The sequence below is a fragment of the Sphaerimonospora mesophila genome (genome assembly GCF_001417795.1).
Lineage (GTDB): Bacteria > Actinomycetota > Actinomycetes > Streptosporangiales > Streptosporangiaceae > Sphaerimonospora > Sphaerimonospora mesophila.
The window spans coordinates 358,990-416,194 of the sequence record NZ_BCBX01000035.1 but is presented as its reverse complement, the minus strand read 5'-3'; the positions used below and the strand labels follow the sequence as shown (position 1 = coordinate 416,194).

Sequence of the window (57,205 nt, the reverse complement as noted above, 5' to 3'; positions counted from 1 at the left end):
CCCCCCCCCCCCCCCCCCCCCCGAGGGCGGCGAATCCCGTAATGCAGGCGAAAGCAACCACCTTGATCCGGTCCAGCCACACGCCGGCCCGGCGTGCCTGCCTCGGCGTTGGAGTTGATGGAGTACAGATGGCGGCCAACGCTCCGGGTGGTGAGCACGTAGCTCATCAGGGTGGCCAAGGCGAGGACGATGAGCACCCACGAGCGGGAGGCCGCAGTGGTTGATGAGCAGCGTGCCGCCGACCAGGACCCGCGCGACCACCGGAATACGGGGCAGCAGCGCCTTCGGTCGGGGAGATCCGCTGGCCAGGCGAACGCCTGCGGCCGCGCCGTTGGATCCGCCGTGCACGCCGATGACGACGCCGCAGAGGATCCCCGCGACGATGACCAGCGGCGCCGGAACGCCCAGCGTGCTTTTCACCACGCCATCACCACGGCGCCAGCCCGCTCGCGTCGACGATGCGTCGTCGCTGTTCAGAGGCCCGTGTCGTCCCCTGTCACCGAAGGGACGGGATTGCCCGGCGCCGACGCCCGAGGCGTACGGCCGCCGGCGGACCTCGCGATCAAGAGCGCGCGTGAGACACGCACGCGCCCGATGCGTGTCGATGTCAACGGGCTGGGCACGGGGGAGGCATTGGGGTGAAGCGCTATGACCATCCACTACAGCGAGCCGCTGTCGTTCATCGGTGGGATGGCGTGATGGGCAGGGCTGAGCCGTACGAGCCTTATGACGAGCCGGACCTCCTGGGACAGTACCTGCACCAGATCGGCCAGACGCCGCTGCTCACCGCCGAGCAGGAAGTCGACGTGGCCAAGCGGATCGAGGCCGGTGTGTACGCCCGCCATCTGCTCGACGAGAACGGCGACATCGAGGATGAACGTCGTGCCGAGCTGGAGGATGCCGCAGCGGACGGCGAACTGGCCAGGGACCACATGCTCCGGGCCAACCTGCGCCTGGTGGTGTCGGTGGCCAAGAAGTACTACCACCGGGGCTGGCCGATGCTGGACCTCATCCAGGAGGGCAACCTCGGGCTGATGCGCGCGGTGGAGAAGTTCGACTACGCCAGGGGCTACAAGTTCTCGACCTATGCGATGTGGTGGATCCGACAGGCGATCGACCGCGGCCTGGCCGACAAGAGCCGGCCGGTCCGCCTGCCCCTCCACGTCGTGGAGCAGATCACGAAGGTCAACCGGCTGGAACGCGAACTTGAGACCCGGCTGGGTCGTGAACCCACGGACGTCGAACTCGCCGAGGCCGCGGGCCTGACCGTGGGACAACTCACCGACCTGCGCCGGGTCAGCCGAGACGTGATCAGCCTGGACACGCCGGTGGACGGTGAGGAGGAGACGCGGTTCGGTGATCTGATCGCCGACGCACAGGTCGCGCCGGCCTCGGAGCTGCTGGAGCAGCGGGCGCTGGCTGAGGAGCTCCGTGCCCTGGTCGACCGGCTGCCCGAACGGGAGGCGCTGATCGTCAGCCTGCGCTATGGCCTGAGTGACGGCAGGACGCACACCTTCCAGGAGATCGGCGAGCGGATCGGGCTGACCCGGGAACGGGTGCGTCAGCTCGAACGGCAGGCCCTGGGCACACTGCGCCGCCCGGAACGGATCGAGCCGCTGATGGCATGGGCCGGCTGATGCAGGTGAGGGCCACCACAGGCCATGTCATCGGGTGGTCGCGGGCGGCGAGACCCGGTGAGACACGGAGGTCTGCCCGTTTACGGCCACGGGCCAGGGTACGGGGGACTACCGGAGCAATGAAAGGGAGATCCGATGGTGAAGGTCCAGCAGGAAGGCGACGTCGTCGACCTCATCCTGGAGCAGCACAAGCAGATCCGCCAGCTCTTCAGCCGGGTCGTGCACACGGAGGGCGAGGAGCGGGCCAGAACGTTCGAGGAACTCACGCACCTCCTGGAGATCCATGAGCAGGCCGAGGAGCGCGTCGTGCATCCGGTGACCAAGGACGTCGCGCGCGGCGTAGCCGAGGCCCGGGTGCACGAGGAGGACGAGGCCAAAAAAATGCTCAAGCAGCTCAAGAAAATGGGTCCCGACGCCGACGGCTTCGACGACCTGTTCCAGCAGTTGAAGCACGCCGTGGACGAACACGCCACGCAGGAGCAGCGGGAGGAGTTCCCCAAGCTCCGCGAGAAGTGCGACGAGGACCAGCTGCGCGAGATGGCCGAGAAGTTCCGGAAGGTCCAGGCGACCGGGGACGGCCGACGCAAGCGCTGAGCAGCGCAACGGTCGAATGACGGTCAAAACGATCGAAAGGCCAGGTCCCTGATTTGGGATCTGGCCTCTGAACCGGGCTTCGCGGTGGGGCTACCTGGACTCGAACCAGGGACCTCTTCCTTATCAGGGAAGCGCTCTAACCGTCTGAGCTATAGCCCCGCATCTCGGTGCAAGGAACGTTACCGCATCTCGTCCGCGGCGGCGAATCCGTTCCCCGACCGAGGTAAATCCTACCGTGCCCGTGGCGCCGGCCGGTCCGTACGAGCGTGTAGGGCTACCGCTTCGGCTCGTGGTAGCCCTACACGACTCGGCTATTCGGCCTCACTGAAGGTCATCTCCACACCGCCGACCAGGTCGGCGGACATGTTGTAGATGACCGCGCCCAGCGTGGACAGGGCGGTGATGAGCACGACGTTCACCGCGCCGAGCAGTGCGGTGTAACCGAGGATGCGCATGGGCTCGAACCAGCCGCTGATGTTGATGGCGACACCCGTGCTCTGGTCACCCGCCAACTGCTCCACGGCATCGGTGATCGAGGTGAAGACGCCGAGCGCCGAGAGCACTCCGTACAGCACGGCCACGGCCACGAACAGCACGACGAAGCAGACCAGGGAGACGACGAAGCTGAACTTCATCGCCGACCACGGCTCGATGCGGCGCAGCACGAGGTGGGCCTTGCGCGGTGGCCGGACGCCGGACTTCCTGTCCTTGGCCGGCTTGCCGCCCAGCATGCCCTGGGCGTCCTTGCGTTCCTCGAAGGTCAGGCCCTTCACGGCGCCACCCGCGGGCAGCCCGGCGGCGTCCCCCATCGGGCCGGTACGGGCGGAATCTCCAGCGGGCGTCGGCCGGGGGAACCCCGATACGGAGTTCATCGGGCCGGCGTTGCCCCCACCCCCCGGGCCGCCGGCCGGGCCCGGCGCGGGACCACCCGAGGGACCACGTGACTGACCACCCGGCGAACCGCCGGAGCCGACCGGCCCTTTGGCCGGGCCGCTCCCGGCGGAACCACCGGGCTGGCCCTTCGGCGGCAGGCCCGACGGTCTGGCGTATGCGGCGGTGGGCTCCGCCGCGCCCACGGGCTTGCCGTCTCTGGCACCGTCCGCGGGCGGACGCTGCTTCCACGGCTGGTCCGGTGCTGAGGTCCGGACACGAACGGTGTCTCCAGCGGAGTCTCCGGCCTTGGCCTTCTCGCCAGGGGTCACATCTTTGTCATCGCGCGCCACTCTGGCGACGCTACCCCCATCGTGGGCCCGTCCGGTAACCCCGTTCCTCCCGTCATTCATCAGCCTCGTCTCCTGCCCCGTTTTCCTCGGTCGCCAACGACTCGGCATTGCGGGCAAGGGCCACGACGCTGTCCCCTTCTGCAAGGTTCATCAGGCGCACCCCCATCGTCTGCCGGCCGGAGCGCTTTATCTCTCCGGCGCTGGTCCGGATCACCCCGCCCGCTGACGTGATCGCGAAGACCTCGTCCTCGGGGCGCACCATGACGGCTCCGACAAGCTTGCCACGGGAGCTGACGATTTTCGCGGTCAGCACGCCCTTACCGCCCCGGCCCTGCACCGGGTACTGCTCGGCCGGGGTGCGCTTCGCGTACCCGCCCTCCGTGGCGATTAACACGTCCTCGCCGCCCGTGATGACGTTCATGGACAGGAGTTCGTCGCCGTCGACGAACCGCATGCCGATGACACCGCTGGTGGCCCGGCCCATCGGGCGCAGGGCCTCGTCGGAGGCGGTGAAGCGGATCGACTGCGCGTTCTTGGAGACGAGCAGGAGATCGTCGTGCTCCGAGACGAGCCGGGCCGCGATCACCTCGTCGTCCTCACGCAGGTTGATGGCGATGAGCCCGCCGGACCTCGGCGAGTCGTACTCCGACAGCCGGGTCTTCTTCACCAGACCGCTGCGGGTCGCGAGCACGAGGTACGGCGCGACGTCGTAGTCCCGCAGGGCGAGCATCTCCATGACATGCTCGTCGGGCTGCATCGCGAGCAGGTTGGCCAGATGCTGGCCGCGCGCGTCACGCCCGGCGTCCGGCAGCTCGTACGCCTTGAACCGGTAGACCCGGCCCTTGTTGGTGAAGGCCAGCAGCCAGTGGTGGGTCGTGGTCACGAAGAAGTGCTCGACGATGTCGTCCTGGCGGAGCTGGGCGCCGCGCACTCCCTTGCCGCCGCGCCGCTGGGCCCGGTAGAGATCGGTGCTGGTGCGCTTGGCGTAGCCGCCGAGGGTGATCGTGACGACGACGTCCTCTTCGGCGATCAGGTCCTCCATGGACATGTCGCCCTCGTGCGCGGTGATCTCCGTCTTGCGCTCGTCGCCGAACTTCGTGATGACCTCGCTGAGCTCGTCGGAGACGAGCCGCCGCTGCCGCGGCTCCGAGGCGAGGATGTCGTTGTAGTCGGCGATCTGCGCCATCAGACCGTCGTACTCGTCCTGGATCTGCTGGCGTTCCAGTGCGGCCAGCTTGCGCAGCTGCATGTCCAGGATGGCCTGCGCCTGCACCTGGTCGATGTCGAGCAGCGTCATCAGGCCGCCCTGGGCCTCGGCCGCCGAAGCCGATCCCCTGATCAGCGCGATGACCTCGTCCATCCGGTCGAGTGCCCTGAGCAGGCCGCGCAGGATGTGGGCGCGTTCCTCGGCCTTGCGCAGCAGGAACCGGGTCCGCCGGACGACGACCTCGATCTGGTGCGTGACGTAGTGCCGGACGAACTGGTCGAGCCGCAGTGTCCGGGGCACGCCGTCGACCAGCGCGATCATGTTCGCGCCGAACGTCGTCTGGAGCTGGGTGTGCTTGTACAGGTTGTTCAGCACGACCTTGGCGACCGCGTCGCGCTTCAGCACGATCACCAGCCGCTGGCCCGTACGCGAGGAGGTCTCGTCGCGTACGTCGGCGATGCCGGTGATCCGGCCGTCCTTGACCAGCTCGGCGATGGTGAGGGCGAGGTTGTCCGGGTTCACCTGGTACGGGAGTTCGGTGACGACCAGGCACTGCCGTCCCTTGGCGTCCTCCTCGACCTCGACGACGGCCCGCATGATGATCGAGCCGCGGCCGGTGCGGTAGGCGTCCTCGATGCCGCGGCGGCCCACGATGAGCGCGGCGGTGGGGAAGTCGGGGCCCTTGATCCGGGCCATGAGCCCGGCCAGCAGCTCGTCGTCGTCCGCCTCGGGGTTCTCCAGCGCCCACTTGACGGCCTCGCCGACCTCGCGGAGGTTGTGCGGCGGGATGTTCGTCGCCATGCCGACCGCGATGCCGGCCGAGCCGTTCACCAGCAGGTTGGGGAACCGCGACGGCAGGACGACGGGCTCCTGCGACCGGCCGTCGTAGTTCGGCTGGAAGTCGACGGTCTCCTTGTCGATGTCCCGGAGCATCTCCATGGCGATCGGCGCCAGGCGGCTCTCGGTGTACCGCATCGCGGCCGCGGGGTCGTTGCCCGGCGAACCGAAGTTGCCCTGTCCGTCGACGAGCGGATAGCGCAGCGACCACGGCTGCGCGAGGCGTACGACCGTGTCGTAGATCGAGGTGTCGCCGTGGGGGTGATAGGACCCCATGACGTCACCGACGATGCGCGAGCACTTGAAGTAGCCACGATCGGGGCGGTAACCCCCGTCGAACATCGCGTACAGCACCCGGCGGTGCACGGGCTTGAGGCCGTCGCGCACGTCCGGCAGCGCACGGGACACGATGACCGACATCGCGTAGTCGATGTAGCTGCGCTGCATCTCGGCCTGGATGTCGACCGGCTCGATGCGATCGGCGGGTGGCCCGGGCTGAGTGTTCACTTCCGTCACGAAAAGTCCTTCTGCTCAGACACTCTGCTCAGACGTCGAGGAACCGGACGTCACGGGCATTGGCGATGATGAAGTTCCTGCGGGCCTCGACGTTCTCGCCCATGAGGACGCTGAACAGGTCGTCGGCCTGGGCGGCGTCATCGAGGGTGACCTGGCGGAGCAGCCGGGTCTCCGGGTTCATCGTGGTCTCCCAGAGCTGGGCGGCGTTCATCTCGCCCAGACCCTTGAAGCGCTGCACGCCGTCGTGCGCCCGCGGGTCGCGCTTGCCCCGCGCGATGCCGTCCTCGATGATCGAGTCACGCTCGCGGTCGGAGTACGCGTACGAGGCGTCCTCGCCCTTGCGGTCCCACTTGATCTTGTAGAGCGGCGGCTGCGAGAGGTACACGTGACCGGCCTCGATCAGCGGGCGCATGAACCGGAACAGCAGCGTCAGCAGCAGGGTGGTGATGTGCTGCCCGTCGACGTCGGCGTCGGCCATCAGGATCAGCTTGTGATAGCGGAGCTTGGCGATGTCGAACTCTTCGTGCACTCCGGTGCCGAGCGCCGTGATCAGCGCCTGGACCTCGGCGTTCTTGAGGACCTTGTCGATCCGCGCCTTCTCGACGTTCAGAATCTTTCCGCGGAGCGGCAGGATCGCCTGGAACTTGGGGTCGCGGCCACCCTTCGCCGAGCCGCCGGCCGAGTCGCCCTCGACGATGAACAGCTCGCATTTGTCCGGCTCCGACCACTGGCAGTCGGCCAGTTTGCCCGGCAGCCCGCTGCCGCTCTCCAGCAGCGACTTGCGTCGGGTCAGGTCGCGGGCCTGCCGGGCCGCGATGCGGGCGCGGGAGGCCTGGAGCGCCTTGTTGATGATCTCCTTGGCCTCGCCGGGATTGCGCTCGAACCAGTCGCGCAGGTGATCGTTGCAGGCCTTCTGGACGAACGACTTCGCCTCGGTGTTGCCCAGCTTGGTCTTGGTCTGCCCCTCGAACTGGGGGTCGGCCAGCTTCACCGAGATGATCGCGGCGAGACCCTCGCGGATGTCGTCGCCGGTGAGGTTGTCGTCCTTGCCCTCCTTGAGGAACCGCTGCTCCCGGGCGTAGCGGTTGACGATGCTGGTCAGCGCCGCGCGGAAGCCCTCCTCGTGGGTGCCGCCCTCGGCCGTGTTGATCGTGTTGGCGAAGGTGTAGATCGACTCGGTGTAGGAGCCGTTCCACTGCATGGCGATCTCGAGCGAGATGCCGTCGCCGTGCTCCTCGAAGTCGATGACCGAGCCGTGGATCGGGTCCTTCTTGGAGTTGAGGTGGCTGACGAAGTCGGCCAGGCCGCCCTCGTAGAAGTAGGTGACGACCTTGGGCGCGCCGTTGATGTACTCGGGCCGCTCGTCGGTGAGCTGGATCGTCAGGCCCTTGTTGAGGAAGGCCATCTCCTGGAACCGGCGCGAGAGCGTCTCGAAGTTCCAGGCGGTCGTCTCGAAGATCTCCGGGTCGGGCCAGAACGAGATCGTCGTGCCATGGTCGTCTGTCGGCTCGCCCTTCTGGAGCGGGCCGGTCGTCTTGGCCTTGACGTACGACTGCCGCCAGACGTACCCATCGGTGCGGACCTCGACCTCGAGCCGCTCGGACAGCGCGTTGACGACCGAGGCGCCCACGCCGTGCAGGCCGCCGGAGACGGCGTACGACTTGCTGTCGAACTTGCCGCCCGCGTGCAGCACGGTGAACACGACCTCGACGGCCGGACGGCCCTCGGCGGCCACTATGCCGACCGGGATGCCGCGGCCGTGGTCGAAGACGCGCACCCCGCCGTCGGCGAGCAGCGTCACCTCGATCCGGTCGTTGTAGCCGGCCAGCGCCTCGTCGACCGCGTTGTCGACGATCTCGTACACCAGGTGGTGCAGGCCACGCTCGCCCGTCGAGCCGATGTACATACCCGGGCGCTTGCGGACCGCTTCCAGGCCCTCGAGAACGGTGATAGAGCTTGCGTCGTAGGACAAGTGCGAAATCCTCCTGCCGCGGACACGCGGCGCCGGGCACCCTTGATTGGCTGCCCTGGCCGTGCCCGTCACCGTTGTGAGTGCCCCGATGCGCTCACCCAGGGGAGTCGGTTTCCAGGTATGACTGGACCGGGGTGAGACAAACCGGACGTGTCCTTGAGTCCGGCTTCATTCTACCGTTCCGATGGACCACAGGGGGCATTGACGGGCGCTGTGATGCCCTGTCGCTTGACGATCATGGTTTTGAGCACCCCCCACATGGGATGGGGGTCGTCGCCTCAGGGGCGATTTTGAGCCGGTTCGACGTCCGGCCCTCCGGCCCCGGACGCGCCCGGTGTCCGGCTCGGTCTCGTACCGCTCGGTTTAGTACGGCTCGGCGCTCCGCGTCCTGTTCGTACGGCTCAGCCGTAGGTGTCCCGCGGCCCACGCGAGCCGCGTACCCGCAGGCCGCCATCGGGCCGCGGACCTCCGACGGGACCGCGTACCTTCACATGCTTGACCGTGCCGTCGCCGAGCTCCTCGTTCAGCCGCCTGACCAGCGTCGTCGCCAGCAGACGCACCTGTGTGGCCCAGGCCGTCGAGTCGGCGGTCACGACCACCTCGCCGTCCGCGAAGCTCTCGGGCCTGGTGTGCTCGGCCATCCCGGGACCCACGATCTCGCGCCAGCGGCCGAAGACCCCGCCGATCGCCGCCGACTGCTCCCATCCCCGGTCGGCGAGCAGATCACGGATCGCCCGGCCGAAGAGCTGTGGATCACCGGAGTCCCGCCGCTGACCGCCGGAGCGGCGGCGCGGCTCGCTACGGGGAAGCTGCCCGCGTTTGGCGGCGTCCGCCTTGGCCTGCGCCAGCTTCTCCCGTGCCAGCGCGGCGCCCTTCGCCGTCGTCTCAGCCGCCGCCGGGGATGGTTTTCCACCGCCTGTGGATAAAGCGGGGGATGAGGGTGTATTCGAAGCCGCGCCGTGAGGAGGCTCAGGCTGTCGGCGTTCAGCGGACACGGGTCACGGTCCCCTCCGCCACGTCGAAGCGCGCACCGGCGAGCTCCGGCGGCACGTCGCCCGCCACCGCCGCGGTGATGAGCACCTGCTCCGCCGGAGCGACGATCTCGGTGAGCCGCCTGCGCCGCTGGTCGTCGAGCTCGGCGAACACGTCGTCGAGGATCAGCACGGGATCACCGCCGTCCGATCGGAGCAGGTCATAGGCGGCCAGCCGGAGCGCCAGCGCGAACGACCAGGACTCGCCATGACTGGCATAACCCCGGGCGGGCAGCTCGCCGAGCTGGAGCAGAAGGTCGTCGCGGTGCGGGCCGATCAGGGTGACGCCACGCTCCAGCTCCGCCCGGCGCACCTCGGCGAGGCCGGCGCGCAGCCGTTCGGCGATATCCTCACGACTTGTCCCCAATGGGGGCATATCTGTGGATAACTTTCCTTCATCCGCCGAGCTTCGGTACTCCAGGTCGGCCAGGGCGGACGACGGAGCGAGCGTGGCGTAGGCCTTGGCCGCCATCGGCCGCAGCGCGTTGACCAGGTCAAGGCGGGCCGCCGTCAACTCGGCGCCGTGCCGTACGAGATGGGAGTCCCAGATCTCGAGGGTGGCGAGCACGTCCCCCGCGCCGGCGGCGGCGAACGCCGCGTCGTCGTCCTGTCTGCGTGCACCACGTCGGCGGCCGCCGCCGGAGGCGGCCACGGTACGCAGCAGGGCGTTCCGCTGCTTGAGCACACGTTCGTAGTCGGCACGGACCCCGGCGAGCCGCGGAGCTCGGGCGGCGAGCAGCTCGTCCAGGAAACGGCGCCGCTCCGAGGGGTCGCCCTTGACCAGCGCGAGATCCTCGGGCGCGAACAGCACGGTGCGCAGCAGACCGAGCGCCTCGCGCGGCCGGGGCACCGGGGAGCGGTTCACCCTCGCGCGGTTGGCACGGCCCGGATTGATCTCCAGCTCGATCAGCGCGCGGCGGTCGTCCTTGACGACGACGGACCGGATGATCGCGCGTTGCGCGCCGTGCCGTACGAGCGGGGCGTCGGTGGCGACCCGGTGACTCGAATGGGTGGCCAGGTAGCCCAACGCCTCGACCAGATTGGTCTTCCCCTGCCCGTTCGGCCCGACGAAGGCCGTCGGCCCCGGCTCGAGCGTGAGCTCGACCTCGGCGTACGACCGATAGTCGGTGAGGGAAAGGCTCGCCACATGCACGCCCGTAAGGCTAGCCCGCCCCACCCCCCACCTTCACCGTGATCTTGCAGTTACTCGCAGGCTTGCCCTGCCACCTGCGACTTGACCTTTCGTGATCTTGCAGTTTCTCGCATGGATTCCCGTTGACCAGGGAGGACGAGTTCCGTGATCTTGCAGTTGACGCGGCCGTACAGACGCGGTCGTACAACTGCCAGATCACGGAAGGACTTCTGCCTGGCCAGCGCCCACGCTTGACAGTTTCTGCAAGATCATAGATGGTGAAGTCGCAGGTAGAGGACCCTATGGGCGAGTATTCGCAAGATCACGAGGGGGAGGGGTCAGGGAATGGGAGGGATGACGTCGGCGCCCGGGGAGTCGGCGCCCTTGCCCATCTGCGCCCCGTCGATGCCGGCGGCGGTCGGGGCGACGGCGTGGCCGCCGAACTGGTTGCGCAGCGCAGCGATCATCTTCATCGCCGGCGAATCGGCCTGACGGGAGGCGAAGCGCGCGTAGAGGGCGGCCGTGATGGCCGGGAGGGGCACGGCGTTGTCGACCGCAGCCTGGACCGTCCACCGGCCCTCGCCCGAGTCCTCCGCGTACCCCTTCAGCTCGGTCAGCTCAGGGTCCTCCTCCAGCGCCCGGACCATCAGGTCGAGCAGCCAGGAGCGGATGACCGTGCCGTGGCGCCAGCTCTTGAACGTCCCGACGATGTCGGTGACCTCGTCGCAGGTCTCCAGCAGTTCCCAACCCTCGGCGAAGGCCTGCATCATGCCGTACTCGATGCCGTTGTGGACCATCTTCGCGAAGTGTCCGCCACCGACGCCGCCGGCGTGGACGAAGCCGTCCTCACCCTCCGGCTTGAGCGTTTCGAAGATCGGCATGAGTCGCCGGATGTGCTCGGGGGCGCCGCCCGCCATGAGCGCGTAGCCGTACTCGAGCCCCCAGACGCCGCCGCTGACGCCCACGTCGACGAAGCCGACGCCCTTCGCGTCGAGCTCGGCCGCGTGCCGCTGGTCGTCCTTGTAGTGCGAGTTGCCGCCGTCGACGATGATGTCGCCGGCCGTGAGCAGCTCGCCGAGCCGATCGATGACGGCCCGCGTCGGTTCTCCCGCGGGGACCATCACCCACACGGCGCGTGGGACGTCGAGCCTCTCGACGAGTTCTTCGAGGCCGCCGACGTCGCTGACCGAGGGGTCGCGATCGTAGCCGATGACCTCGTGGCCGCCGCGGCGGAGCCGCTCGGCCATCTTCCCGCCCATCTTGCCGAGCCCGATCATGCCGATCCGCACGTCAGTCACCCCTTAGCCGCAGCAACCATCCCAACTCGCCCGAAAGGCACGCGTACCCCGGTGCGGTGGGCCTATGCCCCGGCTCGATGGTACGCCTCGGGATCAGCCCGACAGATGGGACGGGCGGATCGGCCGGACGACAGACCAGGCCGGCGGATCAGCTCGACAGGCGAATCGGCATGATGAGGTAGCGGTAGTCCTCGACCGCGCCCTCGTCCACAGGCTTGCCGCCGGTGAGGATCGCCGGCTTGGTGGACGTGGTGAACTGCAGCCGGGCCACGTCCGAGTCGATCGCCCCCAGCCCCTCCAGCAGGTACTGGTGGTTGAACGCGATGTTGATCTCGTCGCCGTCGAACTCGACCGGCAGTGCCTCCACGGCCTGGGCCTCGTCGCCGCTGCCCGCCTCCAGGATCACCTCGCCGCCGTGGAAGGCCAGCCGCACCGGGGTGTTGCGCTCCGCGACCAGCGCGACGCGTTTGACGGCCTCGACGAACGACGCTGTGGACAGATCGGCGCGGGCGGAGAACTCGGTGGGCAGCAGCGACCGATACTTGGGGAACTCCGGATCGAGCAGCCGGGTCGTGGTCCGCCTGCCGGAGCTGGAGAATCCGATCATGCCCTCGCCGGTGCCGCCGACGGAGCTGAGCGCGATCTCCACCTCGGCGCCGGTGCCGCCGAGCGCCTTGGCGGTCTCGGCGAGCGTACGGCCGGGGATCATCGCGATCGCCTGGAGATCGGGCTGCTCCGGCTGCCACTTCAGCTCTCGTACGGCCAGGCGGTAGCGGTCGGTGGCCGCCAGGGTCACGGTGTCGCTCTCGATCTCCATCCGCACGCCCGTGAGCATGGGAAGCGTGTCGTCCTTGCCCGTGGCGACGGCGACCTGGGCGACTGCCGAGGCGAACACGTCGCTGCCGACCCGACCGGCCGCCGGCGGCATGGCGGGCAGCGAGGGATAGTCCTCCACAGGCAGGGTGGACAGGGTGAACCTCGCGCTGCCGCAGGTGACGACCGCCTTGGAACCGTCCATGGTGAGCTCGACCGGCTGGGCGGGCAGCGCCCGGGTGATCTCGGCGAGGAGTTTGCCGGAGACGAGCACCACCCCCGGCTCGCCGGTCTGCAGCTCGAGGGTCACCTCGGCAGAGACCTCGTAGTCGAAACCGGAGAGCTTCAGCCGCTGGTCGTCGGTGACCTCGAGGCGCATGCCCGCCAGCACCGGCATCGAGGGCCGGGCCGGAAGGCTGCGCGCCGTCCACGCCACGGCCTCGGCGAGCACGTCGCGATCGATCCGGAACATCACGGTGGATCAGCCTCCTGGGTATCGGTGCTTGGCCAAGTCTTCCATCTCCCGGGACCCGGGTGCTCCAGAACCCGGGTTGCTCGCTGCAACTGCTCGGCCAGGTCTTGATCACTCCAGATCCTGGGCGCTCCCCGGGACCCTTCTGTGGTTCTTGAGTTCTCCATTGAGAGAGGAACCAGTCATCTTCTTAGGGACCGTGGATATGTGGATTTCCCGGGTTCTCGCAGCTCAGAGGCAGTCTTTCATCCACCGGCCCTGTGGGTGACGAGTGGATGGAGACGCCCTCGCTGTGGGCTCGCGAGCTGTCCCCACAGCGCTTCCCCAGCCGGAGGGGTCGTCGTCCACGAGTAATCCACGATGTTTCCACCGGTTATCCACGGGGTAGGAGTCCGTTTTGTGCTTGGGGAAAACTCTGCGCACAGGGCGTCCCCAAGGTGTCCACGGGTATTCCCCAAGAAATCCCCAGGCTTTCCCCATGTTTATCCCCAGCACGGGACGGCGGTCTTCCGGGGGATGTCAGAGTGAAGTAGTCACGAGCGCACCGCGGACGGCTCTCTGCCGTTGATCCACAGAGATATCCACAGGCTGTGTATCAAGCGTTGCGTGCCCGTTGCTTCACGCGGGTCGTCAGCTCGTTGACCTGGTTGTACATCGATCGGCGCTCGGCCATGAGCGACCGGATCTTCCGCTCGGCGTGCATCACGGTCGTATGATCCCGGCCACCGAACTGCTGGCCGATCTTCGGGAGTGAGAGGTCGGTGAGCTCGCGGGCCAGGTACATGGCGATCTGCCGGGCGGTGACCAGGGCCCGGGAGCGGGAGCTGCCGCACAGGTCGTCGAGCGAGACCCCGAAATACTCGGCCGTCGTCGACATGATGAGCGAGATGGTGATCTCGGGGCTGGCGTCCTCACTGATCAGGTCCTTGAGGACGACCTCGGCGAGCTGTATGTCCACAGACTGCCGATTGAGGCTGGCGAATGCGGTGACCCGGATCAGGGCCCCCTCCAGCTCCCGGATGTTCGTCGCGATCCGGCTGGCGATGTACTCGAGCACGTCGGGCGGCGCGGCCAGCCCCTCCTGTATCGCCTTCTTGCGCAGGATCGCGATGCGGGTCTCCAGCTCCGGCGGCTGGACGTCGGTGATCAGGCCCCACTCGAAGCGGTTGCGCAGCCGGTCCTCCAGCGTCATGAGCTGCTTGGGCGCGCGGTCGCTGGAGATGACGATCTGCTTGCTGGCGTTGTGGAGGGTGTTGAAGGTGTGGAAGAACTCCTCCTGGGTCTGCTCCTTGCCCTCCAGGAACTGGATGTCGTCCACGAGCAGGATGTCGACCGCCCGGTAGCGTGCACGGAACCCGTCCGCCTTGTGGTCGCGGATGGAGTTGATGAAATCGTTGGTGAACTCCTCGGAGCTCACATAACGCACCCGGGCGCCGTCATAAAGGTGCTGGGCGTAGTGGCCGATCGCGTGCAGCAGGTGGGTCTTCCCCAGACCCGAGTCGCCGTAGATGAACAGCGGGTTGTACGCCTTGGCCGGAGATTCGGCGGCCGCGACGGCGGCGGCGTGCGCGAACCGGTTGCTGGCCCCGATGACGAAGGTCTCGAAGGTGTACTTCGCGTTCAGCCGGGCCGGTTCACTGGAGGCCCGGCCGCCGCCACGTACGTCCCACCGGTGCTGTGGGGGCTCGGGCTTCGGCGGCGGTTCGGGGGAATATCCACCGGTCCGCTGTGGATACTCCTGTCCACGCTGATAGTCCTGCCCACTCGGATAGTCCTGTCCGCCGTACGGCCCGGCATCCCGTTGTACGGAGTCGTCCGAGGGAAAGGGGGGCCGCTGTGCCTGTGGGCGGGGTTGTGGATATTCGGCCGGCCGAGGCGGCTGCAGTCCGTTCTGTCCGGCACCCGGACCGGGACCGACCTGGCCCATGGCGGGACGGTTCTGTCCATAGGAGGCGGCGCCGGGGTCGACCATCACCGCGATGCGCACCGGCTGCCCCAGTTCCTGCGCGAGCGCGTGCGCGATCAGCGGGCGGAGCCGTACCTCCAGGACCTCCTTGGCGAAGTCGTTGGGGGCGGCCAGCAGGATGGTGTCGTTGATCAGGCCGGAGGGCTGCGTCATCTGGAGGAAGGCGCGCTGCTGTCCGGACACCCCCTCGTCGAACAGGGTCGCCAGTGCCCGAGCCCATACAGCGTTGAGGTCGACGCTATCCATGGCCCGGCCACTCCTCCCGTTATGCGGTTCCAGCTCGTCCGCCACGATCCCAGACGCCCCGTCCGGGGTTTGCGGTCACCCCCCGGTGTGGATCCACATCTGATCCACATGATGTGCACAGTCCCGCACATTCTGCCCAGGCGTATCCATAGTGATAGAGGGAACGGCCGGAGGGCCGACAGTATCGGTGTGCGTGACCCGCGTTCAAGACGTTGTCCACAGCCTAACGGGCCGGGGTTGCTGCCGTAGTCGGTTGTTCTCTCCCGTTCCTCCCGCTGCGAGAGACGTGGCCCGCGACCCACGGTGACCGGAGCGGAAGGCGGTGCGACAGGGGGAAAGGAGCGGGGTGATCCGGGTCGGCGGCAGCCGACTTGACAGTGTCTGGTTTGACCTGGCACGAGGTCGGCCCGTAACGTATTCCGGTCGGCTAATCACGCGACGGCTTTTTCGCATGCCCGCGCATTTGACGAGCCGCGACCTTGGAATGTAGCGCGTCCGCGGGACCTCCGTGGACGTAACCGAAGCCTGGAGCCCACCCGTGAGCAAGCGTACTTACCAGCCGAACAACCGTCGCCGCGCGAAGACCCACGGCTTCCGGCTGCGCATGCGCACCCGGGCCGGCCGTGCGATTCTGGCCGCCCGCCGCCGCAAGGGCCGCGCCGAGCTGGCGGTCTGACGACGCGAGGCCGCCCGCCGGTCCCGGGAACCGAATGCGGTCCGGGAGCGACGGGCGGCAGCCGTACTTAGGGGAAGTCCTGGTGCTGCCGTCCGCGTCGCGGATGCGACGGGGTGACGAGTTCGCCGACGCGATCCGCCGGGGGCGACGCGCCGGTCGTCCCACGCTGGTCGCGCATCTGAAGACGCGCGAGATCGACGTGCCGCCGCTGGTGGGCTTCGTCGTGAGCAAGGCGGTCGGTGGCGCCGTGGTCAGGAATCAGGTCCGGCGCAGGCTGAGACACCTCATGCGGGCCCGTCTGGAGGCGATCCCGCAGGGTAGCCTGCTTGTGGTACGGGCCAATCCACCGGCTGCGTCCGCGCGAAGCGAGCATCTGGCCGCCGAACTCGACGTCGTGCTGGATCGTTTACTCAGGCGGCGTGGGTCGGAACCACGGACCCTGACGGATGGACGATCATGACAGCGGAGCACCCTATCCCGGCGCGGGGCGTCGCGCCGGATGAGGCAGAGCGGCCTGCCGGTCCGATCGCCCGTGTGCTGCTCGCCCTGATCAAGTTCTACCGGGCCTTCATCAGCCCGGTTCTCGGACCGCGCTGCCGGTTCGAGCCGTCCTGCAGCGCGTACGGCATGGAGGCGATCGCCGTACACGGTGCGGTACGCGGGCTATGGCTGACCGTCAGGCGGATCGGGCGGTGTCATCCGTTCCATCCTGGCGGTTTCGATCCGGTGCCCCCACGCCGAGTCCGGTCTCACGACGAAACGCAAGGGAGCTAGCTCGGTGGAGCTGCCATTCCTCAACTGGCTGTATACGGCAGTGGCCTGGGTGATCACCCATATCCACGCGGGTTACAGCTTCTTCATCCCCTCCGACAGCGGACTGAACTGGGCGCTGACCATCATCACACTGACCGTGCTGATGCGTCTGCTGATCTTCCCGCTGTTCATGAAGCAGATGCGCTCCTCGCGGAAGATGCAGGAGCTCGCGCCCAAGGTCCAGGAACTGCGCAAGCGGTACAAGAACGACAAGCAGCGCATGAACCAGGAGGTCATGCGCCTCTACCAGGAGGCGGGGGCCAACCCGCTGGGCGGCTGCCTGCCCGTCGTCGCGCAGTTCCCGATCTTCATCTCGATGTTCACCGTACTGCGGGCCATCGCCGAGGACCGCGCCGTGTTCGGCATGACCAGGGAGCTCGTGGAGAGCGCCCGTGAGGCGCACGTGTTCGGCGCTCCCCTGCCGGCGACCTTCTTCACCAGCGCGGCCGACATCGAGAAGCTCGGCGCCGATCCGATCGTCACGAAGATCGTGCTGGCCGTCTTCGTGGCCATCAGCTCGTGCACCACCTTCCTCACCGTCCGGCAGAGCGTGCGGCGCTCCATGGCCCAGATGCCGGACAACCCGATGGCGCAGCAGCAGAAGATCCTCATGTACGTCTCGCCGCTGTTCGCCATCTTCAGCCTGAACTTCCAGCTCGGTCTGATCCTCTACTGGGTGACCACCAACCTGTGGACGCTCGGCCAGCAGCACTGGTTCTACGCGCGTCATCCGATGCCCGTGGTGGACGAGAAGGGCAACATCACCACCCCGGAACCGAGCCACGGCGTCTTCGGCAAGCTGCTGGGCAAACCCAAGGTCGCGCCTCCGGAACCCGCCCCCGAGCCGAAGATCATCCGCCAGCAGCCGACGCGGCAGCCTCGCAGCAAGCGCACCGGCAGCAAGAAGTCGTAGGAGAAGGAGAGTCCGGACGTGACCGAAGCTGAGGAAGCCCTCAAGCCTGCTCCCGACATCGAAGCCCTCGAACAGGAGGGTGAGATCGCGGCCGACTACCTGGAGGGACTGCTCGACATCGCCGACATGGACGGCGACATCGACATGGACGTCGAGGGCGACCGCGCGGTGGTCTCGATCGTCGGCATCAAGGGAACCGAGCTCATCGGCCCGGATGGCGAGGTGCTCGAGGCACTGCAGGAGCTGACCCGTCTCGCCGTGCACCGTCGTACGGGTGAGCGGTCCCGGCTCATGCTCGACGTGGGCGGCTTCCGTGAGCGCCGCCGCGCCGAGCTGACGAAGATCGGAAATGCCGCCGCAGGGGACGTGAAACGCACCGGGGAGCCCAAGGCGCTGGAGCCGATGACGCCGTTCGAGCGTAAGGTCGTGCATGACGCCGTCGCGGCGGCCGGCCTGCGCAGCGAGTCCGAGGGCGAGGAGCCCAACCGGTTCGTGGTTGTTCTCCCCGTCTAGACCGCATCTCCTGCACCATCCCCGGCACGCACAACTTCGCACCCACGGAAAGCCGCCGGTCCACTCCAACGGACCGGCGGCTTTCCTCATCCTGTACGTCCATACGCATCGGCAGGTAGGGGACCACTACCCTTGGCCGAGAGCGTTTCTGAATGAGTTGAGTGATGACGGAGAGCAACGAGCTGTCTGGGCCACCCGAGCTGCCCCAACCGCATGAGCCGACTCCACTGCCGGAGGCACCCGCGGTGGCCCGGGTGGTCTTTCCCGGCGAGGGGATGGAGCGGGCGCGGACGTTCGCCGAGATCCTGGCCGGACCGGGTGTGGTACGCGGGCTGCTGGGCCCGCGCGAGGTGCCCCGGATCTGGGACCGGCACCTGCTGAACTGTGCGGTCGTGGCAGAGGCCGTTCCTCCCGATGCGGCGTTGGTCGACATCGGGTCCGGCGCCGGGCTGCCCGGCCTGGTTCTGGCGATCGTCCGACCCGATGTACGGGTGACGCTGCTGGAGCCGCTGCTGCGCCGTACCACCTTCCTGTCCGAGTGCGTCGAGTCGCTGCGACTCGACAACGTCGAGGTGCTTCGAGGCCGGGCCGAGGAGTTGGCACGCAAGCGGGTCTTCGATGTGGCGACCGCACGGGCGGTGGCCCCACTCGACCGTTTGCTCGCCTGGTCGATGCCGCTGCTCCGCGAGGGCGGGGAACTGCTGGCGATGAAGGGGGAACGGGCCGCCGAGGAGATCGAGGCCGCGAGGTCACAGGTGAAATCCTCTGGGGCGAGATCGGTCGAGCTTGTTACGGTGGGGCGCGGTAGGGTCGAGCCGCCGACCACACTCGTCCGCGTGGTCGCCGGACGGTCCCCCGTGGCGGGTGGTCGGCGGCGACGGAAGAGGTGAGGCGTCGTGCCGGGTCTGGTGACGTCCGGAGTGACGGCCGGTCTGGGTTGGCCGGAGAGTCCTCTCGCCCTACCCTGGGAGATCGCGACAACAGGTCGTCCGTCGGGCGTCGGCTGGCCGGGTCGCGCTGCTTCACCGGTCGAAAGGACGACTTCCGTGTCCCAGACCCCCCTTGGTTCTGACGATTCGCCGCTGGTACGAGAGGCTCTGAGTTCTGTGGTTTCACGTGAAACAGCCGCATCCCCGCAGGCGGCTGCGCCTTCCGTCGGTTACTCGACAAGCAGGGAAGGGGAGTGGCCGCGGCCGCCCAGGTGCCGGGTGATGACCGTGTCCAATCAGAAAGGCGGAGTGGGTAAGACCACCACCGCGGTGAACCTGGCCGCGGCCCTGTCCATGCACGGACAGCGTGTGCTGGTGGTCGACCTTGACCCGCAGGGCAACGCCTCCACAGCGTTGGCCACCGAGCATCGTGCCGGGATGCCGTCGGTCTACCAGGTGCTCGTCGACGACCTGTCGCTCTCCGAGATCGTCAAGCCGGTCCCCGAGATGCCGAACCTCTTCTGCGCGCCGGCGACCCTCGATCTGGCCGGTGCGGAGATCGAGCTGGTGCCGATGGTGGGGCGGGAGACCCGGCTGAAGCGAGCGCTCGGCTCGTTCGACGCCATGGAGTTCGACTACATCCTCATCGACTGCCCGCCCTCCCTCGGGCTGCTCACGGTGAACGCGATGGCGGCGGCGCAGGAGGTGCTCATTCCCATCCAGTGCGAGTACTACGCCCTGGAAGGGCTCAGCCAGCTGCTGAAGAACGTCGAGCTGGTGCGGGCTCATCTGAATCCGACGCTGGCGGTCTCGACGATCCTGCTGACGATGTACGACGGGCGCACGAGGCTCGCGGCTCAGGTGGCCGATGAGGTGCGATCGCACTTCGGCGACACCGTGCTCAGCTCGGTCATTCCGAGGAGCGTCCGCGTCTCGGAGGCGCCGAGCTACGGCCAGTCGGTCATGACCTACGATCCGGGCTCCAGCGGCGCCATGGCGTACAGCGACGCGGCCAGGGAGATCGCCTACCGCGCCGCGGCCCTGGCCGAGGCCTCTAGCTAGTTTCGCTACCGCCGGCCTGTGGAAATTCCGAGCCTGCGCGGAACTTTCGTGGGTGGGGTGACAACGCGTGTGCGGCCCGGTCACTGCGCCGGGAGGAAGCTCCGGTCCGCTGCGACGCCCGCTTCCGCGGGCTTTCGCGTGCGGTCCTCGTTCCCTCCCGCTCCGCTCCCTTGATTCGGGGTGAACGTTGGGCGCACCATTGGGCCGATCGTCGCCACGGTGAAGAAGTACGGGACACCTCAAAGAGGCACGGGGCACCTCCTGACGCGCGGCCCGGTCACTGCGCCGGGAGGAAGCTCCGGTCCGCTGCGACGCCCGCTTCCGCGGGCTTTCGCGTGCGGTCCTCGTTCCCTCCCGCTCCGCTCCCTTGATTCGGGGTGAACGTTGGGCGCACTATCGGGCCGATCGTCGCCACGGTGAAGAAGTACGGGACACCTCAAAGAGGCACGGGGCACCTCCTGACGCGCGGCCCGGTCACTGCGCCGGGAGGAAGCTCCGGTCCGCTGCGACGCCCGCTTCCGCGGGCTTTCGCTTGCGGTCCTCGCTCCCTCCCGCTCCGCTCCCTTGATTCGGGGTGAACGTTGAGCGCACCATCGGGCCGATCGTCGCCTGGCTGTTTCACGTGAAACGACGAGGCCGGAGCATCACGCTGTGGCCGCGATGCTCATGAAGAAGCTTCCGCAGCGGTAACCTCTCCTGGTGTGCGTAGAGTGCCCGGTGTTCCAGCCATGAACTGGGACGCTGGGCACCGTCTTCTGTGCGGGTGTCGCGGATGTATCGCGGGTGGGTAAGGGAGCAGCGGTGAGTCAGCAACGTCGGGGACTGGGCAAGGGACTTGGGGCTCTCATCCCCACGGCGCCGATCACCGATCCGGAGGCGCCGGCGACCGCGCCGAGCGTCCCCTCCGCGAGAATCGCGGATTCGGGCCTGAAGCCGGTCGACGGCGCCTACTTCCAGGAGATCCCGATCACGTCGATCTCCCCCAACCCGCGCCAACCCCGTGATGTCTTCGACGATGAGCGCCTGGAGGAGTTGGCCGCTTCTATCAAGGAGGTCGGCCTGCTCCAGCCGGTGGTCGTCAGATCCATCGGGGCCGACGGCTTCGAGCTCATCATGGGAGAGCGGCGGTGGCGTGCCTCCAAGCTGGCCGGGCTCGATCGGGTGCCGGCCATCGTACGGAGCACTCAGGACGATGAGATGCTGCGGGAGGCGCTCATCGAGAACCTCCAGCGCGAGCAGCTCAACGCTCTGGAGGAGGCGGCGGCCTACCGACAGCTCCTCGACGACTTCGGCGCGACACATGAGGTGCTCGCCAAGAAGGTCGGCAGATCTCGCTCGCACATCACCAACACCCTGCGCCTGCTGAACCTCCCATCCAATGTCCAACTTCGTCTGGCGGCCGGCACCATCAGCGCGGGGCACGCACGGGCGCTGCTGACGCTCGACGACCCGGCGGCCATGGACCGGCTCGCGAGCCGGATCGTCGCGGAGGGACTGTCCGTCCGGACCGTCGAGGAGATCGTGGCGCTGGGTGAGGCGACGGCCGGACCGGCGCCGCGCAAACCGAGGGCGAAGCAGCCGGTCGCCCCCGCCCTGCGGACGCTCGCCGACCGCCTGTCGGATCACTTCGAGACGCGGGTGAAGGTCGATCTCGGCCGCCGTAAGGGACGGATCGTGGTGGAGTTCTCCACCATCGACGATCTGGAGCGCATCATCGGCACGATGGCCCCCGAGGCCGCGAACGCGATGCGCGACCTCTCCGACGAATAGCCGGCGTCGGCGCCGTCCACCGCCGTCCACCGCCGTTCGCCGGGATCGAGGGACCGGCCACGGTTTTCGAGCACCGTCCTGAGACGTCGAGCTGTTTCACGTGAAACACGGAGGCCGGGTACTCGGAGAGCCGGTGCCATCGAAGGGAGAAGACAGTGGCGGTTGAAATCGTCTATGAGACCCACTCGATCAGCGATCACAACGAGGCCGGCATCGCGAGTGGCTGGTTGCCCGGTGAGTTGTCGGCGCTCGGTCGCGAGCTCGCCGCCGAGTTGGGCACGCGTCGCCGGGACGATGGACTGGCCGCCGTCTTCAGCTCCGACCTGCGCCGCGCCGTGCAGACCGCTGAGATCGCCTTCGCCGGCTCTGCTGTCCCGCTCCTGCGGGATCGGCGACTCCGCGAGTGCCACTACGGCGATCTGGACGGCATGCCGGTGAGCATGCTGGAAGCGCGTCGAAGCCTGCACATCGATGACCCGTGGCCGGGCGGGCAGAGCTACCGGGAGGTGGTTGAGCAGACACGGGACTTCCTGGCCGATCTGGCCGCCGAGTGGGACGGCAGGAAGGTCCTGCTGATCGCGCATTCGGCCAACCGCTGGGCCCTCCAACACCTCTTGGAGGGGATCCCACTCACCGAACTCGTCGACCGGCCGTTCTCCTGGCGGCCGGGCTGGACGTTCCACCTGCCGAGCGGCTGGACGGGCCCGGACCGACCCGCATAGTGCATCCTCTGATGCAGGCGTCATCCATCATCGCCGCACCCGGCACGGCGCTCTTCGATTGGCTCGGCTCTCTCAGCGCCCGGCGTTTCACGTGAAACAGCGGGCGGGTCAGCCGCGCTGAGCCGCGATCTCCAGGAGGCCGCGGCAGAGGACGCCGAGGTCGCGTCCGGCCGCCTCGGCGGCCATCGGCAGGAGCGACGTCTCGGTCATGCCGGGCGCCACGTTCACCTCAAGGAAGTACGGGCGGCCGGTGGTGTCGACGATGAGGTCGGTACGGGAGATGTCGCGCAGCCCGAGCGCCGTGTGCGCGGTGACCGCCATGGCGGCGCAGGCCTCGGTCTCCTCCTCCGTCAGCCGGGCGGGCGCGAAGAACTCGGTGTGGCCCGCCGTGTAGCGCGCGGCGTAGTCGTAGACACCGCGGTCCGGCACGATCTCGACCGGCGGCAGCGCGACGGGTCCGTCGCCGAGGTCGACGACTGAGACGGCCACCTCGACGCCCTGGACGTACTTCTCGATGAGCGCCGTGTCTCCGTAAGCGAAGCAGCCGACCATGGCCGCCGGCAGTTCCTCGGCGCTGCGTACGATGGACGCCCCGAGGGCCGATCCGCCCCGCGAGGGCTTGACGAAGAGCGGCAGCCCGAGGCGCTCCACGATCCGTCCGAGCACGGCCGACGCGCCCAGGTCGTGGAAGGTCTCCTTGGGCAGCGCGACCGAGGCGGGGGTGTTCAGTCCCCACGAAGCGACGACCGCCTTGGCCGTCGGCTTGTCGAACGCGATGTGGCAGGCGTCCGGGGTCGCACCCACGTAGGGCACGCCGAGGAGTTCCAGCACGGACCGGATGGCCCCGTCCTCCCCCGCGCCACCGTGCAGGGTGACGAAAGCGGCGTCCGGCGGGTCGGCCAGCACAGCGGGCACGAGGGCGGCGTCGGTGTCGCGTGTCTCCACGTCCACCCCTGTGGCGCGGAGCGCCTCGGCCACGCGGCGGCCGGAACGGATCGAGACCTCGCGCTCGTAGGAGAGCCCACCGGCGAGGATGAGCACGTGGCCGAGATCGCTCATGCTCCGGCCTCCGAAGCTGTGGGGCGCGGACGCGTGGAGATGGCATGCGGAATCATCGTCGACTCGCTCACCAGGAGCCCTTTCTCACTGCTGGGTCGGGTACGGTCAGCCTCAACAGGCTAGTGCCCCTCCCGCCGATCTTCGCCCTGTCATGTCGCCCGGGACGGCGCCTGCTCCACCCCACGAAGACCACGAAGATTCCGAGCCTGCGAGGAATCTCCGCGAGCCGGGGGAGCCGACAACGCCGACAATGCCGACGACGCCGCTATCGATTCCCCTCCGCCTTGCGGCGCACCCACCCGGAACACCGCACCGTCCGGGTGACCCCGGACGGTCGGTGCCCCTGCGATGGCGGGTGCCGTACCCGATCCGGATCTCAGGCGAGGTCGGGACCGGGCGTGTCGACGCCCGTGCGCGAGGGAGCGGCTCCGGTGCCGAACGTGTCCCGCAGACGCAGTTCCTGCTCGATCACACCGGCGAGACGACGTACGCCCTCCCGGATGCGATCGGGCTGCGGATAGCAGTACGACAGACGCATGTGACGTGCGCCGCCGCCGTCCGCGTAGAAACCCGTCCCGGGTACGAACGCGACCCGCTCGGCGATCGCCCGCGGCAGGAGCGCCTTCGAGTCGAGGCCTTCGGGAAGGGTCATCCATACGAAGAACCCGCCACTGGGACGGGTCCACGAACAGCCGGGCGGCATGAGCATCTCGAGCGAGCCGAGGAGCGCGTCGCGTCGCTCACGATACAGCTCACGGAACGTCTTGATCTGCTCCCGCCAGGGCTGGGTGGCCAGATACTGCCCCACCGCGAGCTGGGTGAAGGTCGAGTGCGACAGCACGGCGGACTCCATCGCCAGGACCAGCTTCTCGCGGATCGCGTGCGGAGCGAGCGCCCAGCCCACCCGGAAGCCGGGGGCGAGGGTCTTGGAGAACGAGCCGAGGTACACCACGCCGTCGGCGTCGTCCGCCCGCATCGCGCGCAGCGGTTCCCCGTCGAAACCGAGGAGTCCGTACGGATTGTCCTCCACGACGAGCACACCGGCCCTCCGGCAGATCTCCAGAACCTGACGGCGGCGCACCTCGTTGAGCGTGACGCCCGCCGGGTTCTGGTAGGTGGGGATCGTGTAGAGGAACTTGATGCGGTTTCCGGCGGCCTGCAGGGCGTAGATGGTCTGCGCGAGGGACTCGGGGACGAGCCCCTGGTCGTCCATCGCGAGGTGCACCACCTTGGCCTGGTATGCGCTGAACGTGCCGAGCGCGCCGACGTACGACGGCCCCTCGGCCAGCACCACGTCGCCCGGGTCGATGAAGATACGGGTGATCAGGTCGAGCGCCTGCTGCGAGCCGACCGTGACGACCACGTCGTCGGGGCCTGCCTCGATGCCCTCGAGCCGCATGACCTCGCAGATCTGCTCGCGCAGTCCCGGATCGCCCTGGCCGCCGCCGTACTGCAGGGCGACGGCTCCCCGCTTGGAGACCAGGTCGGCGACCAGCTCGCCGACCAGGTCGAGGGGAAGGGCGGTGACGTACGGCATGCCGCCGGCGAGCGAGACCACCTCGGGCCGCGACGCGACGGCGAAAAGAGCTCGGACCTCGGAGGCGACCATCCCGGCTGCCCGGGCTGCGTACCGATCGACATAGGCGTCAATGCGCGACCCGTGGGGCGCGTTCGTCTGACCGCGATCAAGCTCTTGATCCACGGTCCACCTCCGATCACATAGCCGAGAAATCCAGATTACGGTAACGCGGCACGCCGATAACAACAGGGTGTTGACGATTAACCGCTCCTCTGGTGGCCCTCCCGTGCCACTGATGTGCGGAGTTCCCATCCTGACGATCGGCATTCACCTGTTTGGAAAAGGGAACGTACGGAACACGGACACAGGGGGCGATCGCGTCGGCTCCCCGCCCGAACCCGATCGCTGGGTTACGATGCGAGCTGGAGACGCCGTGTTCGTGCGCTTTTCCGGCAAGACTCCTGGGCGGGGATTGGGGCATCACGTGTCGCGTCGGCTGGTCAACGTCACTCTCGACAATCTCGATGACCTGCCACGCCGGTGCAGGCGCTGCGTGTTCTGGGAGCTCGACCCGGTGAGCGGCGAGCGCGCCACGGAGGTCGGCGACTCCGCCCTGGAGAAAGAGGCGTGGATTTCCGCGACCCTGCTGGAATGGGGGAGCTGCGGGAAAATCGCTTATGTGGACGGGGTGGCCGCCGGCTTCGTGCTCTATGCCCCGCCGCTCTACGTGCCGCGCTCGGTGGCGTTCCCGACCTCGCCGGTGAGCTCGGACGCCGTGCTGCTGATGACGGCGCACATCATTCCCGAGTTCTCCGGCGGCGGGCTCGGCCGGATGCTGGTCCAGGGGGTCGCCAAGGACCTCACCCGCCGCGGCGTGCGCGCGATCGAGGCCTTCGGCGACCTGAAGTGGGAGCAGCCGGGCTGTGTGCTGCCCGCCGAATACCTGCTGTCGGTCGGGTTCAAGACCGTACGGCCCCACCTGCGTTTCCCCCGGCTGCGTCTGGAGCTCAAGACGGCCGTCTCATGGCGTGAGGACGTCGAGGTGGCCCTGGAGAGGCTGCTGGGGTCGATGTCACCGGAGCGGGCCCTGCGGCCGGTCTGAGGCGCTCTCAGCCCTCCGGCCCCACCTGCCGTCCGCCGTCACTCTCGTCCGGCATCACGGCGCGTCCATCAGGCCGGTCTCCCAGGCCCAGGCGGCGACCTCGACCCGGTTGCGCAGCCCCAGTTTGGCCTGGATGCCGGAAATATGGCTCTTCACCGTGCTCAGTGAAATGAACAGCTCGGCCGCGATCTCCTGATTGGTACGGCCCCGGGCGATGGACAGCACCACCTCGGTCTCCCGTTGGGAGAGTCGCTGCCGCCGACCACGGTCCGACGGCGCTCCCGAGCGCGTGATGTGCCGAAGCAGCCGCAGGGTCACCGCCGGCGAGATCAGGGCGTCCCCGGCGTTCGCGGCCCGAACCGCCTCCACGAGCAGGGCAGGACCGGCATCCTTCAGGACGAAGCCGACGGCCCCGCCGCGCAGTGCGCCGTACACGTACTCGTCGAGGTCGAAGGTGGTGACGACGACGACCCGCAGTGGATCCCGGACGCCCGGGCCGGCCAGGGCTCGCGTGACCTCGATGCCGTCCAGACGGGGCATTCGGATGTCCACGAGGCACACGTCGGGGCGCAGCCGCCGGGCCAGGGCGACCGCCTCGGCGCCGTCCGAGGCCTCGGCGATCACACTGATGTCAGGTTGGTTCTCCAGGATGAGCCGCAGACCGCCGCGCACCATCGCCTGGTCGTCGGCGAGCAGAACCCGGATCGTCATCGTGACTCCCGCTCGCGTACGGGCAGGGTGGCGCGTACCGACCAGCCCGCCCCGTCCGCCGCGCCGCCCGCGCCCGTCGCCGTACGGGGGCCTGCGCACAGCGTGCCGCCGAGGGCCTCGACACGCTCGCGCATCCCGACCAGGCCGTACCCGCCGCGCTGGGGATACAGCGCCGGGGACGGCGGGGCGTCGTCGACCACCTCGACGGTGATGGCCTGCCGGTCCCGGATGACGCTGACCGTGACGGTAGGGGCATGCGGAGCGTGCCGGGCGATGTTGGTCAGCGACTCCTGTACGACACGGTAGACGGTGCCGGCCACCTCGGGCGGCCATGCCGCCTGCTCTTCGTCGTCGGGTAACCGCGCGTGCACGGCGGGGCCGCCGCGGTCGTCGAAGCGGCCGACCAGTTCGCCGAGCCGTTCGGGACCGGGTGCGGCGGGTGCGGCGTCGTCCTCGGCGGTGTCGCGCAGCAGGCCGACCACGCGTCGCATCGCGGCCAGCGCATCGGAACCCGCGGTCTCGATGGCGGCGAGGGAGTCGTCCAGCTTCTCCGGGTGCTTGCCGGCGACGAGCCGCGCGGCCTGCGCCTGGACCACGATGCCGGTGATGTGGTGGGCGACGAGGTCATGCAGTTCCCTGGCCAGCTCCATGCGTTCGCCGCGGCGCACCCGCTCGGAGACGGCCCGGCGGCGGGCGTCGAGCAGCCGCGGCCACAGTCCGATCACGAGGGCGGCGAGCCAGCCCATGCCGTTCAGCAGCGGCACCGTCATGTTGGACGAGGAGGTCAGGGCGGCGAACAGCCCACCGGCCACCACCGCGAGCCCTCCGGCCGCGACGGCACACGCGGCGGCGGCCGGCAGCGCCCTGACTCCCGAACCGACGAGTACGGCAAGGCCCAGGGCCATGGCGGGGCTGGGCTCAGCGGGCAGCCGGGCCGACCTGGCGGTCAGGATGGCGGCCGCCGCGACGATCAGCCCCGCGAACGCCGCCAGGGTCCGATGGCGGCGCCGCGACAGGGCGAGCACACATACCACCGCCCCGGCGGCGCAGCCGAACCGCCAGTGGCCCCCGCCCCAACTCTCCGCGATCTGGACCGCCTGGAAGGCGAGCGCCGCCGCGAACACGGCTGCGAGTCCGATGTCGGCCGCGAACCCGGCCCGCCCGTTCGGTGGCACCCGAAGCTTCACGCCGTCAGGTTAGGAGGTTTCTCCCCTGCCCTGAACCGGCCGAAAGTACGGTCGCGGACGGCGCGAACCCTGCTTTCGACCGATGTCGGCGCTCGGGCGGGACCGCACGATGAGCCCATGACACCGGAATCACTCACCTCAGGTGCCGTCGCCCGAGGTCCCGACCACGTGTCGCGGCGGCTGCCCGATGGTACGGCAGAGCCTGTGACGACCTCCGCCGGCCGGCCCAGGATCGCCGCGCTCGACGTCCTGCGCGGGTTCGCGCTGTGCGGCATCCTGCTGGCCAACGTCCAACCGATAGCGCACGTCGGCGATGTCGCCGTGATTTCGGATTCGCCGGGGAGCACGGCGGACGTGTGGCTGGGTCTGCTCGTCGAGCAGCGCTTCTTCCCGATCTTCTCGCTGCTGTTCGGCATCGGTTTCTCGCTGCTGCTGGACTCCGCACGCAAGCGCGTCGCCCGTCCGCGGCTGGTTTTGCTGCGCCGGCTCGTCGTCCTGCTCGTAGTCGGCCTGGCGCACTTCCTGCTGCTGTGGCACGGCGACATCCTGTCCACCTACGCCGTCGTCGGCCTGGTGGTGCTGATGCCCTCGACCTGGCTGCCGAGGTGGGCCGTCGCCGGACTGGCCGCCGTGCTCGTCACCACGGCGCTGGTCATCGGCGGCGACAGGACCGTGCTGGTCGTGGGGTTGTTCCTGCTCGGTTCGGCACTCGTCCGCTACGGCGTGATCGACCGGATGGAGCACTCCACCCGGGTGCCGGCCGTGCTGGGCCTGGCCCTGGTGGCGGGGGCGGTGCCCGTGATGTCGCGGCAGTCGACCTCGTCGGCGCACGACCCGGGCTTCGCCGTCGCGCTCGCGGGGGCCGGCCTGCTGCTCGCGGGCGCGTACATATGCGGCATGCTGCTCGCGCTCAGAACGCCGCTGCGGCCGGTGCTGTACGCCGTCTTCGCCCCTCTGGGCCGGATGGCGCTGACCAACTACCTGACCGCCACCGTCCTCGTGCTGGCGGTCGCCCGCTTCTTCGGCGATCCGCCGGTCACCTGGTCCTCGACGAGGGTGGTGCTGATCGCCGCCGTCATCCTGTCCGTCCAGTGGGTGTGGTCCACGCTGTGGCTGCGCCGATACGGGCAGGGACCCCTGGAGTGGCTGTGGCGCTGGGCCGCCTGGGCTCGGCGTCCGTCCCCGCGCCGCACCTCCTGACCCGCCATCTGGGTGAGCACGACGAAGCCCCCCTCACCGGCGGCGCCGTACCGCCGGTGAGAGGGGCTTCCAAGGTGTCGCCGCCGGAAACAGCGGCGAGAGGCGGACACCCGTCAGAGGACGTCCTCGAGCTCGCGGAGCAGCATCGCCTTCGGCTTGGCGCCGATGATCTGCCTCACGACCTCCCCACCCTTGTAGACGTTCATCGTCGGGATCTGCAGCACGTTGTAGTCGCGCTGCGTCCGCGGGTTCTCGTCGATGTTCAGCTTGACGATCGTCAGCTTCTCGGCCTGCTCCGTCGCGATCTCCTCCAGGATGGGGGCGAGCTGGCGGCAGGGGCCGCACCACTCGGCCCAGAAATCGACGAGGACGGGCTTGTCGCTCTTGAGGACCTCCGCCTCGAAGGTTGCGTCGGTCACGCTCTTGATGGCGCCCAAGGTAACTCTCCTTGATGTGTGTGGTGGGTTCCAACCGCAGGGATCGCCCCCGCATTCCCGGTCGGCCTGCCGTACGGCGAGGCGACAGGCAGGTCAGCTCCGCGCGGCGAGCCAGCGCTCGGCGTCGAGGGAGGCGGCACAGCCCGTCCCGGCGGCGGTGATCGCCTGCCGGTAGGTGTGGTCCACCACGTCGCCGGCCGCGAACACGCCGTCGACGTCGGTCCGGGTGCTGGGCGAGTCCACGGCGATGTAACCCTGGTCGTCGAGCGCCACCTGACCCTTGACGAGTTCCGTACGCGGATCGTGGCCGATGGCGATGAAGACGCCCGCCACGTCCAGCTCGGTCTCCTCACCGGTCTTCACGTTCCTCACGCGGACCCCGGAGACCCGGTCCTCACCCAGAATGTCGACGACCTCGCTGTCCCAGATGAAGCGGATCTTCTTGTCGGCGAAGGCACGGTCCTGCATGATCTTGCTGGCGCGCAGCGTGTCGCGCCGGTGGACGATGGTCACCGACCGGGCGAAGCGGGTGAGGAAGGTCGCCTCCTCCATCGCCGTGTCGCCACCGCCCACGACCACGATGTCCTGGTCGCGGAAGAAGAAGCCGTCACAGGTGGCGCACCAGGAGACGCCGCGGCCGGACAGACGCTTCTCGTTGGCCAGGCCGAGCTCGCGGTAGCCCGATCCGGTGGCCAGGATCACGGCCTTGGCGTAGAAGGTGTCGGTGTAGGTCTTCACCACCTTGGGATCGGCCGTGAGGTCGACCTCGATGACGTCGTCGGGCACCAGCTCGGCCCCGAACCGCTCCGCCTGCTTGCGGAAGTTGTCCATCAGGTCGGGCCCCATGATCCCGTCGGGGAAGCCCGGGAAGTTCTCCACGTCTGTGGTGTTCATGAGGGCGCCACCGGCGGTGACGGAACCCTCGAACACGAGCGGCTTGAGATCGGCACGGGCCGCGTAAACGGCGGCCGTATAACCGGCCGGGCCCGACCCGATGATGATCACATTACGGACGTCGCTCAACGGACTCGCCTTCCCGGGATCCTGAGGTTGCACTCGCGTCAACCGATCCTAGGGCCAGCCGATTCCCGCCTCGCAGGCGATCGCCGGAAACGGAGAAGCCCGCCGCGAGGTGCGGCGGGCTTCTCCGGGACGTTCCGTACGGCACGGACTACGCGTGACCTCACGAGCGCGAGATCACGCAGGGGGTCAGCGCCAGGTGGCGAGGCTCTCCGGGCGGAGTTTCCTGCAGTTGTCGTCCACGACGACCACTCGGACCGCGTTGATGTTCTTGTCCTCCCAGAAGGCCATGATCGTGGCCTCGTTGCCGTTGTAGAAGGCCTTGTCGACGCCGATGGGCGTACGGTCGAGCTGGTTGGAGAACCGCTTGACGCAGGAGTCGAGCCCGTCGTCGCCGCCTCCGGCGCCCGGCCCGACGCCGAAGTAGCCGAGCAGTGGGCCCCGCAACTCCTGGCTCGTGTAGTTGTAGCCGCTCGCGTAGACCGAGTAGGCGGCGCCGGCATGGTGGGTCCTGGTCGGTTCGGTGCTCGCCGACCCCTGCGCCACCGTGTTACGCGCCGGTGTGTCGCCGGCCGCGAGCATGCCGTTCACGAGCCCGGCGGCACCGGCCACGACGGCGGTGGCCGCGGCGACCGAGACCGGCAACGCCCACAGGCGCCGCCGCGAGGTCCTCCCGCGCCTGGCCGGCACGATCGTCCCGTCCTCGGCGACCACGCCCAACGGGACGGGCGTCGGCTCCGTCGATTCCGCCGGGACGGGGTCGGCCCGGAGCGGGTCGGCCTTGAGACGGTCGGCATGGAGCGGGCTGATGGAGGCGGGCACCGGCTCGGGGGCCGGCGCCGTCGGGGGCGAAGGCGCCGTCTCCCATGGCGCGTCCGCCATCAGGCGGTCCCAGTCCGGTGTTTCAGCGGCCAGCGCCCGGTCGATGCGCATGGCGACGCCCAGCGGCATCGCCGGCACCGGAACCGCCGCCAGGAGTTCGCGAACCGACGCCAGGTCGGCCAGGCTTTCCCCACAGGGGTCGCAGACCGCGAGATGCTCGCGGACCCGCCGGGCCATGGCGTCGTCTAGGAGGCCTTCCGCCAGTTCGGCGAGAACCTCCAGGTCGTAGTGCGTGTCACCCGTCACGAAGTTCTGCTCCCTTCCCGGATGAGACGCGGGACAAGTCAGATCGGTTCCGCAGATGCGCAAGAACCGGGACAAGTTTCGCCCGACCGCGCGCGCAGCGGCTCTTCACCGTCCCGGCGGGTACGCCGAGCACCGCGGCGGCGTCGTCCACCGAGTAGCCCATCATGTCCACGAGCACCAGGGCCGCCCGCTGGTCGGCGGGCAGCAGCTTGAGCGCGGCGGTGACCTCGAGCGACACGTCGCGCTCACCGGCCTGGTCGGTCAGCGGGGCGTCCCGCTCCGCCGCCTCGATCAGCTCGTCGTCGGCGACCGGCCGGATCGTCTTGCGGCGCATCCGGTCGAGGCACGCGTTGACCACGATCCGATGCAGCCAGGTGGTGACCGCGGCCTCGCCGCGGAAGCTCTCCGCCTTGCGGTACGCGGAGACGAAGGCGTCCTGTACGGCGTCGGCCGCCTCGTCGGGGTCGCCGAGCGTCCGCAGGGCGACCGCCCACATGCGGTCGCGGTGGCGCTTGACGATCTCACTGAACGCATGCGGATCCCCGCCGATGTGGCGGGCCAGCAGATCGGCGTCCGACGGCGCCGGTCGGATGGCGCGCTCAGCCGTTGGGGGATTGTCCGGTGGGGAATTCACAACGCCCTGCTATGCCGATCCTGGGGAATGAACCGTTACCTCGTAGATGGTGCCACGATACTTGCCTTCATAGGGCGGAAGACGGGTAAACCAGATCAAAACGAACTGACCGGTCGTCGCCTTTTCCGGGGTGAGCGTCACGGTGCCGGAGGCGTTCTCCGCCTTGGCGACCGTCTGCAGCGACCCGAGATCGGCGGCATCGCCCACCTTCAGCTGGACACTCGCGCCGGCGGCGCTGCCCAGGGAGACCGCCACGTCGGAGATCGGGATCGGCTTGCCCATGTCGAGGATCAGGCCGACGCCCTCCTTGAGCCGGCCGAGGTCGGCGCTGTTGTAGCTCGTCGTGTGCCACTCGGTGGAGGACTTGCCGTCGATGGCGAGCGGGGCGAAATCAGGGTTCTCGATCTTGTCGTCGCCCAGCGGGTCGAACCCGGCCGCGCTCACCGGTTTCACGGCCACCGGCTTGTGCGTGGCGGCCGACTGGGACGGCTCGGCCGAGTGGGTGGTCTTCGGCGTGTTGCCGAGGTTCTTGCCCACGGTCCACGCGCCGACGCCGACGGCCGCCATGACCAGCAGGATGATGACGGTGAGCAGGATCTTGCTCGCGGCGCCGGTCTTCTGCTGCGGCCCACCGTTCCAGGCGGGCGCGCCGTTCCACGCCGGACCGGCGTTCCAGGAGGGTGTCGGCCCCATCGGCTGATGCTGGGCCGGGGAGGCGGACATCCCGTCCGGCGCCTCGGAACGCAGGTTCAGCGCGGGCGGGGCCGTGGTGACCGGTGCGGGGGCCGGTCGCGGCACCTCGGCGAGGGCCTCGGCCACCTCGGCGGGCGTCGAGAGCGGGGGCTGCCCCCGCTTGGCCTCCTGCAGCAGCGCCCGGCAGGTGATGGCGTCGAGATAGCCGGGCACCCCCGCCGTGACCTGGCGGGGCGTGCAGATCCTGCCGTCGTCGGTCGGGGCTGCGGGCAGCCCGCAGTCCTCTTCACCCGGCCAGTGACCGGTCACCGCCGCGTACAGCAGCCGGCCCAGGCCCACCGCGTCCTCGCGCGCCGCGTCTTCGCCCATGTCCATTTCGAGGATCGCGGCGTCCACGGCGAGGCCGAGCAGCTTGACCGTGCCGCCCGTGGTCCACATGAGACGGTCTGGGGTGAGGCGCAGGTGGGTGAGCCCCGCCTCGTGGGCGTGGGCCAGCGCCTCGGCGGCCTCGGCCACGAGGGCGGCGCCGCGCTCGGGTTCGAGGGACCCGTTGGACAGCAGGTCGAGCAGCGACTCCCCGCTGACCCACTCGCTCACCACATAGGCCGTGCCGTCCTCGTCCGCCGCGTCGAAGACCTGGGTGAGCCTGGGGTCGGTGAGACGGCTCGCCAGCCGCGCCGCCGTCACCACCTCCGTGACACGGGTGAACTCCGGCGAGAACGTGTGCACGGCGACCGGCCTGGCAAGGATCTGGTCGATGGCCTTCCAGAGGGTCGCGCCGCCTGACTCGCTGACCCGGTCCTCCAGGCGGAACCGGTCAGCCAGCAGGGTGCCTGGTTCGACTGTGGACATGCTCATGCGGCCGCCTTGATCCGCGGCCGATCGGCATGCATCAGCCGATGCCGGGTGGTTTCGCCCACGCCTTCCCGCTTCCGCTCGCCGCCCGTAGGTTGATTCCTAGGCAGTCCATGCTAGTAGGGTGCCGGTCCTGCCCGCCTTCCCGATCGGAGACACCGAACTAATCGGACGTCCGGGGCGTCTTCGATCTGCCGATCACGTTTGAGGACTCCTAGCGTCCTACCCGGCTCGCCACAAGTCCAATGATGGAACCGACCTCGGGCACCCGCAGCCGGTGGGCGGCCAGCAGGTAGAGCAGCAGCCCCGCCCCGCCGCCCACGGCGAGCACGACCGCCGAGCTGACCGCGTTGATCCCGACGATCTCCCTGATCACCCAGAGTACGGCCAGGGCGACGGCGGCGGCGGGGATCGCCGCCACGAACATCCGCGACAGGCCGGCGATCACCTCCCGGCCGCCCAGCCCGCCGATCCTCCGGCTCGCCAGCGTCCAGGCGACCCCGCTCCCGATCAAGTACGTGACCATGAAGGAGAACGCCATCCCGATGACGATGTACCGCGCGGGCAGGGTGAAATACACGACCAGGCTTAAAGTCGCGTTTATGGTGACATTTACCCCGGCGATGGCGGCCGGGGTGCGGGTGTCGCCGAAGCTGTAGAAGACCCGCAGCAGGAGCTGGAAAATCGAGAACGGCACCAGCGCGAGCCCGAAGACCATCAGAACATAACCGACATATCGGGCGTCCCCGGTGGTCATGCGTCCCCAGGAGAAGATCAGCGTGGTGACCGCGGGGCCGAGCACCAGCAGCAGCAGGCTCGCCGGAACGATCACGGACGACACCAGCCGCACGCCCGAGGAGAACTCCCCCCGGGCCGAGTCCATGTCCCCGTCGGCGACGAACCTGCTCATCCTCGGCAGCATCGCCGTGATCACCGACACCGCGATGATTCCGTACGGCAGTTGGAAGAGCTGGAACGCGTAGGCGTACGCGCTGTTGCCGGCCCCCTCCGCCTGGTCGCCGGCGCCGGTGGCGAGCTTGGTCGTCACCCAGAAGCCGAGCTGGTTCACGCCGACGAAGACGAACGTCCAGACGGCCGTCCTGGCCGCCTGGCCGAGTCCGCTGTCGCGCAGGCCGAACCGCGGCCGGAACCGGAAGCCCACCCGGTGCAGCGCGATCACGAGCACGATCGTCTGGGCCACGATGCCCGCCGTGGTGCCGAGCCCCAGCAGCGCGAGCTCGCCGTCGGTCACCTTCTCGATGTCGTCCGTACCGATCTTCAGGTAGGCGATCAGTACGCCGATCACCACGATGTTGTTGAGCACCGGCGCCCACATCGGGGCGCCGAACCTGTCGCGGGTGTTCAGGATCGCTCCGGCCATCGCCCCGATGCCGAAGAGCGCGATCTGCGGCAGCAGGAAGCGCGCCAGCGTGGCGGCCACGTCGACCTTGTGCGCCGACCAGTTCGACGCGACGTACAGCTCCATGATCGGATGGGCGATCAGCACGCCGATCAGGGCGACCCCCGCGAGCACGACCACCGCCAGCGTCATCAACCGCTGCTCGAAGGCCTGCCCGCCGTCGGGGTCGTTCTTCTGCGCCCGGACGATCAGCGGGACGACCACGCTGCTCAGCACGCCCTGCAGCAGCAGGTCGAACAGGATGTACGGGATCTGGTAGGCCGCGTTGTAGGCGTCGCCGAGCGCGAAGGTGCCGATGGCCGCCGCGAGCAGTGCCGTACGCAGGAAGCCGGTGAGCCGCGAGACCATCGTGCCCGCGGCCATGATCGCGCCGGCTCGGAGCATCCTGCTCATGTCATTCCTTCAGCTCGCCACGGACAGCAGCCGCCGAGCACGCCCTCGGCGACCACCAAACTATGCCGGAGGTTGGTCCCCCCGCTCGACCTCGACCGATGCGGCCCGAGCCTGGCCGAGCTCCGCCCGACCGGGCGGAGCGGCATCGGAAGGCGTCTCGTTCGATGCCGCCGGGCCGTCACCCTCCTGGGGATCGAACGGGAAGTTCCGGCGCGACCGCCGCCGCAGGATGCGCAGCACGACCGCGGCCAGCATGATCACCAGCGCGCCGCCCACGATGACGACGGCGATGCCGGTGTAGTCGGTGGCACGCACGGTCACGTGCACGGCCTTGCCGTACTTGCCGCCCTCCGCCGTCAGGACCTGGACGGAGATGGTCGCCTCGCCGCCACCGCCCTTCGGCACGGTCACCGGCACGTTCACGAGCTGGGTACGGTCGCTCAGCACGGTGATGGGGTCGGTCTCGTACGCGCCGTCGGGAATGGCCAGCCGAGCCTCGTCGTCGGAGGTGACGCGGATCTTGATGGTGATGTCCCTGTCGAGGTTGTTCGCCACGCTGACCGGCACCTGGCCGTCGGTGCCCGCGACGGCTCTGGGGGTGTCGATCACCGACACCTTGCGCAGCCGATCGTTGATCGCCCCCTCCACCTGCTTGGCGAAGGCGTGCGCCCGCTTGCGGTCGTTCCGCCAGGCCGCCGAGGTCAGCCGCAGGATGGCCTCGTGGAAGAGCTGGTTGTGCTTGGTGGTGACCGTGGACACCGCGTCGGCTTCCTGCCCGAGCCTGCGCACCGTGCCCAGATAGGCGCGGCGCAGCTCGGCCTGCCTGTCCTGGTCCGTGTAGCTGAAATCGGAGCGGGCCGCCCGGGTCGGTTTCACCGAGTCGAGCGAGGTCATCCGCAGCCAGGGCGCGTCGGCGACCGCCTCCATCAGGGAGGACACGAACGCGGGATCGGGGTTCCAGACCCGATCCTCGGGGGCGGCCACGATCGTCCGGATCGGCTGCGTCCGCTGCTCAGCGGTCTGCCCGGTCTGCCCGGTCTGACCCGCCTGACCCGTCTGGCCGGTCTGTTCGAATGCGATCATGGCGGTCTCGCCGATGAACCGCTGCCGGGCCAGCATCGCGTTTCCTGGGGCGGAGACGTCGCTGCTGAGGATCTCGCTCAGCGTGGGGTCGGCGAGCAGCGCGGTCACCGGGGTCTCGGCCACGGTGTCGACCCGCAGCGCGGCGTCGGTCGTGGCCGAGGGGACATTCGACGGTGCCGTCTGGGTCGTGCCGGTCTGTGTGGTGCCGCTGTCGTCCGGGAGCGCCGGCAGGAACGCGTTGCCCGACAGCAGGACCGACTTCACCCCGGACATCGCGAGTTCGTCGAGCGTGTCGCGATCGATCCGTCCGCCGACGGGCCAGGTCGTGGAGGTCGGGACCTCCCGGCCGAGCAGCTCAGACGCCGCGCTCGCCCCCCGCTGCACCGCCGCGACCGCGGGGGCGTCGAGGCGGTTGTGCACCAGCGCCGCCAGGTCCGGATCGCCGAACGGCATGGCCAGCACGGGCTTTCCGGAAAGGGCGGCGCGCAGATCGGAGAGCCACTTGCCGGCCGCGGGGTCGGCGGCCGAGCGACGGGCTCCGTCGCCCTTCTTGATCATGTACGGCCCGGCCGACGTCGTCTTCACATCCTGCAGCAGGGCGGGATCGACGAACCAGGTCACGGTCTCGTGCGTCGTCTGGACCAGCTTGAGCAGGTTGGCCAGGCGCCCGGAGGAGATCGACCCGCGCAGGTCGTCGTCCATGAACGTGCTGTCGTCTGCCCGGTGCGGCCGGTCGACGATCGGCATGGCGAGGGCGAGTCTGACCCTCGAGAGCTGCTCGGTGTCGGCGGGCACGTAGGGCAGGACCGTCCGGTCGATCGCGATCCGCTGGCCGGTCACGGCGTCGAGCACCTCGATGGCCAGGGGATAGACCCCGGCGCGGAACATGCCGAGTTCCCGAGGTGTGACGCTGAACTCGAAGGGCAGCTTCCCCGACTCGTCGAGCCGGGTCACCTGGATCATCGTCCGATAGCTCGTCGTGAGGTAGCCCTGGTCGCCCAGGAAGCTCGCCAACTCGGCCCGGGTCCCGAAGGGCCTGCTCGGGGAGTAGTGGATCCGGACCCGTACGGACGACTGCGGCGTCCCGGTCACGGTGCCGGAGACCGCGATGGGCGTGGCGGCCTCCCGTTGGATCTCCGGCGTGATCTGCTCGACGACGAGGGGATCCGCCTGGGCCGGGGCGGCCGCGACGGCCGCGTGGGGGCTCGCCGCGGCAGCCGAACCGGCCATGCCCGCGGGGGCGAGCAGGGCGGTCAGCAGGGTCAGCAGCGCGGCCTTACGGATCATGCGCGGGCCGGCGATGAGGAACGGCGCACGTCCAGAATGCTATGGCCTATGCCGTCCGCATAGGACTGGCCCGTCTCGTGAGACCCTGCCGACGCGGTGTTTCCAGGTCCACCCGCTTGCCGGATATGAGGTTGAAAAGGTGGAGTGCCCGGATCCGTAGTGCGGTACGGCGTTCGCCCGTCGGGGTGTGTGCGAACTCGTCCGGGTCGAGCCGGTCGACCACCCGCTGGTCGACCAGGACCGTGAGGTCGTCGGGGAGCAGCAGCGGGCAGACCAGCCGGTCGGGGTAGTCGGTCACCGAATTCACCACGAACGACGAGGCGGGCCGCACGTCGTGGGCGTGCAGGACGGTGCCGACGGCCTGCGCCGTGGGGTGGGCGGCCACGCTGCCGACCACGGCCACGGGATCGATCCGGCCTCGGGTGGGCACCTCGAACACGGAAACGCGAACACATGTCTCAGGAGTCGCGCCGAGCATCTCGGGGAGGTCGTCGGCGCATGTCAATGGCCGCGGAAGACGTACGATCTCATGGTGGATCTGGCGGGCGAGGAGCCGACGGTGAATCGCGAGAGCGTCCTTCATCTCGTGTGCTCCTTGTGTCGTCCAGCGCTCCCGAACCGACCAGGTGCTCTCTAGGTGTGCGTCTCCCCTGGGTGACGCCGAAGGGCACTCGGGGGAGAACCTGTCCCGTGACCGAAGGACCTACCCAGCCTTGTCCTCTTCAAATCTGACCGACAGCCAGCGGCGGGCCGTCAACGAGCTGTTCCGCCGGCTCGCCCCGGTGGCCGACGAACTCGGCGAACTGTTCGCGGCGCGCGGGCACGAGCTGGCCCTGGTCGGCGGCTCCGTGCGTGACGTCTTCCTCGGCCGCATCGGAAACGATCTCGATCTGACGACGGACGCCCGTCCCGAGCAGGTGCTGGAGATCGTCAAAGACTGGGCCGATGCGGTGTGGACGATCGGCATCGATTTCGGCACCGTCGGCGTACGCAAGGGCGGCTGGCTGCTGGAGATCACCACATATCGCACCGAGTCGTACGATCCGGCGTCGCGCAAGCCCGATGTGGAGTACGGCGACACGCTCGACGGCGACCTCGCCCGGCGCGACTTCGCGGTCAACGCGATGGCGGTCAGGCTGCCGAGCCACGAGTTCGTGGACCCCTACGGCGGGCTGCCCGACCTCGCCGCGAAGGTGCTGCGCACACCGGCGCGGCCCGAGCAGTCCTTCGACGACGACCCGCTGCGGATGCTGCGGGCCGCCAGGTTCGCCGCGCAGCTCGGCTTCGGCGTGGACGCGGCGGTGGTCGAGGCGATGACCGCGATGGCCGGCCGGATCGAGATCGTCTCGGCGGAGCGCATCCGCGACGAGCTGGACAAGCTGCTGCTCGGGTCCCGGCCCAGGGCCGGGCTGGCGCTGCTCGTCGAGACCGGGCTGGCCGCCCATGTCCTGCCCGAGCTGCCGAAGCTCCGGCTGGAGATCGATGAGCACCACCGGCACAAGGACGTCTACGAGCACACGTTGATCGTGCTGGAGCAGGCCATCGACCTGGAGACCGGCGGCCCGGACCGGGTGCTGCGATGGGCCGCGCTGCTGCACGACATCGGCAAGCCGAAGACCCGGCGCAACGAACCGGGGGGCCGGGTCTCGTTCCACCACCACGAGATGGTGGGGGCGCAGATGGCGAAGAAGCGGCTGACCGAGTTGCGCTTCCCCAAGGACGTCGTGGCCGACGTGTCGCGGCTCGTGGAGCTGCACCTGCGCTTCCACGGGTACGGCACGGGGGAGTGGACCGACAGCGCGGTCCGGCGGTACGTCCGCGACGCGGGGCACCTGCTGGATCGGCTGCACAAGCTGACCCGGGCCGACTGCACGACACGCAACAAGCGCAAGGCGGCCGCGCTGTCGCGGACCTACGACCAGCTGGAGGAGCGCATCGCCCGGCTGGCCGAGGAGGAGGAACTCGCCAAGATCCGCCCGGAGCTGGACGGCAACGAGATCCAGGAGATCCTCGGCCTGCCCCCGGGGCCCGTCATCGGCCGGGCGTACCGCCACATGCTGGAGATCCGCATGGACGAAGGCGTGATCGGCAAGGAGGCCGCGCGCGAGGCCCTGCTCAAGTGGGCCCGCGAAAACTTGCCGTGATCTTGTAGTTTCTCGCATGGTACGCCACTGACCAGGGCGGACACCTTTCGTGATCTTGCAGTTTCGCGCAGGTTGGGTGGCTGACCTGCCCCCTTATGCTTGGTGATCTTGCATTTGAGATGGAAGTGCGAGATCACTGAAGCGAACGCCCCACGTCAGGGCCGATGTGTGCGAGTTTCTGCAAGATCGCGAAATGGGAAATGCCTGGTCGGCGGGTGGATTTGCGAGAAATCGCAAGATCATGCCATGGGAGTGGTGGCGGCGGTGACCATGGCGTGGGTGATGGCCGCGATGTCGTCGGGGGTGCAGGCGTAGGGCGGCATCGTGTAGATCAGGCGGCCGAACGGCCGGAGCCAGACGCCGTGGCGCATCACGATGTCCTGAATTTTCGCGATATCGACGGGGTCGACCATCTCGATCACCCCGATCGCGCCGAGGACCCGGACGTCCCGCACCCCGGGATGTCCGGCCGCCGGCGCCAGCCCGTCGGCCAGCCCGGCCTCGATCCGCTTGACCTCCTCCCGCCAGGGACGCTCGGCCAGCAGGTCGAGCGAGGCGCCGGCGACCGCCGTGGCGAGCGGGTTGCCCATGAAGGTCGGCCCGTGCATCAGCACCCCGATGCCGTCGGCCACCCGTGCGGTGCACAACGTCGCGGCGAGCGTCAGATATCCACCGGTCAGCGCCTTTCCCAGGCACATGATGTCGGGCCTGATCCCGGCGTGGTCGCACCCGAACAGCTCGCCGGTGCGGCCGAAGCCGGTCGCGATCTCGTCGGCGATCAGCAGGATGCCGTGCTCGTCGGCCAGCTCGCGCAGCCGGCGCAGATAGGCCGGGTGATAGAAGCGCATGCCTCCCGCGCCCTGGACGATCGGCTCCACGATGATCGCCGCCAGCTCGTCCGCGTGCGCCCCGACCAGTGCGGCCAGCTCCGCCAGGTAGGCCTCCTCGTACCCGGCCGGCGGAACGGGTCCGAAGACATGGCTCGGCAGCACGCCGGAGAACAGATGGTGCATGCCGCTCACCGGGTCGCAGACCGACATCGCGCCGAACGTGTCGCCGTGATAGCCGCCCCTGACCGTGAACAGCCTGGTCCGGCCGGGACGGCCGGTGGCCGCCGCGTACTGCAGGGCCATCTTGATCGCGACCTCGACGGCCACCGAGCCGGAGTCGGCCAGGAAGACGCGGTCCAGCCCGGTCAGCTCGGTGAGCGTCCGCGCGAGCCGTACGGCCGGCTCGTGGGTGAGCCCGCCGAACATGACATGGGCCATGTCGTCGAGCTGGTCGCGGATCGCCTGGTTCAGCCTCGGGTGGCCGTACCCGTGGATGGCCGCCCACCACGACGACATGCCGTCGATCAGCTCCCGGCCGTCGGCGAGCGTGAGCCGTACGCCATGGGCGCCGCTGACCGCGTGCACCGGCACCCCGGACGGCACCGCCGCGTAGGGATGCCAGACGTGCTCGCGGTCGAGCCGCAGGATGTCCTCAGCTTTCACGGCACCACCCTAGAGAGTGGGATCAGACCCTGGTGATGCGGACGGCGTCGGCGATGACGTAGCCCGTGGTCGAGGTCCACCGGCTCACGCCCACCACCTTGTACGTCCCGGCCGCGAGTGTGAACGTGCCGAGCGAGCGCCACTGGCCGCCCGCCGTGCGCTGGTCCACGTTGACGACCCGGTTGCCGCCGTCGGCCGCCACGATGTACGGCGTGGCGCTGTTGTAGCCGGGATCGGCCGGATGGCGGACCTCGACCCGGTAGGTCCCCGCGTCGGGGATGGCTGCGGTGAACCAGGCCGGGTCGCTGGCGGACACCGGCGTGGCGAAGCGGTAGTCGGCGCCGTACCGCTGCCCGGAATAGGACGAGGTGCCCCAGGCCGAGCTCGCGGTGAACGACGGATCGGAGTTGTCGATCACGACGCTGAACGCGCCGGGGGAGTCCGTCACCGTCCTGCCCGCGCTCGGCGCGCTCTCCCGCCGCCACCGGTCGAGGGCGGCGACGTAGTAGGTGTGGGCGCCGGAGGCCCCGGCCGTGGTGTCCGTGAAGGTCGTCTTCCCGGTGGTCGCGAGCAGGTTGCGCGCGTCGGCGAAGAAGCACGGATCGGCCTCCTGCGGTGCGCCGGCCACCCGGTAGATCGCATACGAGGCCCCGGTGGCCTGCCACGACAGGGCGACGCCGGTCGAGGTCCTGGTGGCCGAGGTGATCGTGGGGGCGGCCGGCGCGCTTCCGGTTCCCCTGGCGGGCGGCAGCGCCGGCCTGGAGTAGTGGGCGGAGACGAGGGTGGAGATGCCGCCGATCCGGTCGGCCCTGACGTCCTTGGCGCTGAAGTACACGTCGCCGGCCACCTCGGGGTGCCGCCTGTTGTCGTAGAGGTGGTCGCTGAGCTCGGCGGGGTTCTGCCAGGCCGCGTCCTGGCCGCTCACGCCGACCCGGTAGGCGGCCTGCCCGACGACGAGGTGGACGCCGGTCCCCCGCACCACGTCGGACCACCACGCGGTGAGCACCTCGTAGGCGGCGGGGCCGTACCCGATGTGCCAGTAGATCTGCGGCGCGATGTAGTCGACCCAGCCCTGCTTCACCCACAGCCTGCTGTCGGCGTAGATGGCGTCGTAGGACTGCAGGCCCGAGGTGCGCGAGCCGAGGGGATCGGTGCCGGAGTTGCGCCAGATGCCGAACGGGCTGATGCCGAAGGCCACCCACGGCTTGGCCGTGTGGACGCGCCCGCCGAGCTCGCGTACGAGCCTGTTCACGTTGTCGCGCCGCCAGTCGCCGATGTCGGTGAAGCCTCCGCCGTACCGGCTGAACGTGGTCGCGTCGGGGATGGTCTCGCCGGTCACCGGATAGGGGTAGAAGTAGTCGTCGAGGTGGACGCCGTCGATGTCGTACCGGCTGACCGCGTCCATGATCGCGTCTTCGATGAAGGTGCGGACTTCCGGAATGCCGGGGTTGTAGTAGAGCTTGCCGTCGTAGGCGAAGCGCCAGTCGGGATGCACGCGTGCCGGGTGCGTGGACGTCAGCCTGGACGGGTCGGCGTGGTTGGCGATGCGGTAGGGATTGAACCACGCGTGCAGTTCGAGGTTGCGCGCGTGCGCCTCGGCGACCATGAACGCCAGGGGGTCGTAGCCGGGGTCGCGGCCCTGGGTGCCGGTGAGCCACTGCGACCAGGGTTCGTACGGCGAGTGCCAGAAGGCGTCGGCCGTCGGCCTGACCTGGATCATCACGGCGTTCATGCGCCTGCTCACGGCCAGGTCGAGCCAGGCCCGCAGCTCGGCCTGCTGCGCTGAGACGCTCAGGCCGGTACGGCTCGGCCAGTCGATGTTGGCCACCGTGGAGATCCACATGGCGCGCAGCTGCCGTTTGGGGGTCGCGGGATCGGTGGTGCACGCCGCCACCATGGCCGGGGCGCCGAGCGAGGTGCCGAGCGAGGTGTCGAGCTCTGTGGCGGCCGAGGTGGCGGCGGGGACGACGAGACCGACGATCGTCAGGGCGAGTGCCAGGAGGATGCGCAGGGGGGTACGCGAGAGCGTTCGCGGGGCCGCGGTCATGAAAGGAAGTTTCAATCTCTTCCCGCGTTAGTGCAATAGTCTTCACGCGATCCTGGGGGCCCAAATCTGAAACGGCGCGCCTCCGCGCGAGTGCCCGCCGGACTCACCCCGATCCGACGGCCGACCGACGGCAGACGGCAGACGGCAGACGGCAGACGGCAGACGGCAGACGGCAGACGGCAGACGGCAGACGGCGACCGAAGGAGAAAAGTTTCTTCTGACATCACTTGTAAGTCAATTATCGACATCGGATCAGAGGTGACATATGGTGCAGCCGACATCCCCCCACAGCAGGAGTTCCAGATGGCCCTCCCTGTCCCCCGATTAACCTCCCTGGTCGCAGCCGCCATCACCGCCATCGTCGTCCTCGCAGGTCAACCCGCTGCCACGGCCTCCACATCGACCGAGACCCCGCTGACGACGGCGTTCGACCGGGCCGCCGCGGCGCACGACGTGCCACGCGACCTGCTGATCGCCGTCGGCTACGCCGAGACCCACCTGGACGACCACGGGGGCGAGCCGAGCGCGAGCGGCGGCTACGGCGTCATGCACCTGGTCAGCAACCCCACCACCCACGTGCTGGAGAAGGCGGCCGAGCTGACCGGGCTGCCGGTCGAGAAGCTGCGCACCGACACCGAGGCCAACATCATGGGCGGCGCGGCCGTGCTGCGCGCCCACGCCGACCAGCTCGGCCTCGACGAGGCGGCCAGGAAGGACGCCGGCCGCTGGTACGAGGCCGTCGCCAGGTACGGCAATGCCACCACGCCCGAGGTCGCCCGCCTCTACGCCGACGGCGTCTACGAGCAACTCGGGCTCGGTCTGAGCGCCCGCGGCGTGACGGTCAGGCCGCAGGAGATCACCGCCGAGCGCGGCCGCTTCGCCGGGGTCCGCGACCTGAACGCCAGGGCGAACACGCAGGCGGACGTACAGGTGGCGCCGCTCAGCGCGGACTACCCGCCGGCGGCGTGGGTCGCCGCCAGTTCGAGCAACTACACGGCCTCGAGCCGCCCGTCGAGCTACGCCATCGACCGCGTCATCATCCACGTGACCCAGGGTTCGTACGCCGGCACGATCTCCTGGTTCCAGAACCCCAGCGCCCAGGTCTCCGCGCACTACGTGGTCAAGTCGTCCAACGGCGACATCACGCAGATGGTCCGGGAGAAGGACATCGCCTGGCACGCCGGCAACTGGACCTACAACACCCGCTCCGTCGGCATCGAGCACGAGGGCTACGTCAGCGACGCCTCCTGGTTCACCGACGCCATGTACCGCGCCTCGGCGGCCCTGACCAGGGCGATCTGCGACAAGTACGGCATCCCGAAGGATCGCGCGCACATCATCGGCCACAACGAGGTGCCCGGGGCCACGCACACCGACCCCGGCACGCACTGGAACTGGACCACGTACATGAACTACGTGACCGGCGGCGGCACCCCGTCGTGGTCGGCCACGGTCGACAACTCGAGCGCCCAGTTCAAGGCGAGCTCCAACTGGGGCACCTCGGCGTACTCCGGGCAGCGCTACGGCGCCGACTACCGCTTCGCCACGCCCGTGTCCGCCAGCGACCCGGCCTGGTACGGCGTGAGCGTTCCCAGTGCGGGGACCTACCGCGTCGAGGTGTGGTACCCGTCCGATCCCGGCTACAACTCCTCGGCGCCCTACATCGTGGCGACGTCGAGTGGTAACAAGACCGTTTACGTCGACCAACGCTCCGGCGGCGGCACGTGGCGCAGCATCGGCACGTTCTCGCTGAACGCGGGCACGTACAACGCCGTCGGCGTCAGCCGCTGGACCGCCGGCACGGGGTACGTCATCGCCGACGCCGTCCGCGTCTCGCGGGTCTGACCAGACGAACGTACGGCTCGCGCCCGGCGCTCCGCCGGCGCGAGCCGTACCGGCACGTTCGGGCAGACGCGCCCATGGACGTCAGTCGGCGACGACGGCGGGTGCGCGGGTGGCGGCCGAGGGAAGGATCAGCCGGTACGCCAGGGCGCCCAGGAGATAGGCCGTGCTGATCACCGAGAGGGCCAGGAAGGACCTGCCGTCGGGCGGCAGCATCGTGGCGGCCAGCGCGGCGCCCAGGACCGTCGAGGCGTTGAACAGCATGTCGTAGATGGAGAAGGTCCGGCCGAGGAAATGGTCGTCGACCTCCCGCTGCACCACGGTGTCGGCGCAGATCTTCACGCTCTGCCCGGCGACGCCCAGCAGCAGGCCGGCGACGACGAACCCCCACTCGCGGAAGGTCGCGCACAGCAGGATCTCCAGCACGCCGGAGACGGCGAGCATGACCGGGATCCACGTCTCGATCCGGAACCGCTCGGTCGCCCATGGCGTGATGAGCACCGCGAGGAAGATGCCGACGCCCGTCGCGGCCCCGACCAGCGTGATCCCCTTGAGCGCGGCGTCCACGTCGGTCGTGAAGTAGTAGCGGTACAGCATGACCACCATGGCCAGCGACATCCCGAACAGCAGCCGGTGGGTGGCCATGCCGCTGAGAGCGGCCGCCGCCCGGCGGCGCCCGCCGAGATGCGCGGCGCCCTCCACCAGGCCGCGCAGCACGATCCGTACGGCTTCGCCGGCCGGGGGACGATCCGGGTCGTACGGCGGCCCGAGCAGGGAACGCTCCATCGTCGTGGCGATGATCGCGCTCAGCCCGAAGGACAGGCCGGAGATCGCGAGCAGTGTCGCGGTGCCTCCGTGTCCCGAGCCGAAGACCAGGCGGAGCACGAAGGCCGCGCCCATGCCCACGGCGGTGAGGACCGTACCCGACGTGGGCGTGATGGCGTTGGCCAGGACGAGCCGGTCCCGCGGCACGACATGGGGCAGCGACGCCCCGAGCGCGGAGAGGAAGAACCGGTTGACGGCGAGCACGGCGAGCGCGGCCCCGTAGAAGACCGCGTCCGGCACGTCCAGGGCCACCAGACCTGCCGTCACCAGCAGCAGCGTCCCGCGCACGAGCGGCGCGACGACGAGGATCTGCCGCCGCGACCAGCGGTCGATCAGGACCCCGACGAAGGGGCCGAACACGCTGTACGGCAGGAGCAGCACGGCCATGGCCACCGCCACCTCGGCGGCCGTGGCCTGCTTCTCCGGAGTGAAGAACGCGTAGCCCGCCACAGCGAACTGGAAGATCCCGTCTGAGAACTGCGACACGAGACGGGTGCCGAAAAGCCGGCGGAAGTCCCGGCCCTCCAGGAGGACGCGCAGGTCGGAGACGAAGGACACGCACACAGCCTACGCGGGCGATCAGGAGACGGATATCCGGATCATCCCTGACAGATCCCTGAGTCGGCAGCGTGAGAAACGGCCCGCTTACCCATCCGCCTGGGTTCTGGTGACATGGTCACGTAGTCTCGGAGCGTGACCACCGATGAACATGTCGTGCTCCTCGACGATGTCGGCAACCCGATCGGCACCGCTTCCAAGTGGACGATCCACGGCGCCGAGACTCCGCTTCACCTCGCGTTCTCCAGCTACGTCTTCGACTCCGGTGGACAGGTGCTGCTGACCCGGCGGGCCGGGCACAAGCTCACCTGGCCGGACCAGTGGACCAACAGCTGCTGCGGGCATCCGCTGCCGGGTGAACCGGCCACGTCCGCGGTGCGGCGCAGGCTCGACTACGAGTTGGGGCTGCGGGCGGACTCCGTCGACCTGCTGCTGCCGCGCTTCGCGTACCGGGCCGTGATGGACAACGGGATCGTGGAGAACGAGATGTGTCCCGTCTTCCGTGTCATCGTCTCCACGGATGCCACGCCCAACCCGGAGGAGGTCGGCGCGGTCCGCTGGCTGCCCTGGAAGCAGTACGTCGACCAGGTCATGAGTGGCGAGATGCCCATCTCTCCGTGGGCCAGGGAGCAGGTGCCGCAGCTCGTCTCGCTCGGGCCGGACCCGCTGGCCTGGCCGGTGGCCGATCCGGCCGACCTGCCGCCGGCCGCCCGACCGTGACGGCGGGCTCGCCGTACGGATCCCTTGAACGTCCGTACAGCACAGAAACGCCCCGGCTCGGGCTGAGCCGGGGCACCGTATCGACCTAACGCTCGGTCTCGCCGCGGATGAACTTCTCGACCGCCTCGCGGGCGTCGTCGTCGGAGTACTGCTCCGGCGGCGACTTCATGAAGTAGGACGAGGGCGACAGCAGCGGCCCGCCGATCCCCCGGTCGAGGGCGATCTTGGCGGCGCGCACCGCGTCGATGATGATGCCGGCGGAGTTGGGCGAGTCCCAGACCTCCAGCTTGTACTCCAGGTTCAGCGGCGTGTCACCGAAGGAGCGGCCCTCCAGGCGGACGTAGGCCCACTTGCGGTCGTCCAGCCACGGCACGTGGTCCGACGGGCCGATGTGCACATCGGCCTTGGCCATCTCGTGCGGGATCTGGGAGGTGACCGACTGCGTCTTGGAGATCTTCTTCGACTGCAGGCGGGTCCGCTCCAGCATGTTCATGAAGTCCATGTTGCCGCCGAAGTTGAGCTGGTAGGTGCGCAGCAGCTCGACCCCGCGGTCCTCGAACAGCTTGGCCATCACCCGGTGCGTGATGGTCGCGCCGACCTGCGACTTGATGTCGTCGCCCACGATCGGCACGCCGGCCTCGGTGAACTTGGCCGCCCACTGCGGGTCGGAGGCGATGAAGACGGGCAGCGCGTTGACGAACGCCACCTTCGCGTCGATCGCGCACTGGGCGTAGAACCGGTCGGCCTCCTCGGACCCGACCGGCAGGTAGGAGACCAGGACGTCGACCCGGGCGTCCTTGAGCGCCTGGACGACGTCCACGGGCTGTTCGTCGGACTCCTCGATGATCTCCCGGTAGTACTCGCCCAGCCCGTCGAAGGTGGGCCCGCGCTGCACGGTGACGCCGAGCGGCGGCACGTCGCAAATCTTGATCGTGTTGTTCTCGGAGGCGACGATCGCCTCGGACAGATCCCGGCCGACCTTCTTGGCGTCAACGTCGAAGGCGGCGACGAACTCCACGTCACCGACGTGGTAGTCACCGAAGCGCACGTGCATCAGGCCCGGCACTCGGCTGTCCGGATCCGCGTCCTTGTAGTAATGGACACCCTGCACCAGCGATGCGGCGCAGTTTCCCACGCCCACGATGGCTACGCGCACCGAACCCATGGCACTCGCTCCTTTACCTATTCATCAGCCTCGGGCGAGTCCGCCCTCTGATCTCTTTCCTGTACGGCTCGCCCCGGAGCCGCCGCCCAAGGGGGCGTCTCGCCGGCTTCGCTCGCCTCGTCGGTTTCGGCCGGCCCGGCCGACGTGGCGGATCCCGTCGATTCCGCCGCCGCCGCCGGCAGTGCCGTACTGCTCCGCCGTTCCGAGTCGATGAGCTCGTTGAGCCAGCGGACCTCCCGCTCGACCGACTCCAGCCCGTGGCGCTGCAGCTCAAGGGTGTAGCGGTCGAGCCGCTCCCTTGTGCGGGCCAGAGCCGTACGGACACGCTCGAGTCGTTCCTCCAGGCGGCTGCGGCGACCTTCGAGAATGCGCAGCCGGACCTCCGCCTCGGCGTGGCGGAAGAAGGCGAAGTGGATGCCGAAGCTCTCGTCCTCCCAGGCGGACGGACCCGCCTGGGTGAGCAGCTCGTGCAGCCGCTCCTTGCCCTCCGCGGTCAGCTTGTAGACGATCTTCGACCGGCGGCCGAGGACCGTGTCCTCCTGAGGCTCCTCCTCCGCGATGAGGCCGTCGCCCAGTAGACCGCGCAGACACGGGTACAGGGAGCCGTAGGAGAACGCACGGAACATCCCGAGCAGAGTGTTGAGCCGTTTGCGCAGTTCATACCCGTGCAGCGGGGTTTCGTGCAGCGATCCCAGGACGGCGAGCTCGAGAAGAGCGCTTCGAGACCCGGAGCCCGTCACTGGAACCACCCCCTATGTCCGACTGATGTATCGAGCCGATACATCGGCAGAATACGTCGGCGCGGTATAGAGCGCAACGTGTCAACGATTGGGCAAGCTTTAGCAAATCGCCGTAATCTGGCCACTTGTGGGGTATCAGTGGCCGACCGGGCAAGCCGGGCGGGATGGGCCGGTGGGGCTCGCCGAAACCGGCGACCTGACGGCCGATCCCGTCGAACCCCACCGCGGCCACGACCACGACCACAGTCGTCTGCCCGTGTCGTCCCGCTTGCAACGTGAGCAATGTCACACCGACTTATCGGGGCGAATCACCGCAGCTGGCCGGCCAGGTCATCGCCGTCACGGCCCGCGTCCCGGGTGCCGGGAAGTACGGCGAATCCCAGGTCCCCATGCCGGAGGTCTGCCATGGTTGTTACGGAACCACCTGGCGGTCTCGTTCGTCCTCTCCGGCAGCCGATCCCCGGGCTCCTCACTGCAGGGCGATCCACCTTCAGGAGGAACCTCCCCCGGCCCTCGGCCGACGTCGACGAATTCCCTTGAGACCTAACGAGGACGCGTGACTAACAGCAGCTATGGACCGGAGCCGACCGGCCGTCCCGAGGATCCCTCGGGCCCCGGCGGATCGCCCCGCCCTGGGCGCCGCCGTCGCACGCCCCGGGAATCCGGCGAGTACGGAGAACCCTCCCCGGGACGTGGCCGAGACCCTCTGCCCTCCCACCCTCAGCAGCCGCCACACCCTCAGGCGGCCGGGCAGCCGACCGCCCGCCACCCCCGCCCCGCTGTGAATCCGCAGGGCCCGCCCCGGCCCCAGGCCGCGCCCCCGCAGACCGGGCAGCGTGCCGTACGGCCCGGCCCGCCGCCCCGGCAGGCGCCCGGCGGCCGTCGCATGGACGCGGCATTCGAGGACACGGCCGCCATGAACGCGGTCCCGCCGCCACCGAGAGGCCAGCCGGGCCCGCAGGGCCCGGGACGGCGGCCCGGCCCCGATGGCGAGCACGGCAGGCCGGGGAACGGGAACGGTCCGGCCGGTCCCGGTGGTCCACGTCGTCGCGGTGTCGCTGCTGGTCCCGGTGAGTTCGGCGGCGATGAGCAGACCCGGATCTCCCGGGAAGGACCGGTGGGGATGCCTCCCGGCGGTCCCAGGCGGGAAGTGGGTGCGCAGGAGACCGAGATCATGTCGTCCGGCGGGCGGCGGCGCAGGCCCGCCCCCGGGCGTGGCGGCCGGGGTGGTCCCGGCGGTCCGAACGGCCCCGGCGGACCGGGCGGGCGTGGTCCCGGCGGTCCCGGTGGTCCCGAGGACTTCGACGATGACGACGGGCCGCGCCGGGCCGGCTGGAAACGCTTCATCCCGAGCTGGAAGATCGTGCTGGCGAGCTGTGCCGTGCTCACCGCAGGCGTGTTCGGCATGATCATGGTCGGCTACATGAACACCGAGCTGCCCTCCGAGCGGGACGCGCAGGAGAGCGCGACGGCCCAGGGCAGCGTCTTCTACTACCGGGACGGCTCGGCGATCGCCCGGCTCGGCACCGCACGGATCAGGATCTCGCTCGACCAGGTGCCCGAGCACGTGCGGGATGCGGTGATCACCGCGGAGAACCGCAGCTTCTATGAGGACTCCGGCATCGACCTGAGCGCCATCGGCCGGTCGGTGTGGATGACGGTCACCGGCCAGCAGACCCAGGGTGCCTCCACCATCACCCAGCAGATGGCCCGCAACTATTTCGACACGCTGAGCCGGGACGTGACGATCAAGCGGAAGGTCACGGAGATCTTCATCTCGGTGAAGCTCGACAAGGAGTGGCCCAAGGACAAGGTCCTCGAGTACTACCTGAACACGGTGCCCTTCGGTCGCAACACCTACGGCATCGAGGCCGCCGCGCGGGAGTTCTTCGGAAAGAAGACCAAGGACCTGACCCCGGCTCAGGGGGCCTATCTGGCGGGTCGTATCCAGCAGCCCGGCAACTTCGACCTCGCGGAGGGCAAGAAGAACTTCGCTCCCACGCAGGAACGGTTCAACTACGTCATCAAGGGCATGGCCGAGATGACCGGCAAGGACGGCAAGCCCAAATATCCGGACATCACCAAGGCCAAGTTCCCCAAGCCCAGACCGAAGCAGGTGTCTCAGGCCTTCGGCGGTCTCAAGGGCTACATGCTCCAAGTCGCTCTTCGCGAACTGCAGGCTCGGGGCATTGAACGCGACGACATCGAAAGTGGCGGCTACAAGATCTACACCACGTTCGACAAGAGGCTCATGAAGGAGGCCCAGAAGGCCGTCAAGGGCGTCACGTCGAACATGTCCCGGGAATACCACACGGGTCTTGCGTCGGTGGACCCGAAGACCGGTCAGGTCCACGCGTTCTACGGCGGGGATGACTACACGAAGGACTTCTTGAACGAGCCGTTCGATGCCAGGAAACAGGCGGCGTCGGCGTTCAAGCCCTATGTTCTGGCGGCCTGGCTGGAGGCGGGCTACAGCCTCAACAGCCTGGTTCCCGGCAGCAAGACGGTGCCTGAGAAGCTCCCGGGCACCACGCCCATCACCAACGGCCACTCGGTCCCCCCGGCGATCGATGTCATCTATGCCACCGCTCACTCGATCAACACGGCCTACGCCTCGATGGCGTTCGCGCTACCGGGTCAGCTGGACGACCTGCGAGCCCTCGCCGAAGCCGCGGGCATCAGCAAGAAGGCCCTCGAAGACGACAAGAACGGTGTCAACGGTGAGGACGGCCACGGCTACCAGCTCGCGATCGGCAGCGTCGGTGTCACGCCCGTCGAACAGGCCGCCGGCTACTCGATCTTCGCCAACCAGGGCAAGCACATCGACTACCACGTGATCAGAGAAGTCAAGCAGGGCAAGACGGTCGTCCTCACGGAGAAGAAGGACGTCAAACAGGTCATCTCACCGGACGCCGCTGCTGATGCGACCGTCGCGCTGGAGGCGGTGATCAAGGGGGGTACGGCGTCGAGCACAGGCCAGATCGGCCGACCCGCGGCTGGTAAGACCGGAACCAACAACGATGAGAAGGAGGCGTGGTTCGTCGGCTTCACCCCGCAACTGATCACAGCGGTGGGCATGTACCGGGAGCAGTGTCTTACTAAGAGCGGCAAGGTCGTACAGCCCCTTTCCAACGGGACGTGTCCAGAGACTCCCAACAACAAGCCCAGTAAGAAGTACAACGCCGAGAACCCTTACTCCCGAGCTCACGAGAGGTCGCTGGGGTTCGAGGGTGCGGGCCCGCCGACCACCATTTGGCGCAATTTCATGATGGCGGCTCATGAGGGCAAGCCGGTCGAGCAGTTCCCGCCGAAGGCGGGGATCGGCATGCCGGAGAACATCGCGCCGAGCCCGTCGCCGTCGCCGAGCCCCACGCAGAACGAGGAGGCTCCGCCGATCTTCCCGGACGATGAGCTGCCGTTCGAACCCGACGACATCGACTGCCCGCCCGGCGACCTGTCGTGCAGCGACGACGGCGGCCTCGACCTGCAGAGCGGCCCGGGCGAGTCCGGAGGCGACGACCAACCGCTCGACAACGGCGCCCCCGCCTCGCTCCCGGTCACGACCCCGTCCACGGCGGACAACCGGAGACTCGGCACGCGGTAAGCCGCCACGCCGCCGAACGCCGAGGGGGCCCACGGAAAACGCGCCGTGGGCCCCTTCATATTTCCCGTCGAAGGGACATGCCTTCAACGATCGTTGACGGCGAAGGTCGCCAAGTGACGGTCATTGATGGTGCAATACCGACCATGACGACCCGGACCTCGCCCCCCTCCGGCCCGCTGCCCGGACTCGCCGCGCGGGCGGTGCCGTACCTGCCTCTCGGGCTTCTCGCAGGGCTCGGCGCCGTGCTCGCGTACCTGTGGAAGTGGCCCTGCCGGTTCGGCGGCGTCTGGAACGGCGGAGCCGGGCAGTTCACCCATTACTGCTACACGGACATCTATCCGCTGTTCTGGGCAGAGCACCTCAACGAGGGAAAGATCCCCTACGTCGACTATCCGGTGGAATATCCGGTCGGCATCGGGGCGATCATGGAGTTCGCTCGGCGGCTCGCCGGCGGCGACGGGGTGCGGTTCTACGACGTGACCGTGCTGCTCATGGGCCTCTCGCTGGTCGCAGGGGTGCTGCTCATGGCGGCGCTGGCCGGGTCGGTACGCCCCTGGGACGTCCTTTGGTACGCCGTCAGTCCGGCCGTCATCCTCACCGCGTACATCAACTGGGACCTGGCGGCCGGTGCGCTTGCGCTCGGCGGCCTGCTGGCCTGGGCCAGGCGGCGCCACTATCTCGCCGGAGTGCTGCTGGCGCTGGCGGTGGCGACGAAGTTCTATCCGCTGATGTTCTTCGGCGCATTGTTCCTGCTCACGGTCCGTACGGCGAAGTGGCAGCCGTTCGTGAAAACGGTGGTGGCGGCCGCGGCCACGTGGTCGCTGGTGAACGTCCCGGTCATGTTGATCAACTTCGAGGGCTGGAAGAGGTTCTACTCCTTCAGCAGCGAGCGCGGCGCCGACTGGGGCGGTCTGTGGTTCTTCTTCCAGACCAAGCAGTGGGGGGTCCTCGCCGACGCCGAGAAGCTGAACACGATGGCCATGGCCGCGCTGGCCGTACTGCTGCTGGGGGTGGCCGTGCTCGCCGTGGCCGCGCCGCGCCGTCCGCGCCTGGCCCAGCTGTGCTTCCTCGCGCTCGCCGCCTTCATGATCACGAACAAGGTGTGGTCGCCGCAGTATGTGCTGTGGCTGGTGCCGTTCGCCGTGCTGGCCAGGCCGAAGTGGGGGGCGCTGGCCGCCTGGCAGATCGCCGAGTGCTGGTACTTCTTCTCGATCTGGCTCTACCTCACCGGGCGGATGCCCGAGTTCGCCGACCAGGGCATCGGCGACACGCCGTACTTCCTCGCGGTGTGGGCGAGGGCGATCACCATCGTCGTGCTGATGGCGCTCGTGGTGCGGGACATCCTCAGGCCGGAGCGCGACGCCGTACGGAAGTCCGACGCGGACGACCCGTCCGGCGGCGTGTTCGACGGCGCGGAAGACCGGTTCACCCTGTGCTCCCTGAGGCGGACCACGGCGCCCGCCGATATGAATCTTTCACCGGATTCCCGGTAGCCTGAGGGAAATCCCCGCCGCGGCGGGAACGGGACGCCGGGGGCGAGATCGCTGGTGCGAAACGGGCTTTCACGCGGGCTTTCAGAGGGATGGTCGAGGGGCCGGTCACGCGGGATTCCGTGGTCGGTGCTGGGCGTGTGGGCGCTCACCCGGACGGTGCTGTTCCTCGCCGCGACGCAGGTCATCCCGGTCGGCCACGAGACGTCGTTCGCCAACGACGTCAGGCTCTACCATGACTGGTCGCGGGTCCTGCTGGGCGGGGAGTTCCCGGCGGGGGATGAGAAGTGGCAGTACCCGCCGTTCGCCGCGCTGCCGATGCTCGCCCCCCACCTGCTCCCGTTCGGTTACCGGATCGGCTTCCATCTGCTCGCCATCCTGTGCGACCTGGGCATCCTGCTGCTGGTGTGGCGGTTCTCCGTACGCCACGGGAGCAAGAGGACGGGTCTTTGGGCCTGGACCGTCGGGGCCGCGCTGCTCGGACCGCTGCTGATCTCCAGATATGACCTGATGGTCACGCTCGTCGCGGTCATGGCGCTGACGGCGTCGGCGGATCCGGCCGTACGAGGCGCTTTGATCGGGGTCGGGCTCATCATCAAGGCGTGGCCGGTCGCGCTGCTCGCCGGGCTGCGGCGCTGGCGGGAGCTGCTGACCGCATCCGGGGCGACGCTCGCGATCTCTGTGGCGGGGTGCGGCGTCGCCGTGCTGGCGATGCCGCACGCGCTCGACTTCCTGACCGCGCAGCAGGAGCGCGGGCTGCAGGTCGAGTCGCTGGCGGCGACGCCGTTCGCGCTGGCCCGGGCGCTGGGCTGGTGGGACGGTTTCACCACCTATCAGCACGGCGCGATGGAGCTCGTGGGGCGGGGCGTCGAGACGGCGGAGCGGGTGAGCCTGGTCGCGACCCCGGTGGCGCTGGCGCTGCTCGCGGTGTGGTGGCTGCGGGCGGCCCCGACCGCCAGGACGTTCTACGACGCGGCGCTGACGGCCGTACTGTTCCTCGTGCTGACCAGCAGGGTCCTGTCGCCGCAGTACCTCGTCTGGGTGATCGGGATCGCAGCGGTCGTGCTGGCGGTGCCGACGGGGCGGCAGGGGGCGAGCCAGCGGCCGACCGCCTGGCTCGTGCTGGCCGCGGCGCTGCTCACGGGGATCATGTATCCCTGGGTGGAGGAGGACTACAGCTGGCACGGCAACCTGCCGGGGACCCTCGTGCTGGTCGCCCGCAATCTGGTGCTCCTCGCCGCGGCGATCGTGTCGTTCATCCAGCTGTGGCGCGGCACCCGCCGGCCCAGGGCGGCTGTCACCGAGCGGGAGATGGCCGAACCCTTACCCACTCCGTGAGCCCCGCAATCCACGAACTTTATCCACACCCTGTGGACAAGACCCCCCACCTCCCACCCCACCACACCCCCAGTCGTGATCTTGCGATTGCTCGCGCGCGAGTCCGGGACCGGGCACTTCTCGTTTCTGATCTTGTAGTTTCTCGCAGGCATGCCTGCTGATCAGCGAAAACATCGTTGGTGATCTTGTACTGGCCACCGCAAGATCAGCGACCATATAGACCCGGGTCGGACGGTACGTCTGCAAGAAACTGCAAGATCACGGAATTGATTCTCGCAGGTCAGGGGTGAGACCTGCGAGAAACTGCAAGATCACGCGCGGGGGCGGGGGCGGGGGCGGGGGCGGGTCAGAGGTTCTTGCGGAGGAAGGCGATGTCGTCGGCCTGGCCCTCGAACGGCGTCTCGACCACGATCGGTGCCTCGGCCGCCCGGCAGACCTCGAGGATGTGCTCGGGGTCGATCTGGCCGGCCCCGATGTTGGCGTGACGGTCGGCGCCGGAGTCGAAGGCGTCCCTGGAGTCGTTGCAGTGGATGAGGTCGATCCGCCCGGTGATCGCCTTCACCCGGTCGACCAGCCCGATGAGATCCTCGCCGCCCGCGTGGAAGTGGCAGGTGTCGAGGCAGAAGCCGACGACCGAGGGGTCGGAGGCCCCCGACGTCGCCGCGTCCCAGAGCCGGGCGATGCGGTCGAGCTTGCGCGCCATGGCGTTGCCGCCGCCCGCCGTGTTCTCGATCAGCACGGGGATCTCGCACTCGATGCGCTCGAAGACCTTGCGCCAGTTGTCGAATCCGACCTGCGGATCGTCGCCCGCGTTGACGTGCCCGCCGTGGACGATCAGCCCCTTCGCGCCGATGGAGGCGGCGGCCTTCAGGTGGCCGTCGAGAAGCTTGCGGCTGGGGATCCTGATCCGGTTGTTGGCCGTCGCGACGTTGATCACGTACGGCGCGTGGATGTAGACGTCCACGTCCGAGTCGCGCAGCGCGGCGGCGGAGGCCGGGACGACCGGGCCCTTCCACCCCTGCGGGTCGCCGAGGAAGAACTGCACGACGTCGGCGTTCCTGGCGGCCGCGTGGGCCAGCGGGTCGTCGGAGTCGACATGGGCGCCGATGCGCTGTGATCGCTGTGACGTCGTCACTTCTTCCCCGTTCATATTGGAGGTTCGCCTGCGG

The 57,205-nt window shown here is 68.9% G+C and carries 45 protein-coding genes and 1 tRNA gene; 19 read left to right on the top strand and 27 right to left on the bottom strand.

All coding sequences use genetic code 11. From position 1 onward, the window contains the following. Positions 1 to 698: 698 nt before the first annotated feature. Both AP234_RS15690 and AP234_RS15685 read left to right on the top strand, forming a co-directional pair. Positions 699 to 1,637, top strand: a complete 939-nt coding sequence (locus AP234_RS15690) for a sigma-70 family RNA polymerase sigma factor (RefSeq protein ID WP_055480380.1) — start codon at positions 699 to 701, stop codon at positions 1,635 to 1,637. Positions 1,638 to 1,772: 135 nt separating this feature from the next. Beyond that, the gene (locus AP234_RS15685; protein ID WP_055480379.1) at positions 1,773 to 2,231 is read left to right on the top strand and encodes a hemerythrin domain-containing protein; all 459 of its coding nucleotides are present in this window, start codon (positions 1,773 to 1,775) and stop codon (positions 2,229 to 2,231) included. Between the two features lie 85 nt (positions 2,232 to 2,316). Here AP234_RS15685 and AP234_RS15680 read toward each other — a convergent pair. The 9 genes from AP234_RS15680 to dnaA all read right to left on the bottom strand — a co-directional run bounded on the left by AP234_RS15680 (position 2,317) and on the right by dnaA (position 14,881). Next, positions 2,317 to 2,390, bottom strand: a tRNA-Ile gene (locus tag AP234_RS15680). Positions 2,391 to 2,542: 152 nt separating this feature from the next. After that, entirely contained in the window at positions 2,543 to 3,103 is a 561-nt protein-coding gene (locus tag AP234_RS15675) for a DUF3566 domain-containing protein (RefSeq protein ID WP_083502137.1), read from the bottom strand. A gap of 403 nt (positions 3,104 to 3,506) precedes the next feature. Next, on the bottom strand, positions 3,507 to 6,014 hold the full coding sequence (gene gyrA, locus AP234_RS15670) for a DNA gyrase subunit A (RefSeq protein WP_055480378.1): 2,508 nt from the start codon (positions 6,012 to 6,014) through the stop codon (positions 3,507 to 3,509). Between the two features lie 28 nt (positions 6,015 to 6,042). Then, complete coding sequence (gene gyrB / locus AP234_RS15665) at positions 6,043 to 7,947, bottom strand: DNA topoisomerase (ATP-hydrolyzing) subunit B (RefSeq protein WP_431998655.1); 1,905 nt, start codon at positions 7,945 to 7,947, stop codon at positions 6,043 to 6,045. A 440-nt stretch (positions 7,948 to 8,387) separates the two neighbouring features. Beyond that, positions 8,388 to 8,981 (bottom strand): DciA family protein, encoded by a 594-nt coding sequence (locus AP234_RS15660; RefSeq protein ID WP_055480376.1) that lies wholly within the window; start codon positions 8,979 to 8,981, stop codon positions 8,388 to 8,390. Next, positions 8,971 to 10,170, bottom strand: a complete 1,200-nt coding sequence (gene recF / locus AP234_RS15655; RefSeq protein WP_055480375.1) for a DNA replication/repair protein RecF — start codon at positions 10,168 to 10,170, stop codon at positions 8,971 to 8,973. The genes AP234_RS15660 and recF overlap by 11 nt, the downstream gene beginning before the upstream one ends. A 317-nt stretch (positions 10,171 to 10,487) precedes the next feature. Next, on the bottom strand, positions 10,488 to 11,438 hold the full coding sequence (gene gnd, locus AP234_RS15650; RefSeq protein ID WP_055480374.1) for a phosphogluconate dehydrogenase (NAD(+)-dependent, decarboxylating): 951 nt from the start codon (positions 11,436 to 11,438) through the stop codon (positions 10,488 to 10,490). 157 nt (positions 11,439 to 11,595) lie between these two features. Continuing rightward, positions 11,596 to 12,735, bottom strand: a complete 1,140-nt coding sequence (dnaN, locus tag AP234_RS15645; protein ID WP_055480373.1) for a DNA polymerase III subunit beta — start codon at positions 12,733 to 12,735, stop codon at positions 11,596 to 11,598. A gap of 592 nt (positions 12,736 to 13,327) precedes the next feature. Beyond that, positions 13,328 to 14,881 carry a chromosomal replication initiator protein DnaA gene (gene dnaA, locus AP234_RS15640; RefSeq protein WP_431998654.1) on the bottom strand — a complete coding sequence of 518 codons (1,554 nt, stop codon included), beginning with the start codon at positions 14,879 to 14,881 and terminating at the stop codon, positions 13,328 to 13,330. A 601-nt stretch (positions 14,882 to 15,482) separates the two neighbouring features. Between dnaA and rpmH the strand changes: the two genes are divergently transcribed. From rpmH to AP234_RS15595, 9 genes are all read left to right on the top strand, one after another. Continuing rightward, a complete protein-coding gene (rpmH, locus tag AP234_RS15635) occupies positions 15,483 to 15,620 on the top strand; it encodes a 50S ribosomal protein L34 (protein ID WP_055480371.1) in 138 nt (45 codons plus the stop codon). A gap of 82 nt (positions 15,621 to 15,702) precedes the next feature. Beyond that, positions 15,703 to 16,080 (top strand): ribonuclease P protein component, encoded by a 378-nt coding sequence (gene rnpA, locus AP234_RS15630; protein WP_055480370.1) that lies wholly within the window; start codon positions 15,703 to 15,705, stop codon positions 16,078 to 16,080. Beyond that, positions 16,077 to 16,394: a membrane protein insertion efficiency factor YidD gene (gene yidD / locus AP234_RS15625; RefSeq protein ID WP_083502135.1), complete on the top strand. Its 318-nt coding sequence runs from the start codon at positions 16,077 to 16,079 to the stop codon at positions 16,392 to 16,394. The genes rnpA and yidD overlap by 4 nt, the downstream gene beginning before the upstream one ends. Positions 16,395 to 16,398: 4 nt before the next feature. Beyond that, positions 16,399 to 17,346 (top strand): membrane protein insertase YidC, encoded by a 948-nt coding sequence (yidC, locus tag AP234_RS15620; protein WP_055480369.1) that lies wholly within the window; start codon positions 16,399 to 16,401, stop codon positions 17,344 to 17,346. A gap of 18 nt (positions 17,347 to 17,364) precedes the next feature. Beyond that, on the top strand, positions 17,365 to 17,859 hold the full coding sequence (locus AP234_RS15615; protein ID WP_055480368.1) for a R3H domain-containing nucleic acid-binding protein: 495 nt from the start codon (positions 17,365 to 17,367) through the stop codon (positions 17,857 to 17,859). Between the two features lie 275 nt (positions 17,860 to 18,134). Next, on the top strand, positions 18,135 to 18,749 hold the full coding sequence (gene rsmG, locus AP234_RS15610; protein WP_055480449.1) for a 16S rRNA (guanine(527)-N(7))-methyltransferase RsmG: 615 nt from the start codon (positions 18,135 to 18,137) through the stop codon (positions 18,747 to 18,749). Positions 18,750 to 19,070: 321 nt separating this feature from the next. After that, positions 19,071 to 19,850, top strand: coding sequence for a ParA family protein (locus AP234_RS15605; protein WP_063842934.1), 780 nt, complete (start codon positions 19,071 to 19,073; stop codon positions 19,848 to 19,850). A gap of 912 nt (positions 19,851 to 20,762) precedes the next feature. Next, entirely contained in the window at positions 20,763 to 21,620 is an 858-nt protein-coding gene (locus AP234_RS15600) for a ParB/RepB/Spo0J family partition protein (protein ID WP_431998653.1), read from the top strand. Positions 21,621 to 21,775: 155 nt separating this feature from the next. Beyond that, positions 21,776 to 22,342, top strand: coding sequence for a histidine phosphatase family protein (locus AP234_RS15595; RefSeq protein ID WP_055480365.1), 567 nt, complete (start codon positions 21,776 to 21,778; stop codon positions 22,340 to 22,342). A gap of 108 nt (positions 22,343 to 22,450) precedes the next feature. On the opposite strand, the gene AP234_RS15590 is transcribed toward AP234_RS15595, so the two are convergent. After that, on the bottom strand, positions 22,451 to 23,401 hold the full coding sequence (locus AP234_RS15590) for a D-alanine--D-alanine ligase family protein (RefSeq protein ID WP_055480364.1): 951 nt from the start codon (positions 23,399 to 23,401) through the stop codon (positions 22,451 to 22,453). A gap of 376 nt (positions 23,402 to 23,777) precedes the next feature. Continuing rightward, entirely contained in the window at positions 23,778 to 25,103 is a 1,326-nt protein-coding gene (locus tag AP234_RS15585) for a PLP-dependent aminotransferase family protein (RefSeq protein ID WP_055480363.1), read from the bottom strand. A gap of 301 nt (positions 25,104 to 25,404) precedes the next feature. Here AP234_RS15585 and AP234_RS15580 point away from each other — a divergent pair, with 301 nt between their 5' ends. Next, positions 25,405 to 26,022, top strand: a complete 618-nt coding sequence (locus AP234_RS15580) for a GCN5 family acetyltransferase (RefSeq protein ID WP_055480362.1) — start codon at positions 25,405 to 25,407, stop codon at positions 26,020 to 26,022. 54 nt (positions 26,023 to 26,076) lie between these two features. Here the strand turns inward: AP234_RS15580 and AP234_RS15575 are convergent, their stop codons facing one another. Together AP234_RS15575 and AP234_RS15570 are read right to left on the bottom strand one after the other, a co-directional pair. After that, positions 26,077 to 26,733, bottom strand: a complete 657-nt coding sequence (locus AP234_RS15575) for a response regulator (RefSeq protein ID WP_055480361.1) — start codon at positions 26,731 to 26,733, stop codon at positions 26,077 to 26,079. Beyond that, the gene (locus tag AP234_RS15570) at positions 26,730 to 27,920 is read right to left on the bottom strand and encodes a histidine kinase (protein WP_235558188.1); all 1,191 of its coding nucleotides are present in this window, start codon (positions 27,918 to 27,920) and stop codon (positions 26,730 to 26,732) included. Before AP234_RS15570 ends, AP234_RS15575 begins: the two co-directional genes overlap by 4 nt. Positions 27,921 to 28,037: 117 nt before the next feature. On the opposite strand from AP234_RS15570, the gene AP234_RS15565 reads away from it, so the two are divergent. Continuing rightward, a complete protein-coding gene (locus tag AP234_RS15565) occupies positions 28,038 to 29,120 on the top strand; it encodes a DUF418 domain-containing protein (protein WP_063842933.1) in 1,083 nt (360 codons plus the stop codon). Positions 29,121 to 29,233: 113 nt separating this feature from the next. Here AP234_RS15565 and trxA read toward each other — a convergent pair whose 3' ends face one another. The 8 genes from trxA to AP234_RS15525 all read right to left on the bottom strand — a co-directional run bounded on the left by trxA (position 29,234) and on the right by AP234_RS15525 (position 38,653). Continuing rightward, on the bottom strand, positions 29,234 to 29,557 hold the full coding sequence (gene trxA / locus AP234_RS15560; protein WP_055480359.1) for a thioredoxin: 324 nt from the start codon (positions 29,555 to 29,557) through the stop codon (positions 29,234 to 29,236). A 93-nt stretch (positions 29,558 to 29,650) separates the two neighbouring features. Beyond that, positions 29,651 to 30,580: a thioredoxin-disulfide reductase gene (trxB, locus tag AP234_RS15555; RefSeq protein ID WP_055480358.1), complete on the bottom strand. Its 930-nt coding sequence runs from the start codon at positions 30,578 to 30,580 to the stop codon at positions 29,651 to 29,653. Between the two features lie 186 nt (positions 30,581 to 30,766). Next, positions 30,767 to 31,705, bottom strand: coding sequence for an anti-sigma factor family protein (locus AP234_RS15550; protein WP_055480357.1), 939 nt, complete (start codon positions 31,703 to 31,705; stop codon positions 30,767 to 30,769). Further along, positions 31,695 to 32,339 carry an RNA polymerase sigma factor SigM gene (gene sigM, locus AP234_RS15545; protein ID WP_055480356.1) on the bottom strand — a complete coding sequence of 215 codons (645 nt, stop codon included), beginning with the start codon at positions 32,337 to 32,339 and terminating at the stop codon, positions 31,695 to 31,697. The genes AP234_RS15550 and sigM overlap by 11 nt, the downstream gene beginning before the upstream one ends. Before the next feature lie 9 nt (positions 32,340 to 32,348). Continuing rightward, complete coding sequence (locus AP234_RS15540) at positions 32,349 to 33,890, bottom strand: protein kinase family protein (protein WP_055480355.1); 1,542 nt, start codon at positions 33,888 to 33,890, stop codon at positions 32,349 to 32,351. Positions 33,891 to 34,101: 211 nt separating this feature from the next. Next, positions 34,102 to 35,700 (bottom strand): murein biosynthesis integral membrane protein MurJ, encoded by a 1,599-nt coding sequence (murJ, locus tag AP234_RS15535; RefSeq protein ID WP_055480354.1) that lies wholly within the window; start codon positions 35,698 to 35,700, stop codon positions 34,102 to 34,104. 60 nt (positions 35,701 to 35,760) lie between these two features. Next, positions 35,761 to 38,070 carry a DUF6049 family protein gene (locus tag AP234_RS15530; RefSeq protein WP_055480353.1) on the bottom strand — a complete coding sequence of 770 codons (2,310 nt, stop codon included), beginning with the start codon at positions 38,068 to 38,070 and terminating at the stop codon, positions 35,761 to 35,763. A gap of 46 nt (positions 38,071 to 38,116) precedes the next feature. After that, the gene (locus AP234_RS15525; protein WP_055480352.1) at positions 38,117 to 38,653 is read right to left on the bottom strand and encodes an aminoacyl-tRNA deacylase; all 537 of its coding nucleotides are present in this window, start codon (positions 38,651 to 38,653) and stop codon (positions 38,117 to 38,119) included. A 130-nt stretch (positions 38,654 to 38,783) separates the two neighbouring features. On the opposite strand from AP234_RS15525, the gene AP234_RS15520 reads away from it, so the two are divergent. After that, positions 38,784 to 40,214: a CCA tRNA nucleotidyltransferase gene (locus tag AP234_RS15520; protein ID WP_055480351.1), complete on the top strand. Its 1,431-nt coding sequence runs from the start codon at positions 38,784 to 38,786 to the stop codon at positions 40,212 to 40,214. A 239-nt stretch (positions 40,215 to 40,453) separates the two neighbouring features. On the opposite strand, the gene AP234_RS15515 is transcribed toward AP234_RS15520, so the two are convergent. After that, the gene (locus tag AP234_RS15515) at positions 40,454 to 41,707 is read right to left on the bottom strand and encodes an adenosylmethionine--8-amino-7-oxononanoate transaminase (RefSeq protein ID WP_055480350.1); all 1,254 of its coding nucleotides are present in this window, start codon (positions 41,705 to 41,707) and stop codon (positions 40,454 to 40,456) included. Positions 41,708 to 41,729: 22 nt separating this feature from the next. Beyond that, positions 41,730 to 43,754, bottom strand: coding sequence for a family 10 glycosylhydrolase (locus tag AP234_RS15510; RefSeq protein WP_055480349.1), 2,025 nt, complete (start codon positions 43,752 to 43,754; stop codon positions 41,730 to 41,732). A 303-nt stretch (positions 43,755 to 44,057) separates the two neighbouring features. Here AP234_RS15510 and AP234_RS15505 point away from each other — a divergent pair, with 303 nt between their 5' ends. Beyond that, complete coding sequence (locus AP234_RS15505) at positions 44,058 to 45,599, top strand: N-acetylmuramoyl-L-alanine amidase (protein WP_055480348.1); 1,542 nt, start codon at positions 44,058 to 44,060, stop codon at positions 45,597 to 45,599. A gap of 81 nt (positions 45,600 to 45,680) precedes the next feature. Here AP234_RS15505 and AP234_RS15500 read toward each other — a convergent pair whose 3' ends face one another. Continuing rightward, entirely contained in the window at positions 45,681 to 46,979 is a 1,299-nt protein-coding gene (locus AP234_RS15500) for an MFS transporter (protein ID WP_055480447.1), read from the bottom strand. 135 nt (positions 46,980 to 47,114) lie between these two features. Between AP234_RS15500 and idi the strand changes: the two genes are divergently transcribed. Beyond that, positions 47,115 to 47,699, top strand: a complete 585-nt coding sequence (gene idi, locus AP234_RS15495) for an isopentenyl-diphosphate Delta-isomerase (protein ID WP_055480347.1) — start codon at positions 47,115 to 47,117, stop codon at positions 47,697 to 47,699. An 85-nt stretch (positions 47,700 to 47,784) separates the two neighbouring features. On the opposite strand, the gene AP234_RS15490 is transcribed toward idi, so the two are convergent. Together AP234_RS15490 and AP234_RS15485 are read right to left on the bottom strand one after the other, a co-directional pair. Continuing rightward, positions 47,785 to 48,864, bottom strand: coding sequence for an inositol-3-phosphate synthase (locus AP234_RS15490; protein ID WP_055480346.1), 1,080 nt, complete (start codon positions 48,862 to 48,864; stop codon positions 47,785 to 47,787). 17 nt (positions 48,865 to 48,881) lie between these two features. Beyond that, the gene (locus AP234_RS15485; protein ID WP_200926528.1) at positions 48,882 to 49,604 is read right to left on the bottom strand and encodes a PadR family transcriptional regulator; all 723 of its coding nucleotides are present in this window, start codon (positions 49,602 to 49,604) and stop codon (positions 48,882 to 48,884) included. Positions 49,605 to 50,385: 781 nt separating this feature from the next. Here AP234_RS15485 and AP234_RS15480 point away from each other — a divergent pair. The 3 genes from AP234_RS15480 (at position 50,386) to AP234_RS15470 (ending at position 56,036) form a co-directional block, all read left to right on the top strand. Continuing rightward, positions 50,386 to 53,208 carry a transglycosylase domain-containing protein gene (locus tag AP234_RS15480; protein WP_152990426.1) on the top strand — a complete coding sequence of 941 codons (2,823 nt, stop codon included), beginning with the start codon at positions 50,386 to 50,388 and terminating at the stop codon, positions 53,206 to 53,208. Between the two features lie 143 nt (positions 53,209 to 53,351). Beyond that, a complete protein-coding gene (locus tag AP234_RS15475; RefSeq protein WP_055480344.1) occupies positions 53,352 to 54,701 on the top strand; it encodes a glycosyltransferase 87 family protein in 1,350 nt (449 codons plus the stop codon). 126 nt (positions 54,702 to 54,827) lie between these two features. Further along, complete coding sequence (locus tag AP234_RS15470) at positions 54,828 to 56,036, top strand: glycosyltransferase 87 family protein (protein ID WP_055480343.1); 1,209 nt, start codon at positions 54,828 to 54,830, stop codon at positions 56,034 to 56,036. A 346-nt stretch (positions 56,037 to 56,382) separates the two neighbouring features. Here the strand turns inward: AP234_RS15470 and AP234_RS15465 are convergent, their stop codons facing one another. Beyond that, positions 56,383 to 57,171 carry a deoxyribonuclease IV gene (locus AP234_RS15465; RefSeq protein WP_235558187.1) on the bottom strand — a complete coding sequence of 263 codons (789 nt, stop codon included), beginning with the start codon at positions 57,169 to 57,171 and terminating at the stop codon, positions 56,383 to 56,385. Positions 57,172 to 57,205 lie beyond the last annotated feature (34 nt).

Excerpts from the sequence above, each read along its gene's own strand:
- AP234_RS15690 (WP_055480380.1), top strand. The coding sequence starts at position 699 with ATGGGCAGGGCTGAGCCGTACGAGCCTTATGACGAGCCGGACCTCCTG.
- AP234_RS15685 (WP_055480379.1), top strand. The coding sequence starts at position 1,773 with ATGGTGAAGGTCCAGCAGGAAGGCGACGTCGTCGACCTCATCCTGGAG.
- AP234_RS15675 (WP_083502137.1), bottom strand. The coding sequence starts at position 3,103 with ATGAACTCCGTATCGGGGTTCCCCCGGCCGACGCCCGCTGGAGATTCC.
- yidD (WP_083502135.1), top strand. The coding sequence starts at position 16,077 with ATGACAGCGGAGCACCCTATCCCGGCGCGGGGCGTCGCGCCGGATGAG.
- rsmG (WP_055480449.1), top strand. The coding sequence starts at position 18,135 with ATGGAGCGGGCGCGGACGTTCGCCGAGATCCTGGCCGGACCGGGTGTG.
- AP234_RS15605 (WP_063842934.1), top strand. The coding sequence starts at position 19,071 with ATGACCGTGTCCAATCAGAAAGGCGGAGTGGGTAAGACCACCACCGCG.
- AP234_RS15590 (WP_055480364.1), bottom strand. The coding sequence starts at position 23,401 with ATGAGCGATCTCGGCCACGTGCTCATCCTCGCCGGTGGGCTCTCCTAC.
- AP234_RS15575 (WP_055480361.1), bottom strand. The coding sequence starts at position 26,733 with ATGACGATCCGGGTTCTGCTCGCCGACGACCAGGCGATGGTGCGCGGC.
- AP234_RS15565 (WP_063842933.1), top strand. The coding sequence starts at position 28,038 with ATGACACCGGAATCACTCACCTCAGGTGCCGTCGCCCGAGGTCCCGAC.
- AP234_RS15540 (WP_055480355.1), bottom strand. The coding sequence starts at position 33,890 with ATGAGCATGTCCACAGTCGAACCAGGCACCCTGCTGGCTGACCGGTTC.
- murJ (WP_055480354.1), bottom strand. The coding sequence starts at position 35,700 with ATGAGCAGGATGCTCCGAGCCGGCGCGATCATGGCCGCGGGCACGATG.
- AP234_RS15530 (WP_055480353.1), bottom strand. The coding sequence starts at position 38,070 with ATGATCCGTAAGGCCGCGCTGCTGACCCTGCTGACCGCCCTGCTCGCC.
- AP234_RS15525 (WP_055480352.1), bottom strand. The coding sequence starts at position 38,653 with ATGAAGGACGCTCTCGCGATTCACCGTCGGCTCCTCGCCCGCCAGATC.
- AP234_RS15510 (WP_055480349.1), bottom strand. The coding sequence starts at position 43,754 with ATGACCGCGGCCCCGCGAACGCTCTCGCGTACCCCCCTGCGCATCCTC.
- AP234_RS15505 (WP_055480348.1), top strand. The coding sequence starts at position 44,058 with ATGGCCCTCCCTGTCCCCCGATTAACCTCCCTGGTCGCAGCCGCCATC.
- AP234_RS15490 (WP_055480346.1), bottom strand. The coding sequence starts at position 48,864 with ATGGGTTCGGTGCGCGTAGCCATCGTGGGCGTGGGAAACTGCGCCGCA.
- AP234_RS15475 (WP_055480344.1), top strand. The coding sequence starts at position 53,352 with ATGACGACCCGGACCTCGCCCCCCTCCGGCCCGCTGCCCGGACTCGCC.